We start from the raw sequence: 57671 nt of genomic DNA, 5'->3' as shown, positions 1-57671 counted from the left end.
CCTTCCAGGCCGCCCTGTCCTTCTCGCTCTTGGGCCGGGCGCCCAGCTCGCGGTAGGCGCCCCAGAGCTTGCCGTCGGGCGTCTGCCAGTCGACGCTGACCGATCGTTCCGTAACGGTGTAGCCACTGCCGACCGGACGCGGGTGGTCCCTGGTCCCCACCACCTCGACGCGCCAGTAGTCGGCCTCGGGCGGTGTGGCGGCCGCCGCGGGAACGGCGAGCAGACCGGTGAGCAGCAGTCCGGCCAGTACGGTCATCGGATATCTCATCTCTTCTCCTTCAGTGGGTTGTCATCGGCCCAGCGGTTCTCCCGGACGGCGGTGAAATTCAGGAGCATGCCGTCAGGGACGGAGCGGGTCTCAAGGGAAAGGGGTGCTCCGCTGTCCGGATCGACCACCAGCCGCGTCCGCGTCTCCCCTGCGTACGGTCTGGTGGGGAACTCTCCTGAGCGGTACTCGACCGCCTGCCCGGTGCGGCCCAGCACGTCGGTCACCTGTCCGACGGCGTCGGTCTCGGGCATCGAGGCCAGCAGCCGGTAGGCGGCGGCCCTGGTCCCGCTCGTCACCGGCGCGAAGAAGAGCAGGCGGACGACGTTGTCGACGGTCGACCGCTCGTCGGTGCCCTTGAGAAGCTCCCGCAGGTCCTCGGGGGTGCCGGGCAGTTGCTCCAGCTTGGTCAGCGGTCGGCCCGCCATCACGACACGGAAGTCCCAGTCCTCGCTCGAAAACGTGTCCGGCTTCCCCCGCGCCGCCCGTACGACGCCCGGCGGCTCGTCGAACGACAGCATCCCCGGGGTGTTTCCCTCGTAGGTCCACGAGGTCGGCGCTCCGTCCGCGCGCCAGGCCTCCTCATCCCGGGGCGTCGCGGGCTTGACTCCAAGACGTGTCCAGCGATACCAGGTCCTCGCCTCCGGGTCGGCGGGGATCCAGCTCTCCTCCAACCGGGTCTGCCGCAGCGTGTAGCCACCGCCGGGGGAACGGAACTCCTCGCCGCTGACCAGGGTGCTTCCCCACCACGCGCCGTCGTCGGGCATGGAGGCCACCGAGGTCGCGGCGGCCAGCAGGAACCGCTTGCCGTCCTGCGCGGCGATCACGCCACGCGTGGCGGGCGGGCTCGGCGGCGCCGCCGAGGTGACGACCAGGGTCGCCGCCGCCGCGCCGGCCAGTCCGAGTCCCAGCGCACTCCACCAGGCGGCCCGCAGGGGTCGCCGTACCCGTTTCGTGGCGAACGCGGCGTTCAGCCGTTCGCGTCCCGCCCGTTCCACCTCGGGCGACAGCGACGGCACGGGCAACAGCTCCCGCACCGCCTGGTAGTCATCCACTGGAACCTCCATGCAGGGGGTTGACGCCGCCCAGGGCGGCACGGAGCCTCTTACGCACCCGCGACAGCCGGGATCCGACGGTGCCGTACGGGATGCCGAGCGCCTTGGACACCTCTTCGTGGCTCAGTTCGCCCAGCGCGCTCAGCATCAGCACGTCCCGGTCGCCGTCGGGCAGCGCCAGCAGCTCCCCGGCGAGGCGCCCCTGGGCGTTCAGCGCGTCGACGCGGGTCGCCACGCGCTCCTCGTGGCCGTGCTCCGCACTGGGCTGTGCCGCGGCACTGCGCCGTAGCGCCGCGAGCCTCCGGGTCTCGGTACGGCGGTGCAGCCCGATCAGGTTGGTGGCGATGCCGTACAGCCACGGACGTACCTCGCCGCGCTCGGGGTCGAACCGATCGCGCTTCCTGAACGCCGTGAGAAACACCTCGGCGGCGAGGTCGTCGGCGGCCTGCTGGTCGAGTCGCCTGCCCAGGTAGCCGTGGATCTCGCGGAAATGCCGGTCGTAGATCTCACCGAACCGTTCTGGACTACGGAGCGACAGCTCAAGCAGGGCCGCGTCGCTGATCTCCCCCGGCGGATCGGCTCGGCCGACCGGACGTGTCACTTTGGCAGTCACGCCTTCTACTCAACCGATGGGACATTTCGCTTTCACGGCCCTTCTCACCGACAAGTGCCCGGCACCCCGTGAAGACCCCACGCCTTCGAACGCCGGCCGTTCGAACACTGACAGCCGGGCACGCCGACGCCTCTGGACCACGACTCCGCACCCGACGCCCGTGGAGGCCTGACACTCGTGCTGACCAGGCATCTTTGAACGCCCGGCGTCGGGAGACGCGGCCACCGGTGAACGCCCGCCACCGCAGCCGACGGAGACGAGTCCGGAGTCGCCGAGGGGTCATCTCCCGGCGGACGGGCCTAGAGGCAGCCGTCGAGCCAGCGGTCCATCTCGGCGAGGACGCGCCTGCGGACCGGTTCGGGTGACAGCACCAGGTCGTGTATCCCGCCCCGCACCCGGACGCACGTCACGTGTGACCCGATGCTGGTCGACCAGCGGGCGATCTGGCCGGGGTCGAGCACGACGTCCGCCTCCTGGGCCTCGGGCATGAAGGCGCGCAGCCGCAGGCCCTTCTCCGCGCAGAGCACCAGCACCGGCACGTCCACCCGGAGGCCGTCGTGCAGCCTGCGCTGCGCCCGGCGGATCGCCCCCAGCCAGGCCGCGTGCACCGGGAACCCTCCGATGGGCTTCCACTCAAGGTCGAAGTCCCACTCGCCGTGGTGGCTGCGGTGCAGGCTCGTACCGTACGCGGTGGCGGCCACCAGGGGCAGGACGGCGCGGGCGGGCAGTCTGGACAGTTGTCTTCGCAGCAGGTCGGCGGCGATCCGCACGGGAAGGGGGACGTTGAGGTCGAGGAAGGGACTGTTGAGCACCAGCGCCTGGACGAGGCCCCGGCCGCGGACGCGGTCGGCCCAGAGCGGGGCGATCAGGCCGCCGGTGGAGTGGGCGTTGAGGACGACGCGGTCGTGCCCGTCGCGCTCGCGGATGACGCGTACCGCCTCGTCGATCTCCGGGAAGTACTCGGTGACGCTGCGCACGAACCCGCGGGTCTGGTGCGGCAGCAACGAGCGGCCGTACTTGCGCAGGTCGAGGCCGTAGAAGTCGAAGCCCCTCGCGACGAAGTGGTCGGCCAGGTGGGTCTGGAAGAAGTAGTCGGTGAAGCCGTGCACGTAGAGCACGGCGCCGCGGGCGGGCTCGGGAGCCCGTCGCCGCACCAGTGAGGCCACCACCGTGCCCTCGTCGTCGTCGGCCATCGGCAGGACCGTGAGCTCGTAGTCGGGACCGAGAACGTCGGGCATGACGGTCAGGGTAGTTCGTGCGAATCATCCGGCCGCATCGGGACCTCCCGAAGGGCTTCGGGGCCTCACGCGGGAAGAGGACCGGGGTGATTCGTCCGGGAAGGCGGCGGTGTTCTCGGCGGCGTCGAGCGCGCGTGAGAGGTCGAGGGTCGCCGGGGATCATCGGGGATCACTGCGGCGGCGCTGTTTTTCGATCTCCGCGAAACCCTGATCGAACCCGATTGCAGTAGAAATGATGAGATATAGGCGTATTAGCTTCCCGGTTTGTTCACCCGTTTGTCGCCCGCGGCCTGGTTTCGCCCCCCTACCATCTCCCCTGCGGCGGTCAAGCGCGAGGAAACGGGGAGCAATTGCGGGACAGATCAAAGCCGCCCGGCGTCGGTGCGGTCATCGGCTGGACGGCACTGGCCGCCGTCGCCCCGGGCGCCGCGCATCTGCGTGCCGGATGGCGCAGGACGGGACTGGCGATCCTGTGCGCGTACGCGGCGCTGTTGCTGGCCCTGCTCTGGGTCGCGCTCACCTCCGACCTCGCCGACCTCGCCGGGCAGCTGGTCGCCTCCTCCTGGCTGACCGTCGTCACAGTGGCCTCCCTCGCGCTCGGCGTCGCCTGGTTCACGCTGATCGTGCACTCGTTCGTGGTGATGAACCCCGGCACGCTGCCCAGTACAGGACAGGCGATCGCCGGAGGCGTGGCGGGGACGCTCGCGGTGGCCGTACTCCTGCCGTTCGGCCTGGTCGGGCAGTACGCGGCGGTCTCGCAGTCGGCACTGGACGACGTCTTCAACGCCCCGTCCACACCGCGTCCCGCGAGCGACGGGGACGGCCGCGAGGAGGACCCCTGGGCGGGCCGCGACCGGGTGAACATCCTGCTGCTCGGAGGCGACGCCGACACCCACCGGGTGGGCGTGCGGACCGACAGCATCAACGTGGCCAGCATCGACGTCAAGTCCGGCAACACCGTGCTGCTCAGCCTGCCGCGCAACCTGGAGAACGTCCGCTTCGTCCCCGGCTCCCCCATGGCGAAACGCTTTCCCGACGGGTTCCGGCTCCCGGCCAACCCCGACGGCTCGCGCGAGGACCTGCTCTTCGCGGTCTGGGAGTACGCCGACTCGCATCCGGAGATCTTCGGGGGCCGTAAGAACCAGGGCACCAAGACGCTCGTCGACACGGTCGGCTACACGCTCGGGCTGAAGATCGACTGGTACGCCCTGGTCAACATGTGGGGGTTCGCCCGGCTGATCGACGCGATCGGAGGCGTGACGCTCACCGTTCCCCAGGACGTGGTCTTCGGCAAGTACGACGAGGGCCTGGTCAAGGCCGGAACCCGCAAACTGCGCGGCGCCGACGCGATGTGGTTCGCCCGCTCGCGCACCAACAGCGACGACTACACCCGGATGGGACGCCAGCGCTGCGTGCTGGGCGCGCTGCTCTCCCAGTCGGACCCGGCGACCGTACTGTCCAGGTTCAACCAGGTCGCGCTCGCCACCAAGGAACTGCTGCGGACCGACATCCCGCGCCCGATGCTGGAGCACCTCGTGCCGCTGGCGCTGAAGGTCAAGAACGCGAAGGTGACCAGCGTCCAGTTCGTCCCACCGCTGATCAACACCGGCTACCCCGACTGGACCAAGATCCGCACGGTCACCGCCAAGGCTCTGCGCGCCTCGGTCGTCACCCGGCGCCCTCTCACCGCCACCGCGGCCCCCGGCGCCACCCCGAAGGCCACCACCGAGCGAGGGCCCACCCGCACCCCCCAGGCTGCGGCTGAGCAAGGGCCCACCCGCACGCCCCTCCCGGGAACGAGCGCCACGGCGAAACCGGACCCGACCACTCCCAAGGGCATCACCGAAGGCTGCGGCTGAGCGAGGGCCACCCGTCTCAGGACGACGGCTCTCCTGGCGACGGTCCTCAGGACGACGGCCGAAGCGCGACCGGGTTCCCCGGACAGGCCGGGGCGCGGTCGACCTCCCGCACGATCCGTCACCGGGCCCTCGGCCACCACATGGCGGGCCGGCGCTCCGGCTTTCACGCCGGGGAGCGCGTCAAGCCAGGTACGACTCCTTGGACAGGCGACGGACCCGGTCCTCGTCGATGCGGTGCCCCAGCCCCACCTGGGTGAGCGGCACGGCCACCACGCCGCCCGACGCGCCGACCGGCGGGTCGACGATCTGCGCGCTGCGCGGCGGCTCGGCCACGTCGCAGGGCAGGTCGCAGCCGGGCAGGCTGGCCGCGGCGACGGTGGCCGCACGGGCCAGCCCGGTGCCCTTTCCTCCAGCGCAGGCGATCTCCCATCCGGCGCGCACCGCGCGGTCGTGCACCCGCCGCACCTCGCGCAGGGAGCCGAGGGCCGCGGGACGGAGCAGCAGCGCCCGGCCCGCCCTCGCGGTGACCGCCTCGTCCAGCTCTTCGGCCGAGGAGACCTCCAGCAGCACCGGGGCGGCGACGCGCTCCTGCAGGTCCGCGTGGTCACCGAGACTCGCGAGACCGGCGAAGGGGCGCTCGATGACGGAGAGCGTGTAGGCGTCCAGCGCCTCGAGGGCGCCGATGTCGGTGTAGGCGCCACGGGCGTCCACGCCGATGCCCAGCGCCGGGTACGCCTGACGGACGGCGCGCAGCGGCTCGATGTCCCAGCCCGGGTGAACGTCCAGGGTGACGTGGGCGTACCCGGCGCAGACGTGCCGGTTCACCCGCGCGACCAGGCTCTCCAGGTTGCGCTCCGCGCCGATCCTGACGGTGGCCATGAGCGAGGTGCGGGTGCCGCCCAGCGCGTGGGCGAGCGGCACCCCGCGCATCTTCGCCCACAGATCCCAGCAGGCCATGTCGGCGGCCGACCCTCCGGGAATCGAGCCCAGCTCGTCGGGATGCTCCCAGTCGACGCCGATCAGCGCCTGCGCGAGCCCTTCCTCCAGCGCGACCCAGGTCTTGGGGTCGGCGTCGACGACCTCGCCCCACCCGGTCATCCCGCCATAGTCGGTGAGCCGGACGAGGATGCTCTCCGGCCGCCTGCCGTACGGCAGTATCAGCCGGAACACCTCGAGCTCACGGATACGCGGCATGGACCCCTCGATCTCTCCGAGCCCGAACGACCTCGGACTCCGGCGACTTTCCGTGCCCGGAGAAGCCGGGCCAGGAAACACGAATCCCGCCCGAAGGCGGGACTCCCCCCTCAACACCACGAAGAACGGCGTTCTTCCCATGGTGCCACGGCGTCCGGTGAACGCCTCCGGCGCGAAGGGGGATTCGGTGGAGAGTCCCCCTTCCACCTGAGGTCTCGGACGCGCAGGGGGTTCGGAGCGCATAGACGAGCAGGTCTCATGTCCTGGGCAGGACCCGGCCGGCGACGAGTGCCCCGGTGGCCGCCATCAGCGCCGTCAGCCAGAAACAGAGCACGTAGACGGCGACCGAGGCGCCCAGGGCCGCGAGGAGCGCCCCGGTGATCGCTACCGCGACGACCGTGTAGACCGACTCGGCGACACCGAGCGACGCGCTGTTCTCCCCCTCCTGCCCCGGGGGCGACAGCTCCAGGACGAGCACGGAAAGCGTCGGGTAGACGATGCCTATACCGAAGCCCAGGATGATCTCGCCGAGGAAGGCGGTGGCGACCGGGACGACGGCGAAGACGGTCAGGCCCATCAGCGCGAGGCCCGCGGCGATCATCACCGAGCCGGAACGCAGCACCACAACCCGGTCGAACCGCTTGCGGCCCACCAGCCAGGACCCGAACGACCAGCTCAGCGCACCGCCGGTCAGGGTGAGCCCGGCCATCGTCAGCGACAGGCCACGCTCCTGGTTCAGCATCAGTGGCAGGAACGCCTCACCGCCGATGGCCGCGCCCGCCGCGATCCCGCGCAGGGAGATCACCGAGGGCAGCCCACGGGCCGCGCGCAGGGTTCCCGGGGGGAGCAGCCGGGGCAGCGCCGCGATCAACGTGGCCAGGCCGGCGGCGAGCAGGACGAACCCGGTGCCGCGCGCCGCGCCGCCGGCCTCCGTGAGCGCCGACGCGCCGTACTGTATGAGCGCCGCCCCTGCCGCGACGAGCAGCGCCCAGCCCAGCCGGCGCGTGATCGAGGACCGGGCGCCGGACGGCCGCTTCGTCACCTCTCCTTCACCCGTCCCTGACACCGCCGCACCCGCGCCGGCCTCCGGAACCGGCTCCATCACCGCCCCCGCCCCTGGTCCCGCTGACACCGGCACCGGTTCCGTCTCGGCCTTCTCCGGCTTCGCCATCGGCGCGGAGGCCAGCCCGCGCCAGAGCAGCAGCGCCGCCGGGAGGAGGATCCCCGTCACGCCGATGAAGACCCAGCGCCAGCCCACGTTCTCCACCACGATGCCGGTGATCACCGGTCCCACCATGGAGGGCACCACCCAGGCCGTCGCGAAGATCGAGAACACCCGGGGATGAAGCTCCGCCGGGTAGGACCGCGAGACCAGCACGTACATCGAGACCTGCAGGATGCCCGCGCCGAATCCCTGTACGAACCGGCCCACGATGAACGCGTCCATCGTCGGCGCCGCCCCGGCGACGACCAGCCCGACGGCGAAGATCGCCACCCCGGTCCACAACGGCGCGACCGGCCCTTTGCGATCCCCCCACCACCCGCCCAGCACCGTCGCGACCACCCCGGCCGCCAGCGCCCCGCTGAACGCCAGCCCGTACAGCGCGTGACCGTCCAGCTCGTCGGCCACGACCGGCATCGCGGTGGCCACCGCGAGATACTCGAAGGCGGCCAGGAAGATGAGGGCCACCATCCCGACCGTGAGAGCGCGGTGGCTCCGGGCGAATATCCCGGCGGGAGGCTTGTCGGTCATCACGGTGGTCATGGGGTCGACGGTACGGCCACCGCGCGGCGGCACGCATCGGCCCCCGGATCAGCCCTTGGTCGTAGGACCGGTGTCCACCGACGCGGGAGGCCGGGCTCGGGGCATCCATACCGTTTCACGGTGATTCCGGCCGACGCCCACGACGCGGGAGGCCAAGCCCAGCGGAAGCGGCGAAGCGGCGAAGCGGCGAAGCGGCGAAGCGGCGAAGCGGCGAAGCGGCGAAGCGGCGAAGAATATTAACGACCGTTCGGTCATATTGTTTGCTAGGGTTCCAGACATGATCGACGGACGACTCCAGCGCGGAGAGCGCACTCGCCGGACGGTCCTCGACGCCGCCGTCCGGCTCGCCTCGGTCGAAGGGCTCGACGGCCTGTCACTCGCCCGGCTGACCGCGACACTCGGCGTGAGCAAGTCCGGACTTTTCACTCATTGGCCCGACAAACAATCGCTTCAACTCGCGATCGTGGAACACGCCAGAAAACAGTGGACCGAGCACATCGTCGAGCCCGCCCTGCGCGGCCCTCGGGGGGTGCGCAGGCTGTGGACCCTGCACGAGCGCCGCATCGACTTCTACCGCGCGGGACACCTGCCCGGCGGCTGCTTCTTCGGCACCGTCGACGGCGAGTTCGACGACCGCCCCGGCCCGGTCCACGACGCCGTCGCCGACGCCGTCGGCAGCTGGATGAACCTGCTGACCCGGCTCAGCGAGCTCGCGATCGAGCTGGGCGAGCTGCGGCCCGGCACCGACCCCGCCCAGCTCGCCTTCGAGATCGAGGCACTCGGCTCGGTCGTGGTCGTCCACACCCACCTGCTCAAACGCGAGCACAGCTACCGGTTCGCGCGCACGGCCGTCCTCGAACGGCTCCGTTCCCTCTCGACCGACCCCTGCGTCCTCCCGGAGACCTGACATGACGACCGTCCTGCGGAGCGGGCACATCCAGCCCGTCCAGATCCACTTCGACGACCTCGACGCGATGGGCGTCGTCCACAACGCTCGCTACGTCCTGCTTCTCGAGCGGGCACTGTCCGACTACTGGGCCGAGCGAGGGTGGCCGTTCGACCCCGCCCGGTCGCACTTCGCCGAGATCTTCTTCGTGGTACGTGAGTTCTCCATCACCTACCACACGCCGATCAACACCGTGGGCGAGGCCGCGGTGCACTTCTGGCTGGAACGCCTGGGCACCACCAGCGTGGTGTACGGCTTCCGTGTGCTGTCGGCCGACCACACCGTCGTGCACGCCGAGGGCCGCCGGGTCCAGGTCAGGCTCGACCCGGCCACGCTGCGACCGAGCCCGATGAGCGAGCACCTGCGCGACTCCCTCAAGCAACTGCTCGCCCTCACGCCCTGACCGCGCCACGAGCCGGCCCGGGCGCCGCACGTTCCGGCCGCGCCACAATCCGGTCCGCCTCCCTCACGCCGCGGACCGCGCCACGACCCGGTTCAGGTCCCTCGGACCACCGACCGTGCCACGGTCCGGTTCAGCTCCAGGCCACGGACCGCGCACGGCGAGCCGGGGCCGTCGTCCCCTGACGTCCCGGTGAGGGCGGGCCCCCGTGGCCCTACCGCCCTCACCGGGACGGGATCAGGTGGCGGTGCGCTCCAGCCTGCGCTCGGCCCACTGGCCGATGTCGCGGCGCTCGATCGCCGCGGCCATCAGGTCGGGGAAGGCGTCGGGAGTGCAGGCGAAGGCGGGCACCCCCATCGCCGCGAGCGCCGCGGCGTTGTCGTGGTCGTAGAAGGGCGCCCCCTCGTCCGAGAGCGCGAGCAACACGATCACCTGGACACCGGACGCGGTCATCTGGGCGACCCTGCGGAGCATCTCCTCCCGTACGCCGCCCTCGTAGAGGTCGCTGATCAGAATGAAGATCGAGTCGTTGGGCCGGGTGATGAGCCCCTGGCTGTAGGCGATGGCCCGGTTGATGTCGGTGCCGCCGCCGAGCTGGGTGCCGAACAGCAGCTCCACCGGGTCGTGGAGCTGGTCGGTGAGATCGACGACCGCCGTGTCGAAGACGACCAGCGAGGTCCTCAGCGAACTCATCGAGGCGAGCACCGCTCCGAAGACGCTCGAATAGACGACGGAGGCGGCCATCGACCCGCTCTGGTCGATGCAGAGCACGACCTCGCGCTGGACCGCCCGCTGCCGCCTGCCGTACCCGACGAGCCTGGACGGGATCACCGTGTTGCGCTCGGGCAGGTAGTTCTTCAGGTTGGCCCGGATCGTGCGGTCCCAGTCGATGTCGGCGACCCGCTTGGGCCGGTGGGTCCTCGCCGACCGGTCCAGGGCGCCGGTCACCGCGGCCTTCGTCTTCTGCACCAGTTTCCGCTCCAGCTCGGAGACGACCTTGCGGACCAGAGCTCTGGCCGACTCGCGCGCCTTCTCCGGCATCACCCGGTTGAGCGAGAGGAGCGTGCCGACCATGTGGACGTCCGGCTCGACGGCTTCCAGCATCTCCGGCTCCATCAGCAGCCGGGTCAGGTTCAGCCGCTCGACGGCGTCCTTCTGCATGACCTGGACGACGGTCGAGGGGAAGTAGGAGCGGATGTCGCCCAGCCAGCGCGCCACCCTGGGCGCGGAGGCGCCGAGGCCACCGCTCCGCTCCGACCCCTCGCCGCCGCCGTTGTACAGGGCGGCCAGCGCGCCGTCCATCTGGGCGTCGGTACCGGTGAGCGAGCACCCTGTGCCGTCCGCGTCGCCGCCCAGGACCATTCGCCAGCGGCGGAGTCTCTCATCCATCGGCACTGCCCGTCCTTCCAGAGATCGCCGGTCCCAGAATCGTCAGCACGGTCCGCACGGCCGCCGCCGCGCGTTCCTCGTCGAAGTCCTCCGCGTCCGGCGCGAGGTCGCCGCTGCCCGTGCCCAGGGAGCGGACGCGCGAGCCGATCGAGCGCCGCTCCGGGGCGGCGAAGGCGCCGAACGTCCTGCGGAGCAGGGGGAGCACGTCGACGAAGGTCTCGGGGGCGAGCCCGGTGAGCCACTCGTCGATCAGCCCGAGCAGCCGGGGGTCGTGCACGAGCAGCAGCCCGCCCCCCGACAGGAATCCCTCGATCCAGGCGGCCGCCCTGGCCGGCGGGTGTCCCGCCGACATCGCCCGCGACATCCGCCGTCCGACCTCGGCCGTGTCGAGGTCGGCGGCGTCCAGCAGGATCCTGGTGAGCCGTCCCTCGATGAGCCCGTGCAGGTCGGTGCGGCCGCAGGCCCCGCGCAGTGCCACCAGCCACCGCTCCCGCGGCGCCTCCTCTCCGACCTTTCCTGACTCCCCGGAACCCCCCTCGGGAGCGTGGGCGCCGTCCGGGTCGGTGGGGCCGGTGTCGAGCAGGGCGACGGCGGCGTGGACGGCGTCGATGTGCCGGATCAGGTCGCGGGCGGCGTCGTCGTCGAGACCGGTGACGGCGCCACCCAGGCCGACGCAGATCCTGGTGAGCATCGCCTCCACGATGGTGGCCAGGCCGGTGGCCGGGGTGCCGCGCACGTCGCCGTAGCGCTGGGCGCGGACCATCGCCGGGAGCGCGTCCATCAGGTGCGTGACGTCGTTGTCGAGAGCGGCCCGCGCCGAGAGGGCGTCGAGCACGTACGGCAGCGCTTCCGGCAGGTCGGCGACGAGGCAGCGCTCCACCAGGCCGGTGAGCCCGGCCAGCGTCACACCGCCGGTCCCGCCCCGCCCGCCACCTCCCGGACCGGCCGCGCCGCCGGAAGCACCGTCCCGGGAGACCGTGCCGGGCGCTCCTCCCCCGTCGGCGAGGTCTCGGACCCGCGCGGCGGCGGCGGCCGGGACGGTCGTGCCCCAGGAACTCGCCTCGATCAGGTCGATGTCGAACTCGGGCCGCCAGGCGAGCGACCACGACTCGCGGAAGGTGCCCTTGCCCCGGCTCTCCTGGGGGGTGCCCCAGCCGACGCCGAGCAGTCGCAGCCGGTGCAGCAGCCTGCTGCGCTCCAGGTCGAGCGGTTTGCGCAGGTCGAGGTCGTACTCCCGATCGAGCGCCTCGGGCTTGAGCCTCACTCGCCGCTGCTCCTCGCGCAGGTGACGCTGGAGAGGGACCATCGGGGTGTCGTCGGGCACCTGGCCGAGCCGCTCCCCGACGACCATACGCCGCTGGATCAGCTCGACCGGCAGGTCGTCGCCCTCGCACAGCACCGCCCTGACCGCCTCGGTGACCTCGGCCAGCCCGGCCAGCGGCCGTCCCCTGAGCACGGCCAGGCTTTCCGCGAGCCGGACCGCCTCGATGACGTGCGCGGAGGAGACCGGCAGGTCCTCCTCGCGGAGCACTCCGGCCGCCGCCGTCAGCCACCGCTCGACCGGCCGGTCGGGGGAGGCGAACAGGTGGTCGTACCAGCCGGGGGAGGTCACTCCCGCGCCGTACCCGCTCCAGGCGGCCAGCCGCCCGTACGTCCACGGCACCCAGGTCATCTCGGCCTTGACCTTGGGCAGTCCTCTGAGCAGCGCGTCGTCGGCCTTCGCCGTGGGCAGCCCGGCTCCCCAGGGCGCGCCCTCGCGCGACGTGCCCGCCAGCGCGGGGACGTGCCAGGCCCCGCAGACCACGGCGATCCGCTCGAACCCGTCTTTCACCGCCCTGCGGATCGTGCGCCGCATGAATGCCTCGCGCCGCGCCTCGTACGCGTCGGCGACGTGCCCCTCGCGGACGGCCTCCATCGCCTCGGCGATCATATGGAACGGGGTGTCGCCGCGGTGCTCGACCGCGTCCTCCCACCACCGCTCCGGGTCGTCGTACCCGGCGGCGCGGGCGAGAGTGCCGATCGGATCGATCCGTACGGACTCCGGGGCGGCGTCGTCCGCCCCGCCGTCCGTGTCGCCGTCCGTGTCGCCGTCCGTGTCGCCGTCCGTGTCGCCGTCCGTGTCGCCGTCCGTGTCGCCGTCCGTGTCGCCGTCCGTGTCGCCGTCGTGGGCCGCTTCGTCCCGGGTGTCGGGGGCCTTGTCGTCCGGTCCTCCCGCTCCGGTGTCCTCCGGTGCCTCCTGCCGCCTGCGCTCCCCCGGCCCGGCGCCCTCGGGCTCGCCGGGACGGGAGGCGAGGCCGTGCACGGCCGGCAGGTCGCAGAAGCGGACCGGGATGTCCGCCGCGACGGCGTGGCGGATGGCCTGCCACTCGGGGGAGAACACCGCGAACGGCCAGAACGCGGCCCTGGACGGCTCACCCGGTACGTGGGCGAGCAACGCGACCGGCGGCCGCAGGTCGGGATCACGGGCCAGCCTGACCAGCTCGTCCGCCTCGGGCGGACCCTCGATGAGAACGACGTCCGGCTTGAGGCGTTCGAGCTCGTCGCGCAGGGACCGCGCCGACCCCGGGCCGTGGTGCCGGATTCCCAGCACGGAGACGCTCATCGGCGTCCCCCGCCCACCCGGGGAGGAAGCGTGACCGGCGGCACCGACGACATGTAAACCGGGAGGGCGAAGACCTGTGAGAGGGTGACCGGACGCGCGAAGACCGGCGGCACGGAGACAGGAACCAGGGGGGCCGAGAACGCGGAGACCGGGAAGGCGCCCGTCTCGGGGGCCACCGCCTCAGCCCGCGTCACGGCAGGCCCGGTAGAAGTCGCGCCAGTCCTGACGCTCGCGCACCACGGTCTCCAGGTATTCACGCCAGACGACGCGGTCGGAGACCGGGTCCTGGATCACGGCGCCGACGATGCCAGAGGCCACGTCGGAAGCACGGAGCACCCCGTCGCCGAAGTGCGCGGCCAGGGCGATGCCGTTGGTGAGGACGGAGATGGCCTCGGCGGTGCTGAGCGTTCCGCTGGGGGACTTGACCTTGGTGCGGCCGTCCTCGGTGACCCCGGTGCGCAGTTCCCTGAAGACCGTGACCACGCGGCGGATCTCCTCCAGGCCGGTGAGGGTCTCGGGCAACTCCAGGGAACGGCCGAGCTGGCCGACCCGCCGGGAGACGATGTCCACCTCCTCCTCGGCGGTGGCGGGGACCGGCAGCACGACGGTGTTGAACCTGCGGCGCAGCGCGCTCGACAGGTCGTTGACGCCCCGGTCGCGGTCGTTCGCGGTGGCGATGATGTTGAAACCACGCGCGGCCTGGACCTCCCGGTTGAGCTCGGGGATCGGCAGCGTCTTCTCCGACAGGACGGTGATCAGCGCGTCCTGGACGTCGGAGGGCATGCGGGTCAGCTCCTCCACGCGGGCGAGCCGCCCCTCGGCCATCGCCCGCATCACCGGGCTCGGCGTGAGCGCCTCCATGGACGGGCCCTCGGCGAGCAGCCTGGCGTAGTTCCAGCCGTAGCGGACGGCCTCCTCCGCGGTGCCCGCCGTCCCCTGCACCAGGAGGGTGGAGTCGCCGCTGATCGCGGCGGCCAGGTGCTCGGACAGCCAGGTCTTGGCGGTGCCGGGCACGCCGAGCAGCAGCAGCGCGCGGTCGGTGGCGAGCGTCGCCACGGCCACCTCGACGATGCGCCGCGGCCCGATGTACTTGGGGGTGATCTGGTCGCCGTCGCCCAGGACGTAGGCGGTCACCGCCCAGGGCGACAGCTTCCAGCCCGGCGGACGGGTGCGATCGTCGCCCTTGGCCAGGATCGCCAGCTCCTCGGCGTACTGGTCTTCGGCGTGGGCCCGCAGAACCGTTGTCACTATCTGAGCTCCTTCAACATGTCGTCACGGAAACGCAGGAGGGCGGCGACCTCCTGGATGGGGGGCTCCGGCGAGAGGCGCCCGGCCATGTCGTGCAGGGTGGGGTCGACGCGTTCGCCGGCGAGTCTGGCCAGCTCCCCGAGGTTCCACGGCTGGGTGCCGGAAACGTCGATGATCTTCTGGAGGACGGCCGTGGCCAGGACGGGCCCCCAGGGGGCCGCGGCCCCGCCGAGGACCATGATCAGCTGACCGTCCAGGCCGTGCCGCCGGACGAAGTCGGCCGCGACGATCTCCTGCTTGTCGCGGGGCAGCGCGGCCAGCAGATCGGCGAGCGGATCCCAGGCGAAGAGCTCCAGCGCCCACTCCGGGTCGCCCTGGATGACGGAGGCCCTGACCCAACCGGCCATGAGCTCCCGACCCCAGTCGACGATCTTCATTCGGACCAGGTCGCGGGGCGGTCGTCCGAGCAGCCGAGGCCAGACGCCGAGCGGGGTGCGGGCCACGGCCTGCTGCAGCCACCAGCTCCGCTCACCGGTCCCCCGGGGCGGTTTCGCCCGGATGCCGTCGCGCTCCATGGTGCTGTCGCAGGCCACCGGCGGGGTGACGTGGATCTCGCCGCCGGAGACGGTGACGTAGCGGGCGACCCGCTCGGCCATGCGCAGGGCCAGGCGCGATCCGGGGAGCCGGGTGAGCAGGTCGGCGGCCTGGTTGCGGACCTCACGGCGGCGGTCGTCGAGCGCGGCCTCCAGGAACGGCTCGTCGTCGGGCGAGAGCCCGGTGACGAGAACCTCCAGGAACGCCGCCCTGTCCTCGGCGGTCTCCTTCTCCCAGCCGGCGGCGAGCAGCTCTCTCGCTCTCGCCGGGTCGGTCGCCCGCAGCGCTCCCAGATGGACGCGGCGGTCACCGAAGGTGCCGAACTCCCATATCTCGGAGACCTCGTCGGAGCCGGTGGTGGCGGCTCCGGTGACCTCCTCCAGCAGGAAGGCCCACGCCGGGTTCAACCCGGCCAGCCAGCGTCCGCGGTTTCCCGCGAGGACGCCGAGGTGCGGGCGGATCGACCGGTCCTTGGCCGCGTGGTCGAGAAGCTCGGGCAGCAGGTGCGGCGAGAGGCGGTATCCGCGCGCGGCCGCGGTCTCCAGCCACTCGGTGAGCAGCCTCGGCTGCTCACCGCCGAGGATGCGGGAGAGCCGCTCCCCCGCGGCGCGCGAGACCGCGGGCTGCTCCTCGGGCGCCGCGACGGCCGACGGCTCGCCCGCGGCGACCGGCCGCCGTCCCGCGCGCATCCGCAGCGTGTGCACGGCCGCGCGACCGAGCAGCTCGACCTCGCTCGCCTCCTGACCCGGCAGAGGGCGCCGGTCGGTCCCGACGAGCGCGGTGGACACCAGGTCCTCCCATTCGGCGGAGGTGCTCACAGGACGATCACCCTGCCTTCCTCGTCCCAGGTCGTGAGAGGGCGCAGCCCTCTCGGGGTCCATTCGGCGGCGACGGTCAGCGGGTGTCCGCCGGAGGTGGCGACCAGCCGCCACGGGGTGCCCGCGGACGGATGGAGCGGCAGACCGCCGGAGGGCCCGGCCAGCAGCCGCGAACCGCTGCCCGCGGGGGTCACCCCCTCCAGCACGAGCGGCCAGGAGTCGAGCCAGGGGTCGCCCGCGAGGGCCTCGGCCACCTCGTCGAGAGCCTGCTCGACGGTGAGGCCTGGCGGCGGCCCCGCCATGGCGCCCCGGTCACGGGCGACGTCATGAGGGGCGGGACCGTCACGAACGTCGCCATGACGACCGGGATCGCGGTGGGCGAGGTCATCGTGAGCGGGATCGCGGTGGGCGGGATCATGGCGAACGGTGTCGTGACGGGCGGTGTCGTGACGGGCGGCGACCACCGCGCGCAGCGGAGCGGAGCCGGGATAGAACGCCAGGTCGGCGTCGATGGTCGTGCCGGTGACGAGTGAGGCGTCGAGGGCCTGCCCGACCGGGGCGAACGAGAGCACCAGCGCCGCCCGGCCCGTCGCGCGCCCGCGAAGCCAGACCCGGCGCGCGATCAGCCGGTCGTGCTCCTCGTCGCGCCGTCCCAGCACGTCCCACAGGTCGCGCACGGTGCCGCGGGCGAGCACCTCCTCCTTCGTCATCGGGAAGCCGATCCGGTCGCGCACTTTTTCGAGAAGCCCCACGGGAGCCGCTTCCCCGCGCACCGCCTCGCCGTCCAGCGCGTCGGAACGGATCTCGGAGCCGCCGCCCACCCGGAGGGGAAGGCTGCGATGGGCCACGCAGAGCAGGTGCAGCAGCGCGTACTCGCTGAGGAGACGTGCGGGCCAGTCGTCGCCGTCCAGCGCGGCACCGAGGCGCGACAGCGAACCCGCGACGCCGGGCGCCTGGGCGTCGATCAGGCGTTTGACCAGTTCGTCCCACTGATCGTGGCGCCGCGACTTCGCGATGCCCTGCCTGACCTGGTCGGCGAGCCAGCGCTCCAGATCCGACAGCCCCGCGGTCACCCGCTGCTCGCGCTGCGCGGCCCGGCGACCGTCCGCAGGACCGGGCTCGGCGGCCCTGGCCGCGCGGGCCGTCCCCGCCTCCGCCGCCTTGGCCGCGCGACCGCGCCGCCCTTCGAGCCACTCGGCCACCCAGTCGGCGGGCTCCTCGGCGGCCGGAACACCGTCCGCCGACCACAGCAGCAACAGACCGAGGGCGTGTTTGCAGGGAAACTTCCTGCTGGGGCAGTTGCACCGGTAGGCGGGCTCCGACAGGTCGACGCACGCCCGGTAGGGCTTGGAGCCGCTGCCCTTGCACTCGCCCCACACCGCGTCGGCGGTCACGCCGCATCCCGACCACTTGCCGGGGGAGGAAACGCCCTGGGCCGCTTTCTTGGACGAGGCGTCGGGCGCGAGCGCCAGCACCTGATCCCGGTTCCACCGTTCGATCACGGACCGAACCTAGCCAACCCCGCCGACAAATCCGGACCCGTCCGCGACGGCCGTCCCACAGCACGTCGAACGGAACCACACCCCTCAGGGAACCGCACCCCCAACGGCCGTCCCACAGCACGTCGAACAGAACCGCGTCCCCGGAAGTCCCTAGAATCGGTGCGATGACGACTCCTTCACGTCCTCCGCTCGCCGAGGCCCTCGACCTGCTGCCGCACCCCGAGGGCGGCTGGTTCCGGGAGACCTGGAAGACCTCCGTCGACCTCACCCCGCCCGGGTACGCCGGTGCGCGAGCCACCGCCACCGGGATCTACTTCCTGCTGGAGCCCGGTGAGGAGTCGCGCCCGCACGTGGTCACCTCCGACGAGGTGTGGTTCTGGCACCGGGGCGGCCCGCTGACCCTGATCCTCGGTGGCCACGAGGGCCAGCCCTCGGAGAGCGTGACCCTGGGGCCCAGGGTGGAGGACGGGCAGGTCCTCCAGGCCCTGGTGCCCGGCGGCACCTGGCAGGCCGCCCGTCCCACCGGCGACGAGGGCGTGCTGGTGAGCTGCGTCGTGTCACCGGGCTTCGACTTCGCCGACTTCCGCATGCTTTGACGGAATGCTTTGACGGAGGACGTGCTCGGCTCCGCCGCACGGCCGGGGTCGAGCTCCGCGTGGCCGGACGGGTCGCGTACGGGCCCCGCCGACCTTCCCGTGGCCGGAACGGGCCGCGTACGGGTTCCGCCGCCCTTCGCATGCTCCGATGGACGACAGGACGGACCGACGCGAGGAGATGACGCGAACGGCCTCCCGCCGAGGTGACGGGCTCCCGGATCGCGGGGAGAATGCGGTCAAGGTCCACACCGGGAGGTCAAAGATGACCAGCGAGATCGTCTCCGTCATCGGCGGAAAGGAAACGTCCAACGGCACGGCCTACGAGTCGGTCAACCCGGCTCGGGTGGACGAGGTGGTCGCGCGGGTCCGGCTGGCGGACGCGAGCACGTTCTCCTCCGCGTGCCGCACGGCCGCCGCCGCGCAACGGGAGTGGGCGCGGGTCCCCGCGCCCGTGCGGGGTCGGGTGATCGCCTCGATCGGACGCCTGGTGGAGGCGAACGCCGAGGAACTGGCCCGCCTCGTCACCCGCGAGATCGGCAAGCCGTACGCCGAGGCGCTGGGCGAGGTGCGCGAGATCGTCGACACGTGCGACTTCTTCCTCGGCGAGGGCAGACGGCTGTACGGGCAGACGGTCCCCTCGGAGATGCCGGACAAGAACCTGTTCACCTTCCGGGTCCCCGTTGGGGTGGCCGCGGTGATCACGGCGGGCAACTTCCCCGTGGCGGTGCCGTCGTGGTATCTGGTCCCGGCCCTGCTGTGCGGCAACGCGGTGGTGTGGAAGCCCGCCGAGTACGCGGCGGCCTCCGCGCACGCGCTCTACCGGCTGTTCGTCGCGGCGGGGCTGCCCGACGGCGTGCTGAACCTGGTTCTCGCCGACGGCGCCGCGACGTTCGAGGGGTTGGCGGCGGCCCTGGCGGAGGGCACGGTGCACAAGGTCGGATTCACCGGCTCCACCGAGGTGGGCCGCCGTGTCGGCGAGCTGTGCGGGCGCCACCTGCAGTCTCCGTGCCTGGAGCTGGGCGGCAAGAACCCGATGGTGGTGATGCCCGACGCCGACCTCGACCTGGCCGTGGAGGGCGCGCTGTTCGCGGGCTTCGGCACCGCCGGGCAGCGGTGCACGTCGCTCGGCACGGTGATCGTGCACGAGAGCGTCCACGGGGATTTTCTCGGCCGGTACGCACGCGCCGTGGCCGGGGCCGCGATCGGCGACCCGGCGGGGGACGTGCTGTGCGGGCCGCTGCTCGACCAGAGGTTCGCCGCGCGCTACGAGGAGTATCTGGGCTGGATCCAGCCGCACCACGCGGTCGTCTCCGGCCCCATCGGCCGCATCACCTCGGACAACCCGCGCGGCGACTTCACCGGGGAAGGCGGTCTCTACTATCACCCGGTGATCGTGGACGGCGTCCGCCCCGGCGACCGGCTCTTCCTGGAGGAGACCTTCGGCCCCATCGTCGGCGTGACGTCTTTCGACACGCTGGACGAGGCCGTCGAGCTGGCCAATCTCCCCGGCTACGGGCTTTCCTCCTCCGTCTACACCACCGACCCGGCGTCGGTGTTCCGCTTCCGCGAGGGCATCGGCGCCGGCATGGTCAGTGTCAACAACTCCACCTCGGGCGCGGAGGCCCACCTGCCCTTCGGCGGCAACGGCAAGTCGGGCAACGGCAGCCGCCAGTCGGGCATGTGGGTCCTCGACCAGTTCACCCGCTGGCAGGCGATGAACTGGGACCACTCGGGCAGGCTCCAGAAGGCCCAGATGGACGTCGCCGAGATCGTCCCCGACCTGGACTTCCGCCTTCCGACCTGACCCCTTTCAGTGGTGGGTCACCACGTACTCGAACACCTCGAAGCCGGTGAAGAGCACGAACGCGACGGTGAGGAGGGCGTACAGCAGGACGGGCTGCGCCACGAGGCGACGCGGCCGGGGTACGGCGGGCGAGAGTCCGGGCTCGACGTCGGGAACGGGCGTGAGGTCGGGAACCACGGGGGACGTCGCCGAGGTCGGCTCGGCGGTGACGCGGGGGTGCGCGCTCGGAGGGAGGGCTCGGACGCCGTCGCAACCGCAGACGGGACAGCTCGCCCCCGACCAGGGCGGCTGGACCACGACGCCCGACCGCAGCCAGAGAACGGCATCGTGTCCGTGTCCGTCGCTCAGATGGCGGACGAGGTATTCCTCCTGCCACCGGTGCCCGCAGTGCGCGCACCCCAGCGGCCAGGTCTCGTGAGCACTGAATTCCTCGTGCACGAGGACCCCCTCAGTCGTGTCAACGAATATCCGTCCTGAGTGTGAACTCACTCCCTCGTCACAACAAGTGATGAAACAGTACGAAAACCGTTACGACCACATAGTGAGACTATTCTTCTTGAAATATGAGACTCCTGCTACGCTCCGAAGAGCGCGACGACAAGGGAGGGCTCCCATGACAGGCAAGGACGCCGTCTACCGGAATGCGGGCCGACGCTCCGCCCTTCAGGCCGAGGTGAAGGCCCGAGCGTGCCCTAAGCCGGAGGGTTCTGCTGTTCGATGTAGTGGTGCAGGACGCTGATCGGTGCGCCGCCCACTGACCCGGCGAAGTAGGAGCCAGACCAAAAGCGTCCGCCCCACAGGTATCGGCGGACGTGCGTCTCGTACTCCTTGCGCAGGAGTCGGGCCGAGACGCCCTTGAGGCTGTTGACCAGCTTTGAGAGCTGCACCTTGGGCGGGTAGTGCACCAGGAGGTGCACGTGATCGCCCCCGCCGTTGAACTCCTTCAGTTGCGCCTCGAAGTCCGCGCATACCTCCCGCATGATCTCCTCGCACCGGTTGAGCATGGCCTCGGTGAAGGCGCCGTGCCGGTACCTAGTAACGAAAACCAAATGGACATGAAGGGCATAGACGACGTGACGGCCCGTGCTTACGCCAGGATTTGAATTCCAGCGCGGTGACATAAACCAAACGATACGATGCCCGCATGGGACTCGGTGTGGAGCTTGGTGTGGAGCACCGGCGGTTCGGGCATCGTGCCCGGCTGGCGCTGACTGCCGCGCAGGTCCGGCTCATCGACGACCAGGCGCACGCGGCCCGCACGATGTGGAACCTGCTGCACGAGTGGTGGACGATGCTTTCGAAGGAGAAGCGTTCCCTGGCCGCGGCGGACGCCGCGATCCGCCAGGCCAGAAAAGACATCGACTGGCTCGCCGTCCTTCCCGCCCAGGCCGCCCAAGCGGTACTCAAGACCTACTTCCAGGCGTGGAAGAACTGCTGGGACGGCCGAGCCGACGCACCGACCTTCAAGGCCCGCTCGCGCACGGTGATGGGCGTGGACATTCCGCAGGGCCGAAACCTCCACATCCAGCGGGTGCACCGACGCTGGGGCATGGTGAACATCCCCAAGGTGGGCCGGATCCGGTTCCGCTGGACCAAAGACCTACCGGTCGGGAAGAAGGCCGACGCCGACAACCGGATCACCGGGGCGCGGCTGGTCAAGGACGCCCTCGGCTGGCACATCGCCTTTCGCGTCCAGACCCTCGAAACGAAACCCCAACCCCACACCGGTCCCGAAGTCGGCATCGACGCCGGAGTGAACATCCCCCTGGCCCTGTCCGACGGCGGCCATCGAAACCACGGCCGCCCTGCCCGGCTTGCGGACGGTAAGGCCGACCGGGACAAGTGGCTCAACGCCGAAGAGAAGACCAAACTGCTGCGGCTGCAACAGCGGGCCGCGCACCGCAAAAGCCTCCGCAAGCCCGGCGAGCACCCCTCCAACCGGCTGAAGCGAACGTATGACCAGATCGCGAGCCTGCGCGCGAGAGCCAAGCGCCGGGCCATCGACTGGCAGCATCAGACCACCACCGACCTCGCCCGCACCTACGGCGTGATCGTGGTGGAGCACCTGAACATCTCGAACATGGTCACCTCGGCCAAGGGCACGGTTGAGGAGCCGGGCACGAACGTCGCGCAGAAGTCCGGCCTGAACCGCTCCATCGGCCAGGAGGCATGGGGGCGCGCCGTGACGATGCTGACGTACAAGTGCGCCCGCAATGGCGGCGCCCTGTACAGGGTTCCCGCCCCCGGCACCTCCCGGCGCTGTTCAGCCTGTGGGTTCACCACGGCGGGCAGCCGGGAGTCCCAGGCTGTGTTCGTGTGCAAGAACGAAGGCTGCGGCTGGTCCGGCAACGCCGACCACAACGCCGCCCGAAACGTCTTGCACCTGTACCGGACGGGCCTCGCGCTCGTCCCGGCTGCCGGGAGGGCAGTCGTCAGGCGCGCTCGCCGCGTCAAGCCCGCCACCGCAAGGTAGGAGGGAATCTCCCGCCCTCCAGGCGGGAGAGCACTTCAAACGCACGGGCATCACGAGTCCGTGCTCAGGTCCCACAGGTGGCGTACGGCGGAGAACTCGGCGGCCTACCTTCTGCCCACCTGAGACCGGGCATGAGGCTGCTGGACGTGGGAATGCGTACAGCGCGGGCGTGGGCTCGCGAGGTCGCGGGAGTGGTGGCCGGGACGTGGTGGGCGTCGACCAGCACAGGCTGGAAGTTCATGCACTCAGTGAACGCCTGATTACAAGCACTGGCGGGGAGGATCCCTCCCCCTACCCCGCCGGGGAGGATCCCTCCCCACCCGCAGGGGGAAGGATCCTCCCCGTATCAGGCGGGGGTGAGCTTGAGCTTGCCCGTGAGGTGCTCCAGAGATTCCGCTGTCCGGAATGATCTCGGCCCCTCACTGCCCTTTCCCAAGGCCAAACCCACACGACGGTCCTATGGGAGATCTACATCCGCCGGTACTCCTCGGCCAAGGCCGGCACATGACTCCTCGGCTTCACCGATCCCGAGATCCCCTCAACCGCCAGAGCAACGTGCTCTGTACGGAGAACGCCCAGGTCCTGCAGGTACGGCGACGATAGATGATTCAGGGAACTGTGCGGTTATTCCTTATTCCCGGCCGCTCCGCTCTCCCCCACGCCCGCGCGATCCGGCGTTCCCGAGGTTCCCCGATCTCGGGCGAGGGGAAGGCCGGCGGACTCGGGGCGCCCGGTGGGGGCGCCCCGAGGAAGGGTCAGGGCTGCTGAGTGATCTTGACGTTGTCTATCCCGGCCTCGACCAGGGAGGCGCCCGAGGCGTCACCGGCCTCGATCAGGATGCGGACCGTCTGCCCCGCGAAGGCGGAGAGGTTCGCCGTCGCCACGGCCCAGGCGCCGTTGCGGTTGGAGGCCGCGCCGAGCTGCTGGAACACCTGGGTGGTGGTGGAGCCGACGACCTTCACGCGCAGGAAGTCGGCGCTTGAGGAGTTGGAACCGTGTGCCAGATACCACGACAGCGACAGGTTCAGCGTCCCGGTCGACGGCAGGGTGATGGCCGGGGAGCGGATGCTGGTGATGCCTCCGTCGACGTCGTAGTCGCCGGCCGCGGAACCCGCGAGCCTGCCGGTGACCAGGTCGTTGGTGCCGCTCACGGTGGTGCCGAGCTGCTTGGCGCCACTGGAGTTGGTGGCCTGCGGGACGCCGCGCTCCCACTGGCCCGAGGTGGCGGTGTCGGTCCCCGACGGGTTGGTCGTCCAGCCGGTCGCCGTCTCGAACTCGTCGGAGTAGACGGTCACCGGCGGGGTGCCGGTCCCGCAGTACTGCGACTCCTTGCCGATGATCCGGTAGACGCAGTCGGCGTACTCCAGGAAGCGCAGCGTGGCCTCCTTGTTGCGGGTCGTCTGCGGGCCGATCTGCTCGTCAGGGGGATAGAAGCCCGGCGAGGAGCTGACCGGGTACATCTCGAAGGTGTAGCTGAAGATCTTGTAGACGCCCCACAGCCAGTCGTCGATCGTGCCGTCGGTGATGTAGAGGTCGCTGGCCTGCTGGGGGGTGTAGCTGTTGGTGGAGGCCATGTTCTGTCCCAGGGCCGCGTGCGCGTCGCGGTCGTCCTGGGTGAGGCCGGGGCCGGTGTCGTTGTAGGTGTAGCCGTACGGCCACAGGATCAGCTCGCCGTAGGTGTGCCAGTCGATGTGCGCCTTGATCTGCTGCACGCCGCCGACGACCCGGCTGCGCACCCAGTTGGACACCGCCCTCACCTCGGGGGCCGATTCGGCCGCCGAGCCACGGTAGGTGTCGCTGGAGGCGGAGCCCGAGGAGCCTCCGCAGCAGCCCCAGTTGTAGCCCCAGTTGCGGTTCAGGTCGGTGCCCACCGCCGAGGAGCCCGAGTTGGGCTGGCGGTTCTTGCGCCAGGAGCGGTAGGAGCCCGTGGCGATGTCGTACTCGCCGCCGTCGGGGTTGAGGTCCGGCATGATCCAGATCTCGCGGCCGTTGACCAGGTTGGTGATGCGGCTGTCGGTGCCGTACCCGTCGGTGAACAGGTTGAGCAGATAGATCGCCATCTCGACGGTCAGATGCTCGCGGGCGTGCTGGTGGTGGGTGAACAGCACCTCGGGTTCGTTCTCGTCCGTGTTGACGTTGTCGCTGATCTTGACGGCGATCAGGTCGCGTCCCTCGTACGAGGTGCCGTAGCTGATCTTGCGGGCGATCGTCGGGTGGTCGGCGACGATCTGGTTCACCGCCGCGGTCATCTCGGCGTAGTTGTGGTAGCCGGAGTCCGCCGACGGGAAGTCGGCGAGCCGCTCCGGCCCGGTCGGGTATAACGACTTGGGGATCTTCGTGACGGTGTAGCCGAGTTTCTTGATCTCGGCGACCTCCGCCTCGCTGGCGGTGATCACGACCGAGTCGGGGTCGACCTGGTCGATCGCGGCGCCGGTGGCGGCCACCGCGCTTCGCTGCTGGGCGGTGCTCGGCCCCTGGACCTTGTACTGGCTGTTCGGTTGCGGCTCGGCCGAGGCTCCCGCCCCGGTCACACCGAGACATAACAGCGCCAGGGCGGCGAACACCACGATCAGACGGCGTCTCACCTGCGTCCTCCTCAGGCACGCACTCTAGGGTTTTGTCGCATGCCTCCACTGAGAGTCAAACAGCGGCGTTGATTAGCAAAGGCCCAAATTTTTGCGGCAGCGGTAACTTCGCCGCACGGCCGGATGGAACCCCGGGTGAGATCGGGGTGAAACCCGGCCAGAGCTCAGAACGCGACCTCGAACCAGAGGATCCTGGACCCCTCGGGGGCGTCGTCCTGGACGCCCCAGTCGTCGGCGAGCAGATCCACCAGGAACATGCCCCGCCCGCCCTCCGCCTCCGGCTCGTTGCGCACGTGCGGCACCGACGCCCCCGACCCGGCGTCGCAGACCTCGACCAGCACCGCGGCCGATCCCACCGCCACGGTCATCGCGACCTCGCCGCCACCTCCGGAGCCGGAGTGGAGCACCGAGTTCGTCACCACCTCGCTCACCAGCAGGACGACGTCGTCGGACGCGGGATGCCCCTCACCGAGAAGCTCCCTGACCCGGCTCCGCGCCACCGACACCGACTCCGGGACTCCTTTGAGGGTCATCGTCGATCCTGGCGAGACGGCCCGCCGTCCGGTCGTCATGGTTCCTCACTCCCCGACACGCGTATTCCCTGCGCGTCGCCCTCTGAGATGGCACACTCACTCACGGTGAACTGTTCTATCAAGGACTGCAATACCTCATGTTGGGATTCCACAGATTTGCTATCAAAGGACGGAGGGAGGTGGATGCGTGGCCTCTCGACACAGCCCCACGGCCCGTCATCGCCGTCTGATGGCTGAGCTGAGCCGTCTGCGAAAGGACAGTGGGCTGACACGGGGGGAGGTGGCCGAGCGGATCGGTTCCACCGACACCACCGTCTGGAGGTACGAGACGGGCCAGTCCCGGCCTCGCCCCTCCGACGTGTCGGCCCTCACCGAGGTGTACGGCGTGACCGGGGAGGCGAGAGACTCCCTGATCCAGATGGCCGTCGAAGCCAGAAGGCGGAGCTGGTGGCACCCCCACCGTCAGGCTTTCAAACCGGGCTTCGACTCCTACATCGGGCTTGAGGCCGAAGCGTCGCTCGTACGCTCGTACGAGCCGCTGGTCGTCCCCGGCCTGATGCAGACCGAACCGTACGCACGCGCGGTGATCGAGGCGACCTCAGTCGTCCAGACCCCCTCCACGGTCGAGGAGACGGTCTCCGTGCGCATCTCGCGTCAGCGGTTGCTGCACGGGCCCGGTGACCCGATCCACCTTGTCGCCGTGCTCGACGAAGCGGTGATCCGGCGTCGGATCGGCGGTGGCGACATCATGTCGGAGCAGCTGGAGCATCTCGTCCATCTCAGCACGCTGCCCAACGTGGAGATACGGGTCGTCCCGTTCTCCGCGGGGGCGCACCCCGCGATGGACGGCCCGTTCTGCCTGCTCAGCTTCCCCGAACCCGAAGACCCCGACCTGCTCTACCTGGAGCAGGCCGCGAGCGGGGACGTGCCGGACAACCCCGAGCAAGTCCGCCGATACGCCTCCATGTTCGAGAGTCTCTGCGAGATGGCTCTCAGCGAGGAGGCCTCGGCAGCCTTCATCGCCCAGATGGCGAGAAGGTTCTCCTCCCCCTAGCAGTAGAAGGAAGAAAAAAGTGCGAGGGTCCACGATGGATCTGTCCGGCGCCGAGTGGCGTAAGAGCGGTCGCAGCACCAATGGAGGCAACTGCGTGGAGGTCGCGGTCGTCCCCGGCGAGCAGGCGGCCGCCCGGCACAAGGCCAACGCCGATCGGCTGTATCTCGTCCGCGACTCCAAGGATCCGGGCGGCCCGGCGCTGGCGTTCACCCGGAGCGAGTGGGACGCCTTCGTCGGCGGCGTGAAGGACGGCGAGTTCGACTGACGGACCTCCGGGGGAACCAGCCTCACGGTTCCCCCGGAACCTCCGACCACAGCCCGTCCGCGGCCCCGGCCCGGCGGGCTGTGCTCGTCGTCCCTCACCCGCTATCCGTCACCCCTTACCCGTCGCCGTTTCCCACCGCCGCCGCCCGGTCCTCGTCACTCGCCGGCCGTCGCTCGCCGGAGATTCCGGGACCGGCCGGGAGTTCTCAGTGCGGAGGCCGCTCCTCGGTGCCGTTGTAGCCGAGGATCCGCATCGCGACCTGCGGGTCCATCGCCGCGGCGAGCAGCTGGGCACGTTCTACGGCACTGTCCCGTTGAGCCTCGGCCCTGGCCTTGGCCGCCTGTGTCCCCCTGGTGAGCGCGGCCACGATCGCCGCCCCCACGAGTGCCGCGAGCACGGCGACGAACACCACCGTGAGCGTGCCGGAGTCCGGCGAGCCCGCGCGGCCCATCGCGACCGTCCCACCACCGAGCACGTAGGCGCCCAGCGTCGTGAAGACCGCGAGTGCGGCCAGGCTGGCCACGACCACGAACACCATCCGCGACTTCCCGCCGCGCGAGGCGGGCGTCGGTGGCGGCGTCGGTGGCGGTGGCGGTGACGTGGACTGTGACGGCGACGGTGCCGGGCGAGGCATCCGGGTGTCGTCGCCCCAGGGCACGAAGTCGGGTGCGGCCGCGGAGGCCGGCGGCACCGGGGACGCCGGAGACGCCGGAGACGCCGGAGACGCCGGAGACGCCGGAGACACAGCGGTCGACATCGTGGCCGGTAGCGTCGGCACCGGGCTCGACACCGCGTTCGACACCGGGGCGCCGTAGCCGTTACCCGTGAGCATCGCCCCCTGGACGACCACGGCCGCGGGTTCGAGCACGGGCACGGCCTGCGGGACGGGCAGGGCCCGCGCCACGTGGCTGTGCTCGCGGTGCGCCCGCGCCGCCTCCAGGTGATACTCCTCGATCTCGGCGTAGAAGTCGTCCGAGGCGTAGACGGAGCCGTCGATCAACGGCCCCCGCCTGCGTTCCAGGATCGCGACCACGTCGTCACCGTTGAGCGTCTTGTGCGCCTCCAGCGCGTGCGCCAGGCACAGGACGTCCCGCCGGTGTTCGCGCAGCAGCCGCTCGGTGCGGTCGAGCAGGCTCACCAGGTTGAACTCGATGCGCTCGCCCAGCACGTCGGGGGCGAGCGGCTGGCCGCCACCCGGCGTCTTGGTGAAACCGATGCCTCCGCCACCCGGCTTGGGCATCGACTTGCCACCCAGGATCTCCAGCTCCTGCAGCGCGGGCACCGAGGTCACCCCGCGGCCCATGCCCCAGTGCGCCTCCATCAGCGCGGTGAGGTACGTCGCGGAGAACAGGTCACCGGAGACCCCTGAGGAGTTGTCCTCGCCGAAGAACATCCGCTCCCCCGCCAGGGAGGCGAGCGAGACCATGATGTCGGCCTCGTGCTCGGACTTCCAGCGGGTGAACTGGTCTTCCGGCTTGATGCTCGCCACCATGCCGAGGTAGTCGGCGCCCTTCTCGATGGTGGCGATGTCGATCTCCAGGTGGTAGCGGGTGCGGTACGCCGCCACGGCGTGGCAGGCCTCGTGCACGGCCACCGCGTGCCGCTCGCGCTCGATGTACTCCACGTCCTCGGGCGGGCCGAGTTGTTTGAGCCGCTTGGCGCGGGTCACGTCCGACCAGGTGATGGTCTCCCTGCCGTCGCGGATCGCGGTGATGAGCGACTCGTTCACCAGGTCCTTGATCGTGGCACCGGTGGCGTAGGGGGTGATCGTCGCCAGCTTGTCCAGCTGCGCCTCGGTGAGCTCGTGGTCGACCTTGTCGAAGTAACCCCGGTAGGTGCGCACCCGGCCCGCCTTCGAGGGGTAGCCCACCTTGTAGATGCGGTCGATGCGGCCGGGCCGCAGCAGAGCCTCGTCCAGCGAGTTGGGCATGTTGGTGGCCATCATGACCAGGATCCGGTACTTCGGCGGCGGCTTGGGACGCATGCCGAAGAGCCTTCGCACGTGCCGGTTGACGATGCCTCTCGGCTTCTTCAGGCCCGACAGCTCGGTGAGCAGCGCCTGCAACGTGCCCGCGTCACCACCGCCCCCGCCCATGCCGCCCATCATGAAGCGGCTGCGGCCGGTGTCGGGCTCGCTCGGCTCGGCCGCGCCCTTGCGGGTCAGCAGCCACCGGGTGTCCTCGCTGAGGTAGCCGAAGCCGTGGCATCCGGCGGCGTGCGGGGAGAACCCGGGGGCGCCCCTGGGACCCTGCTGCGCCAGCGAGCCGCGTTTGCCGAGGGAGTCGGCCTCGTCGAAGAAGACGATCACGCCGCCGTAGCGCAGTGAGAGCTTGCGGAGCTTCCTGAACAGCGACTTCACCTTCAGGATGCCGATGCCCATGAACATGTTGACGAACGCGCCGGGGTCGACGAACACGTACGGTTTACCGGTCTCCCCGGCCACGGCCTCGGCCATCAGGGTCTTGCCGGTGCCCGGTGGCCCCCACAGCAGCAGTCCGCTGGGCACGTAGCCGCCGCGCTCCTCGATCGCGTCCGGCCGCTCCAGGAAGACGATGTTCTCCTTGACCCGCTCGACGACGTGGTCCTGGCCCCAGACGTCGGTGAAGCGGGTCTTGATGTCGTCGGGGAAGTACGTCTCCACGCCGCCCCGCGACAACAGCCAGAACAGGCCGATGAATTGGAAGGCGATGAAGAAGAACGCGAAGGCGAGCTGCGCCATGTACGGCAGGGCCTGCCAGAGCAGCGCGGGCGCCTGGAACAGGGCGAGCGCCGGAGAGGTGTCCAGCACCTCCCCGAGGATGAGGGCGAGCACCGTGATCCAGAACACCCACTTGATGGCCCGCGCCATCCTGAAGCGGTTCCAGTCGGAGAAGCGGCGATGGGTCCAGCGTTCGAAACCGCCGAAAACACCGCGCGTCCAGAACCGGTTGTATCCGGCGGAACGCTCGCTGACGAAGAAGTGGAGTTGCCTCAGGAACTCGGCCCCGAGGAGCCAGAAGATCCACGGCGCCGCGATCGCGGTGATGATCATCGCGTCCTGGAACGTGATGATGCCCTCGTACGAGGCCATCTCACTCCACACCAGAACGAAATAGATGATCGTGAGGATGAGCAGGAATTTAATCCGGTCCCAGAACGGCATCTTCTTTCGCCTGTCGGGGTGCGGATCTGTCGGGCCGGAGCCGGGAGCCCGCAGTCCTTCGAAGTTGGGGGGCGGTGGAGGTGACTGCATGGACGGGCTTCTCCTCACCCGGTGAGTCGCTTGACCTTGAAGGATTGCGCGATCTTCTCGAGTTCCCCGGCGCGCTTCCGGTAACAGGCGGCCGAACAGCGGATCAGCAGGGTGGAGATCTGCTTGCCGTCCTCGGCCAGATAGGAGGTGAGGTCGAAGGTCTCGATCCCGGCCCCCTGGATCGCGTAGTTGAACCGCACGTGCACCCCGCGCAGGCCGTCTCCGGGCCGGAGCACCTCGTCGGCGAGCAGTTCGAAGTCCTGCAACGGGTAACCGGGGATCTTCGCGTACTCCTTGCGCACCGTCTCGGTGACGGGCAGCACGGAGTTGCGCATGGTGTTCAGGGACAACGAGTCCTGCTCCTCGGGGAGGAGCTTGGTGATCCTGGCGAAGACGAACGGCTCGTCTCCGGTGCCGTAGCCGAGAAGGTGGTCTGGAGAGGGCTGGGAGTGGGCGTCGTAGGCGGCCGACCAGATGAGCTGCCTCTGCAGTCGCGCGGTGGCCGATTCGGGATCGGCCCCGATGGTCGCCTTGTCCAGCGCGGCCTGGTCGACCTTCCGCCAGGTCGCCGGAACCTTGAAGTAGGTCTGCCCGTCGTCGTGGCGGACGTAGGTGAACTCGGCACGTGCACATCCCGTGAGCCCGCCGACCATGGCGGAGACGACCGCCACAGTCACCACGGCGAACCCGGCCCTTGATCTTTTCACCAGGGCTATACCTCCGCTTTACGGGTTTAACGAGGTGGTTGTGCCCGTTTTTTGCGCGACTCTCTCCTGTCCCGGCTCACCGAACTTCGAAAATCTTGACCAAATCTTTCCGGGAACCCGGCCTCACTTGTTACACAAAGTCGATGTTGGATTCCCGACATCATTGAACCTCCACCCTCCGCCCCAGTACAGGGGCCGGACGGGCCCACTCCACCTTCTCTGCGGACCGGATCCCCGTAAACCACGGGGATACGGCCCGCTTTGCCGTTTTTTTACCCACATATACGGTTATCCACCCTTTTAGGGGTATAAGGCTGATAATCCCTAAAGTGTGACTCTTTCTGCCTTTGCCGAGAAATGGCATTAAACAGCACCAATGCCTCCTTCTTTGGCGATATACCGGCGAAAACCCCTCAAGGACCGGAACGACGACGAAGCGGCCGACAAGGAGTGATTACCGTGAGGAACGAAGTACGCATAGCCCTCGCCGTGGCCGGCGGCTACCTTCTGGGGCGACGCCAGAAACTGCGACTGGCGATGGCACTGGCCGCCGCCGGGGCGACCGGTCGGCTGAGCGGCGGCCAGAGCGACCTTCTGCAGCAGGCGCTGAAGGTGATCAGTTCCTCCCCGGAACTGGCGAAGATCACCGAAAGCGTGCGTGGCGACCTCGTCGACGCGAGCAAGGCCGCCGCCAAGGCCGCGGTGAGCAGGCAGGTCGACTCGCTCAGCAACAGACTCCATGACCGGGCCGAATCCCTGCGCAACCCCCTGGAGGACCTGGGAGAGGAACCAGAGGAAGGCGAGGAGGGCGAGGAGCCCAGGCGCGGGCGCGTGAAGAGCATCCTGTCCCGCAGGAAGGCACGGCGCCGGGCCGAAGAGGAAGAAGAGTACGAACCGGAGACGGACGAGGAGCAGGAGGAGGAAGAGGAAGAGGAAGAGGAAGAGGAGGCTCCGCCCGTCCGCAGGCGTTCCGCCACTTCCGGGCGCCGCAAGCCTGCGGCCAAGTCCACCGGTAAGGCACCCCGGGACTCCGAGGACGAGGAGGAAGAGGAAGAAGAGGAGGAAGAGGAGCCACGGGCCAGGGCCAAGCGCCGCCCTCCTTCCCGGAGCGGATCCACCTCTTCCCGCACCAAGCCGACGCCCGCCAGGGCACGGAGGTGACCTAGATGGCCGAGACCTCGAAGAAGCGCCCCGACAGTGAGGGCGACAAGGAAGCACCCCCCAGCCGACTCAAACAGGAGTTCCAGAACCTCGCCGGAGCCATTGGGGAGCGGGCTCTGTCAACGGTGAGCGAGAAGATCCAAGGCGCGACCGGCCGGTTGACCGACTACGCAGAAGGCGGCGGGTCCGGCCTGCTCAGCGCGATGACCGGTTCCAAGCACCCCAAAGCGTCCATCGCCGGAAACATGGTGAAGGGCCTGGGCAAGATGGCGATCGGTGGCCTGACCAAGAAACTGACGGGAGGCGGGGGCAAGGGCGGCCAGAGCGGGAAGCTGAAGATGATCAACATCATCGAGACGATCGACATCGGCGCCCCCGTACGCGTCGTCTACGACCAGTGGACCCAGTTCGGCGACTTCCCGAGCTTCATGAAGAAGGTCGAGGGCGTCGACCAGAAGTCCGACGAGAAGCTCGATTGGACGGCGAAGATCTTCCTGTCCCGCCGGACCTGGGAGTCGACGATCCTCGAACAGCTGCCCGACAAGCGGATCATCTGGCGGTCGAAGGGACAGAAAGGGCACGTCGACGGTGCCGTGACCTTCCACGAGATCACTCCCGATCTCACCCGGGTCCTGCTCGTCCTGGAGTACTACCCGCAGGGCCTCTTCGAGCGCACCGGCAACCTGTGGCGCGCCCAGGGCAGGCGTGCGCGCCTGGAACTCAAGCACTTCCGGCGGCACGTCATGAGCCGGGTGCTCCTGAAGCCCGATGACCTTGAGGGATGGCGCGGCGAGATCCGCGACAGCAAGGTCGTCAAGGATCAGGAGACGGCACTTCGCGAGGAGAAGGAAAAGGAGGAGGCCGAGAAGGGCTCCGAGGAGGAGCGCGGCGAGGCCGAGGAGCCGGAAGAGGGCGAGGAGGAGTTCGAAGAAGAGCCCGAGGAGGACGAATTCGAAGAAGGCGAAGAGGAGGAGGAAGAGGAAGAGGAGCCCGAGGAAGAGCCGGAAGAGGAGCGCGCAGCCGACGAGGACGAGGACGAGGAAGAAGAGGAAGAGCCTCCCAGGCGTCCGCGGCGTCGCAGGTCCGCCGCTTCCCAGAGCGAGGAAGAGAAGCCCAAGCGCCCCACCCGCCGCAGGACGGCCAGTCGTACGTGACCGGACGTGACCGGGAAATTCTCGGGGACAGCGGGGAGGAGACGCCATGAGCATCGTTCAACCTTCGGGAGCCGGTGCGAGCGGTCGCGGATCCTCGTCAGGATTGGCCGATGTCATCGACACGATCCTCGACAAGGGACTCGTGATCGACGCCTACGTCAGGGTCTCCCTGGTCGGGATCGAACTGCTGACGATCGACGCCCGGATCGTGGTGGCCAGCGTCGACACCTATCTACGCTTCGCCGAGGCCGTCAACCGCCTCGACCTCACCCAGACCGGCAAGCAGAAGGGGCTACCGGAACTGGTGGAGGACATGACGCAGGGCGGCAGCAAGGCGAAGGTCAAGGGCGCGACGCAGGGACTGCTGGACGCGGCAGGGGAGAAGATCAAAGGCCTGACGACCGGCGAGGACGAGTTCGAGGAGGCCGACGAGGAACGCGAGCCGGCGCCCCGCCGCAGACGGCGCAGGGAGGAGTGAGATGTCCGGTTCCACTGACAAGCGCGGGGCGGTCCGATCGGACAACCCTGGGAGCGGTACCCGCGGGACGACACAGCACGACACCGCTCGCGCCGAACGAGCCGCCACGGCCCGCCCCAAAGGACCCCGATCCAAGGAACACGGCGCCCCCGGGAGCGTCACCGGCACCTACGTGTACGGGATCATTCCGTCCGACGTCGAGCTGACCCCGGGCACCCGAGGCGTGGGAGATCCGCCGAACGTGGTCGAGTTGGTACGCCACAAGGAGATCGCCGCCCTGGTGAGCGACGTCTTCACCGACCGCCCCCTCGGCAGGCCGGACGACCTCATGGCCCACGAGCACCTGCTCGACGCCACCGCCACGCAGGTGCCCGTACTCCCCCTGCGTTTCGGAGCGGTGGTGACGGACGCCCAGGCGGTCGTCGACGAACTGCTCGCCCCCCACTACGACGAGTTCCTCGCCACGCTGAACGAACTGGAAGGACGCGCGGAGTACGTCGTGAAGGGACGCTACGTCGAGCGGGCCATCCTGCGGGAGGTGCTCGACGAGGATCCGGAGATCGCGCGGCTGCGTGAGGCGATCCACGGACGCCCCGAGGAGGCGACGTGGGACACGAGGATGCGGCTCGGAGAGCTGATCAACACGTCGATCGCGGCCAAGCGTGAGGCCGACACCGACGCGTTGGTCGAAGCCTTCGACCCGCTCTGCGTCTCCGCCATCGTCCGCGAGCCCACCCACGAGCGGGACGCCGTCCACGTGGCCCTGCTCGCGGACACCGACCGTGGCCGGGAGATCGAGGAGGCCGTGGACGAGTTCGGGACCCGGTGGGCAGGCCGTGTCGAGCTGCGCCTGCTCGGCCCGCTGGCACCGTACGACTTCGTCAAGACGTAGGCGCCGGGATGTGTAAGGAGGTTGATCGATCGTGGAACCACTGGGGCTCATCTTCGGCCTGCCGCTCGCGCCGCTGCGCGGGCTGATCCGGCTCGCGGAGCTGCTTCAGGAACAGGCCGAGCAGGAACTCCGGAGCCCCGCGGCGGTGAGGCGCCGCCTGGAGGAGCTGGAGGAGGCCAGGGCCTCCGGCGAGATCTCCGAGGAGGAGGAGGCCGCGGCCGCGGAGCGGATCCTCGGAGATCTGCTCACCTAGCCGGTAGGACCGCATCGCTGCGGAGACGACGAGGGGAATGATCCCATGCCTGTCAGGCGCGGAACCCGTGAGAAGCGCTCCGCCGACGATTCCTACGAGACCGCCGGCGACGAGACCTTCGACGAGGACTTCGACGAGGACGAGGAGCCCTACGAGGACCTCTCTGAGGAGGACCTGGACGAAGAGGACGAAGAGGAGGAGGACGAGGACGAGCCCGCGAAGAAGCCGCGGCGGCGTTCCTCCGCCCTGTCCGCGGCGACCGCCGGAGCTGCGGGGTTGCGGCACATCGCCGACCTGACCTCGAAGGAAACGGAAGGGGTGACGCTGGTACGACGGGCCGAGGACGGCTGGCTGGTCGAGGTCGAGGTCGTCGAGAGCCGCCACATCCCCTCCTCCGGCGACATGCTGTCGCTCTACCAGATCGAGCTGGACGCCACCGGCGACCTGCTGTCGTACCGCAGGGTGAAGCGCTACCGGCGCGGCCGGGCGGACAGTGCCGAGGGGGGCTGACGTGGCCGACGTGATGCGATCCGGCGGGTCCTTTCCGCGCTCCTCCGGCGGGCGGGAGTCCTCCGCCAACCTCGCCGACATCCTGGAGCGGGTGCTCGACAGGGGTGTGGTGATCGTGGGTGACATCCGCGTGAACCTGCTGGACATCGAGCTGCTCACCATCAAGCTGCGCCTGCTCATCGCCTCGGTCGACACGGCGCGGGAGCTGGGGATCGACTGGTGGGAACACGATCCGTGGCTCAGCTCCCGCGACCGCGACCTGATCGAGGAGAACCGCGTCCTGCGCGACCGGCTGTCCGCCGTCGAGGGCGACGAGGAGATGGAGGGCACCCGGCGCCGTTCCCTCGACAGGGGGTCCTCCGGTGACGCCCGGGAGCTTCGGTCGACAGGAAGGTTCAGGGAGGAGCGCGATGGCTGAGACGGGCACATATCTCTACGCGATCGCCCAGGATGTGGGGCACCCTCTCCCGGAGGAGGTGGCGGGCGTGACCGGAGCGCCGGTGCGCGCGATCACCCACGAGGGCCTGGCCGCGTACGTGAGCCCGGTGCCCCTGGAGGAGTTCGGTGAGGAGCCGCTGCGGCGTTTCCTGGAGGACCTGGACTGGGTCGGGGGGACGGCCCGCGCCCACGACCGGGTCGTGGAGGCCGTGGCGAAGGAGGCCCCCACGGCTCCGGTCAGGCTGGTGACGGTCTACAGCAGCGAGGACCAGGTCCGCGACCTGCTCCGGCGCAGGCACGACGACCTCGCCGAGGTGCTCGACCACGTCACCGGATGCAGGGAGTGGGGGGTGAAGGCGTACGCGAAACCGAGCGAGGGGGCCCCTCGCGCCGAGGAGGCCCCCGAGGAGACCGACAGCCCGGGAACGGCGTACCTGAAGCGCCGCCGGGCGAGCCTGCGCGGCAGGGAGGACGCCTGGCGTCTGGCGGCACGGCGGGCCGAGGACATCCACACCACCCTCGCGTCCATCTCGGTCGCCTGCCACCGCCATCGGCCGCAGGACCCGCGACTGTCCGGCCGCGAGGAGACGATGCTGCTCAACGGCGCCTACCTCGTCGCCGAGGACCGCCGTGAGGAGTTCGTCGCGGCCGTCGACGCGCTGCGGGGCGAGGAGATCGAGATACAGCTCACCGGCCCCTGGGCGCCGTACTCCTTCACCTCGGTGGACCTCGGCCCGACCCGTGCGGAGACACTCGATGCCCCGTGACCACCAGCCGAGAGGTGCCGAACTCGCCGCCGCCGGACACATCCCCCCCGAACGCGTGGCACTGGTGGACCTGCTCGACCGGCTGCTGGCCGGCGGGGTGGTCGTGAGCGGGGACCTGGTGCTGTCCATCGCCGACATCGACCTCGTCCGCATCTCCCTGCGCGCCCTCATCACCTCCGTGCGAGCCTCCGACCCGATACCGTCCGCCCACCCGCACGGCGCGGTCGCACTCCCGTGGGACTCCGGCGAGGAGGGGCCGCTGTGACGAACCGCTCCCCTGGCGCCCCTCGGGCGAGCGATGTGAATCCTCTCCCCGGCGTCCCCCCGGCAGAGGACCTCGGCGGCACGGAGGATCCTCGTGTCACCCGGGAGCGGCTCCGCCCTCCCGCGAGGAGACGGTTCAAGGTCACGCGAACCACCCCCGCGGGCAGGGCCGGGAACGCGCGAGGACCGGCGAGGACCGTCCGCTGGAAGGTGAACACCGATCCCGAGGCCGTGGGACGGGACCTGTCCCGCCTCGTGCTCACCCTCGTCGAGCTGATACGGCAGCTGGTGGAACGCCAGTGTGTGCGCCGGATGGACCAGGGGGACCTCTCCGACGAGCAGGTGGAGGTGCTGGGCGTGACACTGATGCGCCTCGAGGAGGCCATGACCGAGCTGTGCGAGCGCTTCGAGCTCTCACCGTCCGATCTCAACCTCGACCTCGGGCCGCTCGGAACCCTCCTGCCCACCGACTGACGACGACGATTTCCACGGTGACGCCACGGTGTCGTCAACGGGGTCTGCCCCACCGACCGGGAGGCGTTCACCCGCGTTCACCCGCGTCCGATGAGCGCGGGCGAACGCCTCCCGGTCTGAGCCGGCCGATGCCGACCGATGCCGGCCGATCCCGTTGACGACACCGTGGTCGGTCATCGGGAGAGCCAGGGCCCACCGGGAGGCGTTCGCCTACGTCCTCGGTGTCAGGTCAGGTCCTCGCACTTCTTCGCGTCGGGATCGTCGGCCGCCTGCGGCACCCAGCGGACGTTCGCGAACGACGCGGAGAAGGCCCCCTCGGTGTAGACGAGGAACGGGGTGTTGACCACCTCCAGGTCGAGGCCCGCCGCGGCGAAGCAGGCGACGGGGATCTTCACGGTCGACTTCACGCCGACCGGAAGCCCCTGGAAGAGGGAGGTCGCCACCACCTCGGAGAGGCACGGATAGACGCAGTGGACGCCGAGCACGGTCCTCGCGGCCGGCGCCTGGTGGACGATCGTGTCGAAGACCAGCGCCCCCTTCGTGTTGAGGTAGCCCCGCAGGTCCGTACCGCCCGCCGGGTTCTGCAGGTAGAGCTGGGCGGGACCGATGCCGGTCCAGGTCGCCTTCAGAGCGTCCTGCTGCACGTTGACGTCGGAGGGCACCACGGTGATCTCGGCGTGCGCCGCCTCGCCGTCGGCGCCGATCTCGGTGCCGCCCCAGTTCTCGGCGGAGCCGATGAAGCTCCTGTACGGCGCGATGTCGGTGCGGTTGAAGATCTCCAGGTCCTCGCTCGCCTCGCCACCACCGCCCTGCTCACCGCAGCCGAACGGCGGCGCGGTCTCGTCGAGCCTGCCGACCTGCCCGCTCTGACCGTCACGCAGGCCGTACCCGAGCGGGAACAGCGGGTCGTATCCGTCGGCTCCCGGGTTGAGCGGCGACTGGCAGGCGCTCTTCGGCCACGAGTACGGCAGCCTGCCGGTGAAGCCGTCGCGGTGCTTGCCCCGGACGAGCACGTCGGCGACGCCGCCGCCCTCGGTTCCCGGCAGCCACGCCGCGACGAAGGCGTCGGAGCGGTTGAGCTCCTTGTTCATCCACAGCGGCCGGCCGCCGACGTAGACGGTGACGACGGGGGTGCCCTTACCGGTGACCTTGTCGAGCACCGCGAGGTCGGCCGGGTAGATCTTGGCGGCCTCCAGCGTGCGCCGCGCCAGGTCGCCGATGCCCTCGGCGTACGGGGTCTCGCCGATCACCGCGATGACCGCGTCGTACGCCGAGGGGTCGACGCCGTCCCCGGTCTCGCTGAAGGTGACGCGGGACTGGCCGAGCGCCTCGCGCAGCCCGCCGAGGATCGTCGTGCCCCTGGGGAAGTCGGCGTTGACGTTGTTCGTGCCCTGCCAGGTGAGGGTCCATCCGCCGGTCTGGTTCTGCAGGCTGTCGGCGCTCTTGCCGACCACGAGGACCTTGGACTTCGCGGCCAGCGGCAGCACCCTGCCGTTGTTCTTGAGCAGGACCTGCGATTTGCGCACGGCCTCCCTGGCGAGCCTCCTCGTCTCCGCCGCGTCGGCGGACCCGGCGAAGGCGCGCTTGGAGGGCTTGGGACCGTCGAGCACCCCGGCGCGCAGTTTCACCCGCAGGATGCGCGTCACCGCGTCGTCGATGCGCGCCATCGGGATCGCGCCGCTCTCGACCTGGGCGATCGTGTTGGTGATGAACGCCTTCCAGTCGTTGGGCACCATCACCACGTCGATACCCGCGTTGATCGCCTGGGGACAGCTCGCGTTGGTGCATCCGGCGACCTGGCCGATGCCGTTCCAGTCGGAGACGACGACGCCGTCGAAGCCCATCTTCTGCTTGAGGATGTCGGTGACGACGCGCTTGCTGCCGTGCAGCTTGCCCTCGTCGATACCGAGGTCGGCGTTCTTCCAGCTGTTGAACGAGACCATCACGCTCTGGGCCCCGGCCGCGAGGGCACCGTAGTAGCCCTGACCGTGCACGTTGATCATCTCGGCCTCGGACGAGGGGTTCACACCCTGGTCCACGCCCTTGAGTGTGCCGCCGTCACCGATGAAGTGCTTGGCGGTGGCGATGACGCCGTCCTGGCCGATACCGCGCGGATGCTTGCCCTGCAGGCCCTTGACGGCCTCGTACCCGTACGCCCGGGTGATCCTGGGATCCTCGGAGAAGCCCTCGTACGTGCGGCCCCACCGGTCGTCGAGGGGGACGGAGACGCTGGGCGCGAACGCCCAGTCCTGGCCGGTGGCGCGCGTCTGCCGGGCGGTCGCCGCCCCGATGTCGCGCACGAGACACGGGTCCTGGGCGGCGCCCAGTCCGATGTTGTGCGGGAAGACGGTGGTGTCGTAGACGTTGTTGTTGCCGTGGACGGCGTCGGTGCCCCAGATGACGGGGATCTTCGCGCGAGTGGCGACGGAGGCGTTCCAGTAGGCGTCGGCGAGGTCGAGCCAGGCCTTACGCGCGGCGTGCTTGTCGCGGCCCGGCCAGGAGCCGCCGCCGTTGAGCACCGAGCCGATGAAGTATCGCCCGACCTCCTCCGGGGTGATCGCGACGATCTCCGGCTGGGTCATCTGGCCGACCTTCTCGGCGAGCGTCATGCCCGCGAGGATCTTCGCCACTCGCTTCTCGTCGGACCGGTTCTGCTCGATCCTGCTCTTGACCTCGGGCCATTCGGAGAGGACGGGCAGCTTCTTCTCGATGCGGGCACAGCCGCGTGCGTCCAGGGCGGGCTTGCCGATCACCGGCTGCCGGCCGCCCGTCGCGGTCTCGGCGCCCGCGCTCGAAATCCCGGTGACGCCCGCTGACAGGACGGCGAGACTCGCCAGCACCGCGAGTCCGCTCCGGCGGGCGCCCTGTCGGGCGAAGGGTCTGATCATCGAGGATCCGTTCTCGAGGTACTGCGATGGACCTGCGGATCCCCCGAGTCCGCACTTCGCAGATCCTGACGCTGTGACACAGCCGAGTCAATACTCTCGCGAGAGCGCTCTCTCATACAAAAACCTGCCCCGCGAATGCCTTACGGCTCTAGAACCGCTTCTACCAGGGGAATCTCGACATCCGCACCTTCGGTGTTACATTTAAGTGAGAGCGCTCTCAGGAGCCGTGCCCGCTCGCGGCGAGACGTCGCGAGCGGGTAGACGGTCAGGGCCCGGCGCCACCGCGGTCGACGGCGGGGCGTCGGCCCGCGAGAACGCGGGGACCCGAGGGAAACGGGGAAGCCGATCACCTCGGGGTCCCGTTCAGCCGCGCGCCTCGGGAAGAAGCTCCTCGGGGATCTCGGGAATCACGTCGGGGACACCGCGCAGGCCGGCGAGCGATACCACAGCGAGCACGGCGATCATCACCGCGGCGGTGATCGCGGTCACCTGGACCCCGGCGACGAAGGCGAGCCTCGCGGCCTCGGCGACGGCCTCCCCCAGCCGCCCGGGAAGTGCCGCGGCCGCCTCCAGCGCGGTGGGCAGCGACTCCACGACGGGGGCGGCCACCTCGCCGGGCAGCCCTTCGGGGAGCCGCAGGTCACCCCGGTAGACACCGGTCAGGACACTGCCCAGCACGGCGATGCCCAGTGCGCCGCCCAGCTCGAAGGACGTCTCGGAGATCGCCGCCGCGGCACCGGCCCGTTCCCTGGGCACGCTCGCGAGCACGGTGTCGTTGGTGACCGCGAACGTCAGCCCGATGCCCACCCCGCAGACGACCATGGGGCCGAGGAAGTACAGGTAGGAGGTGTCCGGCGTGATCCGGCCGTAGCAGGCGAAGGCCACGGCGGCCATCGCCAGGCCGAGCGCCACCGTCCTCGCCCGGCCCCACCGGGCGATCAGACCCGCGGCCAGGACCCCGCCGGCCGCCGCCGACAGACCTCCGGGCAGTCCCGCGAGACCGGCCTGAAGGGGTGACCAGCCCAGGACGAGCTGGAAGTACCAGGCGAAGATCAACGACAGCGCGGACATGCCGAAGATGGCGATGAGGTTCGCCCCGACCGAGGCGGAGAAGGCCCTGCGCCGGAAGAGGCGGACGTCGATCAGCGGCTCGGCCAGCCGGGTCTGCCGCCGCGCGAACAGCGCCAGGGCGGCGATCCCCACCGCACCCCCCGCCAGGACACCGGTGTCGGTGACGCCGTACGCGGCCGCCTCCTTTACAGCGTAGATCAAACCGATCACACCGGCGATGGACAGCGGAACGCTCACGAGGTCCACCCGCCCCGCGGCGGGGTTGCGCGACTCGGGGAGCACGAGGAAACCGGCGACCACGATGAGCAGCATCACCGGCAGGTTGATCAGGAAGACCGACCCCCACCAGAAGTGGTCGAGCAGCAGGCCGCCGACGACCGGTCCCAGGGCGAACCCCGCCGCGCCCATCCCGCTCCACAGGCCGACCGCCGTGGTCCGCTCCTTCGGGTCGGTGAAGACGTTGCGGATGATCGACAGGGTGGAGGGCATGATCGTGGCGCCCGCCACGCCGAGCAGGACCCGGGCGGCGATGAGCAACTCGGGGGTGGGAGCGTACGCGGTCACCGCCGAGGCCGCTCCGAAGGCCACGGCGCCGATGAGGAGCAGCCTCCTGCGGCCGATCCGGTCGCCGACGTTGCCCATCGTGATCAGCAGCCCGGCGAGCGCGAACCCGTACGCGTCACCGATCCACAGGATCTGGGTGGACGAGGGCCGCAGGTCCGCGACGAGCTGAGGGAGGGCGAGGTGCAGGACGGTGACGTCGACGGAGAGGAGCAGCGCCGCCAGGCAGGCGACGGCGAGAGTCGCCCATTTGCGGCGATCCGTGATCGGGGAGTGATCTTTCATGCCCGCCATCGTGATCGGCGGCGCTGACGGCCCGCGCACCTCCCGCTGACGGCCCCTCACCACCGCCGTGACCGGACCGCGCGGGTCCCCGATCATCTCGGAATCCAAGGGCGTCCGGGCGGGATCAGATGGCGAACATCGCGAGCACCTCGCTTCGCGACATGCGGGTTCCCACGCGCCGCTCCCGCTCGTAGGCGGCACCACCGGTCCGGGCGCGGACAGCCGCCGTGACGCCGGTGTCGAGGTTCGCCGCCGGGGTGCCGCCGAGGGCCGTGGCCGCGCCCAGCAGCCGGGCCGCGCCCTCGGCGTCCCCCTCAAGCAGCGCGACCTCCGCCAGCCCTTCGAGCACCAGGCCCGCCGGCGGCGAGTAACGCCGCAGCGCGGGTCCCAGTGCCCTGAGGTGCCAGGCTCTCGCCCCGGCGGCGTCTCCGCCCGACGCGGCGATCCGGCCCAGCTCGACGGTGACCCGCGACCGGATCTCCTCGGTGGCGTACGACTCCTGCGTGCACAGCTCCAGGGCGCCGAGCGCGAGGGCGCGCGCCTCGTCCAGATCCCCTCGGAGCCTCGCGACCTCGGCGAGGCCACGCTGGACCTTCGCCGCCACGTCGGGAACACCCGCCCGGCGGGCGTGACCGGCCGCACGCAGGTACTCGGCGTGAGCGGCCGCGAGATCACCGCCGCGTACGGCCGACGCGGCCTCATGGCAGACGAGCTCCGCGATGTCCTCCTCCGACCCGAGCTCCCGCGCCAGCCGGAGCGCCTCACCGGTCAGCGCGCGCGACGCGGCCGTGTCCTGCCGCAGGTCGGCGAGCCCGGCCAGCTCGGCCAGCGTGAGCGCACTTCCCCAGCGCTCCCCGATGGAGCCGAACAGCTCCAGTGCCTCCCCGAAGTGGTGCTCGGCGCTCGCGGCGTCGCCTCCGGACAGACAGAAGTAGCCGTGACCGAAGCGGGCCAGCGCCCGCACCCACGGATCGGTGATGACGGGCAGCGGCGGTTCCGGCAGGAAGTCGGGCGGACCGGTGAGCATCGGCCACAACATGGCCAGGAACGGCCACCGGTACGGCCGATCGAGCGGTGGGATGATTCCCTTCAGCCGGACGAGACGCCGGGGCGACCGCGACTCGCCGAAGGTGGCCACGAGCACGCTGATGGCGTACTCCTCCTCCATCCCCTCGATCGGCGCGACCCCCGTCACTCCCTCGGACGGCACCGGCCCCGTCGTGTGCCCGACCGGCTCTTCGACCCGCGCCGATCCGGCGGCCTTCTCGGCCGGTCCTTCGGCCGGTACCGCCCCGGGCGCCTCCCCTGCGGGGGACGGTCCGATCGCGACGAGCAGGTCGGCGGCGAGGCCCGCGCCCTCCGAGCGGCGGCCCCGCAGCCACCAGTACATGGCGAGCCCGGCGACCAGGCGCAGCGCCTGCTCGACCCTGCCGGTGTCGACGGCCCAGCGCAGCGCGGCGTGCAGGTCGTCGCGTTCCTCGTCCAGCCTGCGCAGCCACTCCAGCTGCCCGGCACCGCGCAGGTGGGAGTCCGCCGTGGCCGCCAGGTCCGCGTAGTACGAGGCGTGCGCCTCGCGACGCGCCTCGGTCTCGCCGGTCTCGGCCAGCCGTTCCGCGCAGTACGCGCGGATGGTCTCCAACATCCGGTAACGCTCGCCCACCCGCTCGACGAGCGACTTCTCCGCGAGGGAACTCAGCAGGTCGACGACCTCCTCCTCGCTCGGTCCGCACACCCGGGCGGCCGCCTCCAGCGTGGCGCCGCCCGCGAAGACGGTGAGCCGTCCGGCCAGCGACCGCTCGTCGTCGTCGAGCAGGTCCCAGCTCCAGGCGACCACGGCGCGCAGCGTCTGGTGCCTGGGCAGCGCGGTGCGGCTGCCGCGCGACAGCAGCCGGAAACGGTCGCCCAGCCGGGAGGCCACCTCGGCCACCGGCAGGGAACGCAGGCGCGCCGCGGCTAGTTCCAGCGCGAGCGGCAGGCCATCCAGAGCACGGCAGATGCCCAGCACCTGCTCGACGTTGGCGTCGTCGACGCGGAAACCGGGACGCACGGCCGCCGCCCTGTCGGCGAAGAGCCGCACGGCGGGGTAGGCGAGGGCCTCTTCGGCACCGGTGCCCGCCCTCGGCACCGGCAGCGGCGCGACGGGGTGAAGCACCTCCCCGGTGATACCGAGCGCCTCCCTGCCGGTCGCCAGGACGCGCAGCCCCGGGCAGGCGGCGAGCAGGTGACCGGCGAGCTCGGCGACCTCCGCGACCAGGTGCTCGCAGTTGTCCAGCACGAGCAGCACGGGCCGGTCGGCCAGCGCCGCGACCAGCCTGGCCAGGGGTGCCGGGACCGGGCGTCCGGGGAGCAGGCCGGCGTCGCGGACGCCCAGCGCGCCGAGTACGGCCTGGACCGCCTCTCCCGCGCCGAAGACGGCGGCCAGTTCCACGAAGCACACGTCGCCGGGCTCCTTCGCGGCGACCTCACCGGCCAGCCGGGTCTTGCCCGCGCCGCCGGGACCGACGAGGGTGACCAGTCTCGCCTCGCCGAGCAGCGCGTGGAGCCTGGACATCTCCTCTTTTCTGCCGAAAAAACTGGTCAGCGGGGCCCGCAGTCCCGACCTGACGGGCGCGGCGACCCCGCCCTCGCCGCCCTCGCCGCCCTCGCCGCCCTCGCCGCCCTCGCCGCCGGCGGCACCGTGAGCGGCACCGGCCGCGGGGACGCCGGCGAGGGCGGGGTCGGCCCTGAGCACCGCGAGGTGCACGGCGGCCAGCTCAGCCGACGGGTCCACCCCGAACTCCTCGCCGAGGACCCGTCTCGCCCCCTCGTACACCTCCAGGGCCTCGGCCTGCCTGCCCGAGCCGTACAGGGCGCGCATCAGCTGCCCGTACAGCCGTTCCCTGAAGGGGTGGGCGGCGGTGAGTCCCTGCAACTCGGCGACGAGCTCACGGTGACGGCCCAGCTCCAGCTCCGCCTGGACGCGGTCCTCCACGCAGTCGAGCCTGAGCCCTTCCAGCCTGGCCGAGGGCGCCGGGGCGAACGGCGAGTCCCCCACGTCGGCGAGCGCGGGCCCGCGCCACAGGGAGAGCGCCTCGCCCAGCAGCCGCACGGCCCTGTCGTGCTCGCCGGAGGCGAGTGCCCGGCGACCCTCCGCGACGAGCCCTTCGAATCGGTGGGCGTCGACGGCGTCGGCCCCGGCCGCGAGCCGGTAGCCCGCCGGGTGGAACTCGATCACCTCCTGGTCGCCGAGTGCCCTGCGCAGCCGCGAGACCTGGGACTGCAGGGCGTTGGCGGCGTTCGCGGGCGGGTCGTCGCCGTACAGGCCGCCGATCAGCCGCTCGGTGGTCACGACCTTGCCCACGTCGAGGAGGAGCATCACGAGCAGCGCGCGCATCCCCTGTCCGCCCACGACGACCACGCGGCCACCGTCGAGCCGAATCCGGGTGGGGCCGAGGATGTCGAACCGCATATCCCGATTATCGCGGCATCCCGCCCGCCGCCGATCGGAGTCCGCGCGTGCAACACGAGATGATCCCTGGTACGAAATACATCTACATACCTGGACTTTAGGGAAAAAAGATCTTTCCCTGAGGCCGGAAGCGGCGGGGGCGGACGGGGTAAGGACTCCACTGGCCGTTCCCGGCGGGGAACGGCTGCCGGGGGGCTTCCACACGGAGGTATTCGATGAGACATGTCTACGGCTGGGAACACGGTGAGAACGAACCCGGCGACCTCTTCGGGGTGACCATCGAGAACCTCTTCGCCGAGGTGTGGTCCCGGCAGGGAATCTCGAACCGCGACCGGCGCATGCTGCTGATCGGCCTGCTCGTCGGCCAGGGCATGAACGAGGACGTCGACCTCCAGCTGGACGCGGCGCTGCGAACCGGCGACCTCACCCCCGACGAGCTCCGCGAGATCGTCGTCTTCCTCACCCACTACGCGGGATGGCCCCGGGGCGGCAGGCTCAACAACCAGGTCGAGGAGCTGATCGCCCGCGTCATGAGGTCCTGACCCGTGCTCCGCGCCGGCGACGGCGCTCGAAACCCGATCGCCCGCGTCATGAGGTCCTGCCCCTCCGTCGCGACCATCCCCGGCCGGGCCCACCGCTCCCCCACCCCGTCGGATCGCGGTCATCCGGCGTGGGGCGTCCCGGCGGCCTCCGCCGGGACGCCGGGACGCCCCACGGCGCGAGGTCACGGTCTCTCCTGAGGTCACAGCCTCTCGACGTTCGGCCCCCGGCAGCGGTTGCGGGTGTCGAAGACGAGGGCGCTCGCCCGCTGGACGAGCTCGTAGTCGAAGCAGTCGTGGTCGGTGAGGACCACCACCGCGTCCGCCGCCGCCAGCTCCCGCTCCGAGAACGCGACGACCTCGATCCCCTGCGGCAGCAGGAAGCAGTCCACGTGCGGGTCGGCGGCCCGCACGTCCGCGCCCAGCTTGCGAAGACCCCTCACCACGTCGATCGCCGGTGACTCTCGGCAGTCTCCGGCGTTCTTCTTGTACGCGAGGCCGAGCGCGAGCACCCGGCTGCCGTTGACCGGCTTGCGCAACCGGTTCAGCGCGAGTCCGATCCGGTGCACGACGTGGTCGGGCATGTGGTCGTTGATGTCGTTGGCCAGTTCCACGAACTGGAAGTTGTGCCCCAGACTGCGCTTGACCTTCCACGACAGGTACGACGGGTCGATCGGCAGGCAGTGCCCGCCGACGCCGGGACCGGGGGTGAAGCGCATGTAGCCGAACGGCTTGGTGGCGGCTGCGTCGATGGCCTCCCAGACGTCGATGCCGAGCTGTTGCGCGAAGATCGACAGTTCGTTCACCAAGGCGATGTTGACGTGCCTGAAGGTGTTCTCCAGGAGCTTGCACAGCTCGGCCACCTGCGGCGAGGAGACCGGGACCACCTCGTCCACCATCCTCGCGTAGAACGCCTCGATCCTCTTCAGCGACGCCTCGTCGATCCCGGAGACGACCTTCGGCGTGTTCCCCAGGCGCCAGTGCGCGTTGCCCGGGTCGATCCGCTCGGGGCTGTAGCCCAGATGGAAGTCCTGTGGTGCCCGCAGCCCCGAGCCCTCCTCCAGCAGCGGCAGCAGATACTCCTCGGTGGTCCCCGGATAGGTGGTGGACTCCAGGACCACCGCGGCGCCCCGCCGCAGCAGCGGGGCGAGCGACTCCCCTGCCGCGCCGATGTGGCGCAGGTCGGGAACGCCCTCGCGGAGCGGGGTCGGCACGGTCACCACACAGACGTCGAACCCTTCTGCGGCGGCGTAGTCGGCGGTGGCCAGGTATCGGCCGGACCGGTGGGCCAGGGACAGCGTCTCGTCATCGATGTCCTCGACATAGGACTCGGCGGCGTTGAGGCGCTTGACCCTCCACTCGTCCACATCGATTCCCACGACGTCGAAGCCCGCCCTGACGGCCCCCATCGCAAGTGGCAGACCCACATACCCCTGGCCGATCACAACCAGTTTCTCTTTCACGGCAGAACCCCCGTCGATTCGGGACAAGACACAATCCCGACTGTAAGAGCCCGCTTTCCCGCACCGCTGATTCCGCCATCGTCCGGGCGTGTCGCCCAGGGCCCGGGGCCGCTCAAGCTCTGCACACGAGACCGGACCAACCACCAACAAAGAAACCAGGACCTCTAAACACTGCACAATCACTTCAAATACACTTTTATATATTTTGTACATATATTGCAGGCCATCAACAAAAGAGACGAGCGGAAACCGAGGCGAAGGCAGGTCGCCCCTCACCCACCCAAAAGCCCTCCCCGAACAGCACCAATGCCGATTTAACACCAAAAAATCAGCAATACCCGAAAGTATTATTGAGTAATTTTTCCATCAGCCTCACACCAACATGCACCCTTCCCCGCCACACGGGAACCCGCGCACGCCGACCTTCACGGCAGAGTCGTCAGCGTGTCACGTGACACCTTTCAGCGGCGTAACGATAATCCGAAAATTTCCCTTGACATCCACCTCCGGTCACTTCCTGCAATCAATGCAATAAACCACAAGAAGCTCGACAAAAAATCTCATTTTTCATTCATGACAGATCGCAGGCGACGGACAGCACCGGACGTCTGACGGATCACGAGATCAGTGAGGAGTTGTGTCGCATGTCCAAAACCGTTCGCGACGCGCTCGACCAGATGGTCGACATGACCGCGACCATGATCGATACCAGAGTGGCCCGGAGCAGACCGCTCTTCCTGCTCCGCCCGCGAGGTTCCGCCGGCCGCGTCCTGCTGAAGGCGGCCATGGCGTCCTTCCTCGCGATGGGCGCGGTCGTCGGCACCCCCGGCGGCGCGAGCGCGGCCGCTCCGGTGAACATCGGCAACGCCGCGCCGTTCGGAGTGCTGGCCGGGGCCGCGGTCACCAACGTGAACCTCACGACGGTCACCGGCAATCTGGGGGTGAGCCCGGGAACCACGGTGACCGGCTTTCCACCCGGCACGGTCTCCGGTTCCAAGCAGATAGGGAACGCCGCCGCGGCGCTGGCCATGGCCGACGCGGTCAGCGCCTACAACGACGCCGCCGGGCGCACGCCCGACGCCACGGTGGCCGCCCAGTTGGGCGGGACGACCAAGGGGCCGGGTGTCTACAACTCCGTCAGCGGGGGGTTCTCGATCAGCGGAACCCTCACCCTCGACGCACAGGGCGACCCGAACGCCGTCTTCATCTTCCAGGCGTCCACTCTCGACGTGGCGAACGTCGGCAACATCAACCTCCAGCGCGGAGCCCAGGCCAACAATCTCTTCTGGCAGATCAGCGGCTCGGCGACACTGGGCACGTACTGCACCTTCCGCGGCAATCTCCTCGCACAGAACTCGGTCACGGTCGGTAGCGGCGCCAACGTCAACGGCCGAGTCTTCGCGCTCAACAACACGGTCGCCATCCAGGGGACCGGCAGCCTGCCGTACACCCGCCTCACCGTGCCGAACGATCCGCCGACCACCACCACCCTCACCTCCTCCCTCAACCCCGCGTGGAGAGGGGACCCGGTCGTCCTGACCGCGACGGTGAACGCGGTCAGCGGCACCGTCGTGCCCGCCGGCGAGGTGGTCTTCAAGGACGGCTCGACGGTCCTCGGCTCGGCCTTCCAGACCGATGGCATCCCCGCCACCATCACGGTCTCCGACCTCTCCGGGGGAAATCACCCGATCGTCGCCGTCTATCTCGGGGGGGACACCTTCGACCACGAGGCTCTGATCCACTTCGCGCCGAGCACGTCACCACCCGTCAACCAGAGCATCTCCGACAGTCTGTGGAACAGTGCGGGGGTCCCCGCCGTTCCCGCGCAGTCCGACCCTCAGGGGGTCGTCCTCGGCGTCAAGTTCCAGGCGGCCAAGAGCGGGACCGCGATCGGCGTCCGGTTCTACAAGGGGGCGCAGAACACCGGCACCCACATCGGCAGCCTGTGGACGAGCAACGGCACCCTCCTGGCCAGCACCACCTTCACCGGCGAGACCGCCAGCGGCTGGCAGCAGGCCAACTTCTCGACACCGGTGGTGCTCACCGCCGGAACCACCTACGTCGTCTCGTACTACGCTCCGGCCGGCAACTACGCGACGACCCGCCCCTACTTCACCTCCCAGTACGTCAACGGCCTGCTCACCGCCCTGGCCGACGGCGCCTCGGGCGGCAACGGCGTCTACACCTACAGCGCGAGCAACGTCTTCCCGACGAACACCTACCAGGCGACGAACTACTGGGTCGACGTCGTGTTCGTCCCGACGGACAGCCTGTGGGACAGGGTGCCGGTTCCCAGCGTCCCTTCGCAGTCCGACCCGCAGGGGGTCGTCCTCGGCGTCAAGTTCAAGGCGGCGACCAACGGGAAGGTGAGCGGGATCCGGTTCTACAAGGGGCCGCAGAACACCGGCACCCACACCGCCAGCCTGTGGGGGATCGACGGCACACTCCTGGCCAGCGCCGTGTTCTCAAACGAGACCGCCACCGGCTGGCAGCAGGTGAACTTCTCACAGCCCGTCGACGTCACCGGCGGCACCACCTACGTCGCGTCCTACCACACCACATCCGGCAACTACTCGACGGACCGCCCGTACTTCACCTCCCAGTACGTCAACGGCGCCCTCACCGCCCTGGCCGACGGTGCCTCGGGCGGCAACGGCGTCTACACCTACAGCGCGAGCAACGTCTTCCCGACGAGCACCTACCAGGCGACGAACTACTGGGTCGACCTGATCTTCCACAGCTGACACGATGTTCGTGTGACCGGTGCCCCCGCGGCACGGGTCCGGTGTCAGGGCGTCCGCTCCTTGAGCGGACGCCACCACCGCTGGTTGTCCCGATACCACCGGATCACCTCGGCCAGGCCGTCGCCGAAGTCCTTGCGGGGCTCGTAGCCGATGGCCCGGATCTTCGTCCAGTCGACGCAGTAGCGGCGGTCGTGCCCGAGCCGGTCGGCCACCGGCTCGACCGCCTCCCAGCCCGTGCCGAGCGCGGCCAGCAGCCGCTCGGTCAGCTCCCGGTTGGTCAGCTCGACGCCGCCGCCGATGTTGTAGACCTCGCCGGGCGCGCCCTTCCTCAGCACCGTCTGGATGCCTCTGCAGTGGTCGTCGACGTGCAGCCAGTCGCGCACGTTGAGCCCGTCACCGTAGAGCGGGACCTTCTCACCGTCGAGGAGGTTGGTGACGAAGAGCGGTATCAGCTTCTCGGGGTGCTGGTAGGGGCCGTAGTTGTTGGAACAGCGGGTCACCCGGACGTCGAGCCCGTGGGTGCGGTGGTAGGCGCGGCAAAGCATGTCGCCACCCGCCTTCGCCGCCGAGTAGGGCGAGTTCGGCAGCAACGGTTCGCTCTCGCTCCAGGCCCCCTCCTCGATAGAGCCGTACACCTCGTCGGTGGAGACCTGAAGGAACGTGCGGACTCCGCCCTCCAGCGCGGCCTGGAGAAGTCTCTGGGTCCCCAGCACGTTCGTCGTCACGAAGTCGCCCGCGCCCGCGATGGACCGGTCGACGTGGCTCTCCGCCGCGAAGTTCACGACCACGTCGTGGCCGGGAACGACGTCCGCGAGAAGCCGCGCGTCGGTGATGTCGCCCCGCACGAACGCGTAACCGGGGTGGCCGTCGAGGGGGGCGAGGTTGGCGAGGTTGCCCGCGTAGGTGAGCTTGTCCAGGACGGTGACCCGCGTGTCCTCGCAGCCGGGCCAGGAGCCGAGCAGCAGGGACCTGGCGTAGTGGGACCCGATGAACCCGGCTCCGCCGGTGACGAGGACTCTCATGCGCGCACCTGGATCCTGCTGTGGTCGCCCACCATGAGCTCGTGGGTGTTGGAGACGCCGACCGCGCGGCTGACCTCGACGCCGCGCCCGATCAGGGAGTGCGCGATACGCGAGACGCCCTGCACAGAGGAACCGTCGAGCACGATGGAGTATTCGATCTCGGCGCCGCCGACCAGGCAGCCGGAGCCGATCGAGGTGAAGGGGCCGACGTAGGAGGAGAGGATCTTGGTGTCCGCGCCGATCACGATCGGACCGCGAAGGACCGAGTTCTCCACCACCGCGCCCGGCTCGACGACGACCCGCCCGGTGACCTCACTCAGGTCGTCCACGGTGCCCCTGATGTCGGGCTCGACACGTTCGAGGACGATGCGGTTGCACTCCAGCATGTCCTGGAGGCGCCCGGTGTCCTTCCAGTAGCCGCTCACAAGGTGCGAGTGGACGCGGAAGCCGTTGTCGAGGAGCCACGCGACGGCGTCCGTGATCTCCAGCTCGCCGCGCGCCGACGGGGTGATCGCCCGGACCGCCTCGTGAACGGCTGGGGAGAAGATGTAGACCCCGACGATCGCGAGGTCGCTGCGCGGGTGCTCCGGCTTCTCCTCCAGCCCGAGGATCTCGCCTTCCGGCCCTATCTCGGCCACTCCGTAGAACTGCGGTTCGGCGACCCTGGTGAGCAGGATCTGCGCGTCGTGGTCGGCCAGGCGGAAGGCGTCCACCAGATCGGTGATGCCGTCCACCAGGAAGTTGTCCCCCAGATACATCACGAACGGCTCGTCGGCGAGGAACTCCCCGGCGATCAGAACGCAGTGCGCCAGCCCGAGGGGAGCCTCCTGGGCGATGTACGTGACGTCCAGCCCGAACCGCGAGCCGTCGCCCACGGCGTCCCGGATCTCGCGGCCCGTGTCGCCGACGACGATGCCCACGTCGGTGATGCCGGCCTGCCGGATCGCCTCAAGCCCGTAATAGAGCACCGGCTTGTTGGCGACCGGGACCAGTTGTTTCGCCGAGGTATGGGTAAGCGGGCGCAACCTCGTTCCCTTACCGCCCGCCAGAACGAGTGCCTTCAACGCTCTTCGAGTCCTTCCGCGAAGAACACATGGCCGTGCGGCCACATGTCCGCCCGACTTTACCGGAACCCGAAATCGACGCCTCTTCACCGGCTCACACCTTTACTGAAGAGCGTACGGCGTTTTGTCGATTTCACACTTTTCCTCGGTCACGGAACACCCACGCCCGGTTTATCGCGTAACTCAGCGGCGGGCTCGTCAGTATCACCATCCCCTGGGCCACCATGATCGGAACCCCGGCGAGTTCCACCAGAAGCGGGACCCCGACGACGGACGCCGCGAGGAAGCTCAGCCCGACCACGTAGAACCGCAGGTAGCCCACCGGCCAGGAATACCCGGAGTCGCGGAAGACCACCAGCCTGTACCAGGGGTAGACGATCACCACGGTGATCAGGTGGCTGACCACGACCAGGAAAAGATAGGGAACGCCATCTTCAAAGGCCAGCAATCCTAAGCCGAGGAGAACGTAATAGACCATAGCCGTCATGGCGCCGGCGAACAGATATGTGATGCGGTGGCCACCAAAGGCCGAGATCACAGCCGGCCGCCCGAAACGCGGGTTATTGTCACGGACGGTTCCACCTTCGACTTCAACCATGTGACGGCCGCTCCGGATCGTGGTCAGACATTGGGATGAAACAGGATTGTAGTGGGCGACAAGAAATAATCGGGGGATCAATGTCGGTGTCGGTGGTTATTCCGTGTTACCGCTCAGCGCGGACCCTTCCGGCGCTGGTGGACAGGCTCATGCCGGTCCTTCACGGCCTGGCCGTCCGGCACGAGGTGATCCTCGTCGTCGACGGAAGCCCGGACGACACGTGGGAGACCGCCGCGGAGCTGGCCCGCCGGGTCGACGCCGTCCGGGCGATCCGCCTGTCCCGTAACTACGGGCAGCACAACGCGCTGGTCGCCGGCATCAGGGAGGCGGCGTTCGAAGTCGTCGTCACCATGGACGACGACCTGCAACATCCCCCCGAGCAGATCCCCCTCCTCCTGGCCGCGCTCGAAGGCGACCGCCTCGACCTGGTGTACGGCGTCCCGCACGACGAAGAGCACGGGTTCCTGCGGAGTCTCGCGTCCCGGTCGGTCAAGGCCGCCATGGCCGGCGCGCTGGGCATCCGCACCGCGCGTACGATCAGCGCCTTCCGGGCCCTGCGCACGCACATGCGCGACGGGTTCGAGGGCCTGTCGGGACCGCACGCGTCGGTCGACGTGGCCCTGTCATGGGCCACCACGCAGGTGGGCTCCGTCGGCGTGCACATGAACGAGCGCGACCACGGGCGATCGAACTACACGCCGCGCCTGCTGGTCGGGCACGCGATGAACATGCTCCTCGGTTACAGCACCGCTCCGCTCCGCGCGGCGAGCTACCTCGGATTCCTCGTCGGTGTGATCGGCCTGCTGCTGGGGGGCGCCGTCCTGTGGCGTTTCGCCGCGGGCGACACCACGGTGGCCGGGTTCACCACCGTCGCCTCGATGGTCGCGCTCTTCTCATCCGCCCAGCTGTTGTCCATCGGAGTCCTCGGTGAGTACATCGGCCGCATTCACGGAAACGGCATGGGCCGTCCGACGTACGTGGTGCGCGAGCGCGTCGGGTCGTCCGCCGCCGATCTTCCCCGGCGGCCCGGCGGTCCTGGCGTTCACGCACGCGCAGGAGCCGGCTCCGGACCAGATGAACGGTGAGGAGGGTCTGGACGGGCTCGAATCCGTACCTCGCCCATGCCCTCTGCACCCGCGTGTTGTGTCCCTGGGTGGAGATGACGACCTCCGCCGCGCCACGCGCCAGCGCGCGGTCCTCGACGGCCCTGAGCAGGTGGGCGTAGAGACCACGCCCCTGTGAGCCGGAGACCACTCCGGCCAGGAGGATCTCCGTCCGGGGACCGTCCTGCTCCAGCGTGGCCAGCCCCAGCGGGCGGGGCGCCTCCACTCCGGCGCCTCGATCCTCCAGTGTCAGGCACTCCCCCTCCGCGGACGACCTCAGCGCCCATTCCCGGTAGCCCGCCAGGGCCTCGGCCGCGTCGAACAGCGGATTGGCCAGATAGTGGTTCCCGTACACGCCGAAGATGTCGGATACCAGTGCCTCCACCGCGGCGGGACCGGCCGGCTCCGACGTTCGCAGCCCGGGTGACGGAGCAGGCCCGCGTCCCTCTCCCGCGTGCAGGCGCCAGTACACGAGGGAGTCCGCGAACACGGCGGTCCGGCCGAGCGCGGCCAGCTTCGCGAACCAGCCGACGTGTTCCGCCGGGTACCGGAGCACGACGACGTCCGCGACCGACCCCAGGAGTGCCTCACGGACCGCGGAGAACGGCGCCCCGGACTCCACGGGGACGGTGAGACGCTCCACGGAACATCCGAACCTGGCCGATTCCAGCGGCGACTCCACGGCCCGTACGGCCCGCGCCTCGATCACGTCGCGCCAGGCCATCAGCTCACCTCGTAGGACCGGACGGCGTCGATCACTCGTGCCACGCCGGTCTCGTCCAGGTCGGCGTAGAGCGGCAGCCGCACGAGGCGGTCGGCGACCCTCTCCGCGACCGGGCAACCCCCCGGGGCCACTCGACCGAACCTCACCCCCGCGGGCGCGGCGTGCAGGGGCTGGTAGTGGAACGTCGCCTGCACGCCTTCCCCCCGGAGATGGTCGATGAAGGCCCGGCGGTTCTCCAGATCCGGGAACAGCAGGTAGTACAGGTGCGCCGGATGCGCGCAGCCGTCGGGGATCGTCGGCCGGGAGATCCCGTTGCCCCTCGCCCAGTCCGCCAGTTCCTCGTGGTACCGGTGCCAGACGGCGTGGCGCCGGAACTGGATCTCGTGGAACGACTCCAGCTGCGAGGTCAGCTGTGAGGCCAGGACGTCGGACAGCAGGTAGCTGGAGCCGATGTCGACCCATCGGTACTTGTCGACCTGACCGCGGAAGAACCGGCTGCGGTCGCTGCCCTTCTCCCGGATGACCTCGGCACGCGCGACGAGACCCGCGTCGTTCAGCAGCAGCGCGCCGCCCTCCCCGCACTGCACGTTCTTCGTCTCGTGGAAGCTCTGCGCGGCCATGCTGCCGAACGATCCGAGCGGCCGGCCTCGATAGGATCCGCCCAGGCCGTGGGCGTTGTCCTCGATGAGGGTGAGGCCATGCCGGTCGCAGAGTTCGGCGATCTCCTCCATCGCGCACGCGATGCCCGCGTAGTGGACGACCACGACGGCCCGCGTGCGATCGGTGATCGCCGCTTCGATCAGCCGCTCGTCCACGTTGAGGGTGTCGGGCCTGCAGTCGACGAAGACCGGGACCGCCCCGCGCAGCGCATAGGCGTTGGCCGTCGACGTGAAGGTGAACGACGGCATGATCACCTCGTCGTCGGCCCGGAGATCCAGGAGGATCGCCGACATCTCCAGCGCGTGCGTGCAGGAGGTGGTCAGCAGCACCTGGCCCGCCCCGGTGATCTTTCCGAGGATCTCCGCGGCCCGCCGGGTGAACGGCCCGTCTCCGCAGGTGGATCGTCGGCGCACGGCCTCCCCCAGGTAGTCCAGCTCGTTCACCGAGATGTGCGTCCTGTTGAAGGGGATCGTCTTCAGGTCGGTTGCGTTCACGGCCGAAGTGAACAACGAAAGGACCGGCCGACACGCGTCGCGCCGTCGTTACTTGGCGATCCATTACGCAAGTCTTAGGTCACGCCGATCCGTCCGGAATCCGGTAGACGGCGCAGTCGCCGGAGCGGAACCGCAGTTCGGCGAAGTCCCCGATCCTGGAGGTCCGGCCGGTGCGGCGCTCGTCGGCGAAGAGCCAGCGCACCCCGTAGCGCTCGCGCAGCCGCCCGATCGTGGCCGCCGAGGGGGCCTGGAAGGCGGCGTCGTTGAGGGCGAGCCGCTCGCCGTCCCAGAACGGCAGGCGCTCCGGCAGGGACCCCGGCCGCCAGCGGCTCATGTTCGCCGCGGTGTAGGTCCATCCCTCGACCAGCACCCGCCGCTCCGACAGGGCGGCCACCCAGAACTGGCGGCTGTCGCACGGGTTCTCGTACCCCCAGCGGCAGTGCGCGTTCGTGGCGACCAGGTCGTCCGGATCCGAGTGGGCGCGCAGCCACCGGCCCGCCTCCAGGGCACCCTCGGGAACCGCCTGAACCGCCACCGGCGGGACCTCCCCGAACGTCCGGGCCACCGGGACGCTCTCCGCACCCGGGAGAGCGCGCGTGAACCAGGCCGCGGGCGGCCCGACCGCGGCGAACGCGACAAGCATGAAGGCCCAGGCCCGCAGGCCGCCACGCCCGGTCCCCATCAGGGCGACGGCCACCAGCACGACGACGGCCAGGAGCGCGGCGTAGGGCAGGTACAGCACGGTGTCCGGCCGGCCAGGGGGCAGGGGGGTCCTGACGTCGCACAGCATGCGGATCAGGTAGGCCGTCATCACACCGGCGCCGACCGCGTACGCGATCGTCCTGAGCGGCATCCGTGCCCGTCGCACGATGACGGAGAGCCCGTAGGCCGCGACGATCATCATGTAGGGATAGCAGGCCCCGAAGAAGTAGAGCTGGCCGAGGTGAGGGTGCCCGAGCAGGAGCACGGCGGCGACACACGCGGCGCCCATGCCGAGCAGGAGGACCACCGCCGGCCGCAGGAGCAGTCTCGGCCTGCACAGCAGCCCGAGGATCCCGCACCATGCGACGGCCAGGCACAACGCGTACAGCACCGTGACACCGAGCACCGAGAACGGCGGCGGCTCGGCCGCGCCGACGTGGCCGGTCAGCTCTCCCCAGGCCCGGCGCAGCAGGGAGAGGGGGTCGACCATCGTCCCCTGACTCGCACCGCCGAACAGTACTACCTGCGCGAAGAGAGAGCACGCCACCGTCATCCCGAGCGCGACGAGCGCGGGCCGGTGTATCCGGCGCCGCCTGATCACCTCGACCCCGACGACGGCGGCCAGTCCCGCGGCGAGCGGGGGAAGGTGGATGGCCTTGGCTCCCATGACCGCCACCATGAACACGCCGAGCAGGAGCCATCTGCCGACGTCACGTCTGCGTCCTTCGTCACGCCTGTGTCCTTCGAGGAGGTCGACGAGCAGCAGGACGACCGGGGCGAACAGCAGTGCCCCGAAGGTCTGGGTGGGGCCTGTCCAGGACTGGAAACCTCTCCAGGTGAACATCCCGAGGTTCACCCCCAGGTAGAGGTTCGGAGCGGTCATGAACACGGTGCCCGTGATGGCGAGGAGTGTGGCGGGGTGGGAGCGGGTGAGGCGGTGGGTGATCATGGCCAGGAGGATGGTCAGGGTGAACATCATGGGGAGCATGCCCAGGCGGAAGAGCAGGAGGAGGGGTTCGATGCCGGTGAGGTGGCTCGCGGTGGCGAAGTGGGTGTAGACGAACCAGTGGTAGAGCAGGGGTTGGCCGTCGACCATGGGGACGGTGGGGGGCAGGTGGTGTTTCAGCTCGCCGATGAGGGCGAGGTGGAAGGGCATGTCGACCGAGGCGGTGCCCAG

At 69.9% G+C, this 57671-nt stretch carries 47 protein-coding genes and 1 pseudogene (1 of these 48 running past the window's edge); 21 read left to right on the top strand and 27 right to left on the bottom strand.

Annotated features, from left to right (window positions below):
* The 4 genes from AB0B90_RS09400 to AB0B90_RS09385 form a co-directional block, all read right to left on the bottom strand.
* On the bottom strand, nt 1–268 hold the start of the coding sequence (locus AB0B90_RS09400) for a hypothetical protein (protein WP_362921870.1). Its footprint begins 629 nt before the window's first position; only the first 268 of its 897 coding nucleotides appear in the window; its start codon is at nt 266–268; its stop codon lies off the left edge, out of view.
* Complete coding sequence (locus tag AB0B90_RS09395) at nt 265–1320, bottom strand: CU044_5270 family protein (protein ID WP_362921868.1); 1056 nt, start codon at nt 1318–1320, stop codon at nt 265–267. Before AB0B90_RS09395 ends, AB0B90_RS09400 begins: the two co-directional genes overlap by 4 nt.
* Nucleotides 1313–1933, bottom strand: a complete 621-nt coding sequence (locus AB0B90_RS09390; protein ID WP_350944165.1) for an RNA polymerase sigma factor — start codon at nt 1931–1933, stop codon at nt 1313–1315. Before AB0B90_RS09390 ends, AB0B90_RS09395 begins: the two co-directional genes overlap by 8 nt.
* A gap of 299 nt (nt 1934–2232) precedes the next feature.
* On the bottom strand, nt 2233–3171 hold the full coding sequence (locus AB0B90_RS09385; protein WP_350944167.1) for an alpha/beta hydrolase: 939 nt from the start codon (nt 3169–3171) through the stop codon (nt 2233–2235).
* 350 nt (nt 3172–3521) lie between these two features.
* Here AB0B90_RS09385 and AB0B90_RS09380 point away from each other — a divergent pair, with 350 nt between their 5' ends.
* Entirely contained in the window at nt 3522–5030 is a 1509-nt protein-coding gene (locus AB0B90_RS09380) for an LCP family protein (RefSeq protein WP_362921866.1), read from the top strand.
* Between the two features lie 180 nt (nt 5031–5210).
* Here the strand turns inward: AB0B90_RS09380 and AB0B90_RS09375 are convergent, their stop codons facing one another.
* Nucleotides 5211–6224, bottom strand: coding sequence for an enolase C-terminal domain-like protein (locus tag AB0B90_RS09375; protein WP_350944170.1), 1014 nt, complete (start codon nt 6222–6224; stop codon nt 5211–5213).
* A gap of 256 nt (nt 6225–6480) precedes the next feature.
* On the bottom strand, nt 6481–7989 hold the full coding sequence (locus tag AB0B90_RS09370) for an MFS transporter (protein ID WP_362921864.1): 1509 nt from the start codon (nt 7987–7989) through the stop codon (nt 6481–6483).
* A 277-nt stretch (nt 7990–8266) separates the two neighbouring features.
* Here AB0B90_RS09370 and AB0B90_RS09365 point away from each other — a divergent pair, with 277 nt between their 5' ends.
* Complete coding sequence (locus tag AB0B90_RS09365) at nt 8267–8896, top strand: TetR/AcrR family transcriptional regulator (RefSeq protein ID WP_362921862.1); 630 nt, start codon at nt 8267–8269, stop codon at nt 8894–8896.
* 1 nt (nt 8897) lies between these two features.
* The gene (locus AB0B90_RS09360) at nt 8898–9338 is read left to right on the top strand and encodes a thioesterase family protein (protein ID WP_350944176.1); all 441 of its coding nucleotides are present in this window, start codon (nt 8898–8900) and stop codon (nt 9336–9338) included.
* Nucleotides 9339–9572: 234 nt separating this feature from the next.
* Here AB0B90_RS09360 and AB0B90_RS09355 read toward each other — a convergent pair whose 3' ends face one another.
* The 5 genes from AB0B90_RS09355 to AB0B90_RS09335 all read right to left on the bottom strand — a co-directional run bounded on the left by AB0B90_RS09355 (nt 9573) and on the right by AB0B90_RS09335 (nt 17488).
* Nucleotides 9573–10724, bottom strand: coding sequence for a VWA domain-containing protein (locus AB0B90_RS09355; RefSeq protein WP_350944177.1), 1152 nt, complete (start codon nt 10722–10724; stop codon nt 9573–9575).
* On the bottom strand, nt 10717–13326 hold the full coding sequence (locus AB0B90_RS09350; RefSeq protein ID WP_362921860.1) for a DUF5682 family protein: 2610 nt from the start codon (nt 13324–13326) through the stop codon (nt 10717–10719). Before AB0B90_RS09350 ends, AB0B90_RS09355 begins: the two co-directional genes overlap by 8 nt.
* 180 nt (nt 13327–13506) lie before the next feature.
* A complete protein-coding gene (locus tag AB0B90_RS09345; RefSeq protein WP_362921858.1) occupies nt 13507–14574 on the bottom strand; it encodes an AAA family ATPase in 1068 nt (355 codons plus the stop codon).
* A complete protein-coding gene (locus tag AB0B90_RS09340; protein ID WP_350944183.1) occupies nt 14574–15986 on the bottom strand; it encodes a DUF5691 domain-containing protein in 1413 nt (470 codons plus the stop codon). The genes AB0B90_RS09345 and AB0B90_RS09340 overlap by 1 nt, the downstream gene beginning before the upstream one ends.
* A complete protein-coding gene (locus tag AB0B90_RS09335) occupies nt 15983–17488 on the bottom strand; it encodes an SWIM zinc finger family protein (RefSeq protein WP_362921856.1) in 1506 nt (501 codons plus the stop codon). The genes AB0B90_RS09340 and AB0B90_RS09335 overlap by 4 nt, the downstream gene beginning before the upstream one ends.
* A 164-nt stretch (nt 17489–17652) precedes the next feature.
* On the opposite strand from AB0B90_RS09335, the gene AB0B90_RS09330 reads away from it, so the two are divergent.
* Both AB0B90_RS09330 and AB0B90_RS09325 read left to right on the top strand, forming a co-directional pair.
* Nucleotides 17653–18084 (top strand): cupin domain-containing protein, encoded by a 432-nt coding sequence (locus AB0B90_RS09330; protein WP_350944187.1) that lies wholly within the window; start codon nt 17653–17655, stop codon nt 18082–18084.
* 262 nt (nt 18085–18346) lie between these two features.
* Nucleotides 18347–19888, top strand: a complete 1542-nt coding sequence (locus tag AB0B90_RS09325) for an aldehyde dehydrogenase family protein (RefSeq protein WP_362921853.1) — start codon at nt 18347–18349, stop codon at nt 19886–19888.
* A 6-nt stretch (nt 19889–19894) separates the two neighbouring features.
* Here the strand turns inward: AB0B90_RS09325 and AB0B90_RS09320 are convergent, their stop codons facing one another.
* Nucleotides 19895–20326: a hypothetical protein gene (locus tag AB0B90_RS09320; protein ID WP_350944190.1), complete on the bottom strand. Its 432-nt coding sequence runs from the start codon at nt 20324–20326 to the stop codon at nt 19895–19897.
* A gap of 254 nt (nt 20327–20580) precedes the next feature.
* Nucleotides 20581–21009 carry an IS200/IS605 family transposase gene (gene tnpA / locus AB0B90_RS09315; RefSeq protein WP_362921851.1) on the bottom strand — a complete coding sequence of 143 codons (429 nt, stop codon included), beginning with the start codon at nt 21007–21009 and terminating at the stop codon, nt 20581–20583.
* Nucleotides 21010–21032: 23 nt separating this feature from the next.
* Between tnpA and AB0B90_RS09310 the strand changes: the two genes are divergently transcribed.
* Entirely contained in the window at nt 21033–22361 is a 1329-nt protein-coding gene (locus AB0B90_RS09310; protein ID WP_362921849.1) for a transposase, read from the top strand.
* A 755-nt stretch (nt 22362–23116) separates the two neighbouring features.
* Here the strand turns inward: AB0B90_RS09310 and AB0B90_RS09305 are convergent.
* Both AB0B90_RS09305 and AB0B90_RS09300 read right to left on the bottom strand, forming a co-directional pair.
* A complete protein-coding gene (locus AB0B90_RS09305; protein ID WP_350944194.1) occupies nt 23117–24946 on the bottom strand; it encodes a M14 family zinc carboxypeptidase in 1830 nt (609 codons plus the stop codon).
* Nucleotides 24947–25110: 164 nt separating this feature from the next.
* Entirely contained in the window at nt 25111–25479 is a 369-nt protein-coding gene (locus AB0B90_RS09300; protein WP_350944196.1) for an ATP-binding protein, read from the bottom strand.
* Nucleotides 25480–25708: 229 nt separating this feature from the next.
* Here AB0B90_RS09300 and AB0B90_RS09295 point away from each other — a divergent pair, with 229 nt between their 5' ends.
* Together AB0B90_RS09295 and AB0B90_RS09290 are read left to right on the top strand one after the other, a co-directional pair.
* A complete protein-coding gene (locus AB0B90_RS09295; protein ID WP_350944197.1) occupies nt 25709–26533 on the top strand; it encodes a helix-turn-helix transcriptional regulator in 825 nt (274 codons plus the stop codon).
* Nucleotides 26534–26567: 34 nt separating this feature from the next.
* A complete protein-coding gene (locus AB0B90_RS09290) occupies nt 26568–26798 on the top strand; it encodes a DUF397 domain-containing protein (RefSeq protein ID WP_350944260.1) in 231 nt (76 codons plus the stop codon).
* Nucleotides 26799–27003: 205 nt separating this feature from the next.
* Here the strand turns inward: AB0B90_RS09290 and AB0B90_RS09285 are convergent, their stop codons facing one another.
* Together AB0B90_RS09285 and AB0B90_RS09280 are read right to left on the bottom strand one after the other, a co-directional pair.
* A complete protein-coding gene (locus AB0B90_RS09285; protein WP_362921846.1) occupies nt 27004–30030 on the bottom strand; it encodes an AAA family ATPase in 3027 nt (1008 codons plus the stop codon).
* 14 nt (nt 30031–30044) lie between these two features.
* Nucleotides 30045–30737, bottom strand: a complete 693-nt coding sequence (locus tag AB0B90_RS09280) for a hypothetical protein (RefSeq protein WP_362921844.1) — start codon at nt 30735–30737, stop codon at nt 30045–30047.
* Nucleotides 30738–31196: 459 nt separating this feature from the next.
* Between AB0B90_RS09280 and AB0B90_RS09275 the strand changes: the two genes are divergently transcribed.
* The 10 genes from AB0B90_RS09275 to AB0B90_RS09230 are packed head-to-tail and all read left to right on the top strand — an operon-like array spanning nt 31197 to nt 37128.
* Nucleotides 31197–31898: a hypothetical protein gene (locus tag AB0B90_RS09275; RefSeq protein WP_362921842.1), complete on the top strand. Its 702-nt coding sequence runs from the start codon at nt 31197–31199 to the stop codon at nt 31896–31898.
* Between the two features lie 5 nt (nt 31899–31903).
* A complete protein-coding gene (locus tag AB0B90_RS09270) occupies nt 31904–33052 on the top strand; it encodes an SRPBCC family protein (protein WP_362921840.1) in 1149 nt (382 codons plus the stop codon).
* 46 nt (nt 33053–33098) lie between these two features.
* Complete coding sequence (gvpJ, locus tag AB0B90_RS09265) at nt 33099–33530, top strand: gas vesicle protein GvpJ (RefSeq protein WP_362921838.1); 432 nt, start codon at nt 33099–33101, stop codon at nt 33528–33530.
* 1 nt (nt 33531) lies between these two features.
* Nucleotides 33532–34422, top strand: a complete 891-nt coding sequence (locus AB0B90_RS09260) for a GvpL/GvpF family gas vesicle protein (protein ID WP_350944207.1) — start codon at nt 33532–33534, stop codon at nt 34420–34422.
* 31 nt (nt 34423–34453) lie between these two features.
* Nucleotides 34454–34675, top strand: coding sequence for a gas vesicle protein GvpG (locus AB0B90_RS09255; RefSeq protein WP_350944208.1), 222 nt, complete (start codon nt 34454–34456; stop codon nt 34673–34675).
* Nucleotides 34676–34720: 45 nt separating this feature from the next.
* The gene (gene gvpO, locus AB0B90_RS09250) at nt 34721–35185 is read left to right on the top strand and encodes a gas vesicle protein GvpO (protein ID WP_362921836.1); all 465 of its coding nucleotides are present in this window, start codon (nt 34721–34723) and stop codon (nt 35183–35185) included.
* A 13-nt stretch (nt 35186–35198) separates the two neighbouring features.
* The gene (locus AB0B90_RS09245) at nt 35199–35603 is read left to right on the top strand and encodes a gas vesicle protein (protein WP_350944262.1); all 405 of its coding nucleotides are present in this window, start codon (nt 35199–35201) and stop codon (nt 35601–35603) included.
* The gene (locus AB0B90_RS09240) at nt 35596–36390 is read left to right on the top strand and encodes a GvpL/GvpF family gas vesicle protein (RefSeq protein ID WP_362921834.1); all 795 of its coding nucleotides are present in this window, start codon (nt 35596–35598) and stop codon (nt 36388–36390) included. The genes AB0B90_RS09245 and AB0B90_RS09240 overlap by 8 nt, the downstream gene beginning before the upstream one ends.
* Nucleotides 36380–36655 (top strand): gas vesicle protein, encoded by a 276-nt coding sequence (locus AB0B90_RS09235; RefSeq protein ID WP_350944213.1) that lies wholly within the window; start codon nt 36380–36382, stop codon nt 36653–36655. The genes AB0B90_RS09240 and AB0B90_RS09235 overlap by 11 nt, the downstream gene beginning before the upstream one ends.
* Complete coding sequence (locus AB0B90_RS09230; RefSeq protein WP_350944214.1) at nt 36652–37128, top strand: gas vesicle protein K; 477 nt, start codon at nt 36652–36654, stop codon at nt 37126–37128. The genes AB0B90_RS09235 and AB0B90_RS09230 overlap by 4 nt, the downstream gene beginning before the upstream one ends.
* Before the next feature lie 224 nt (nt 37129–37352).
* On the opposite strand, the gene AB0B90_RS09225 is transcribed toward AB0B90_RS09230, so the two are convergent.
* The 3 genes from AB0B90_RS09225 to AB0B90_RS09215 form a co-directional block, all read right to left on the bottom strand.
* Entirely contained in the window at nt 37353–40016 is a 2664-nt protein-coding gene (locus AB0B90_RS09225) for an exo 1,3/1,4-beta-D-glucan glucohydrolase (RefSeq protein ID WP_362921831.1), read from the bottom strand.
* Nucleotides 40017–40379: 363 nt separating this feature from the next.
* The gene (locus AB0B90_RS09220) at nt 40380–41933 is read right to left on the bottom strand and encodes an MFS transporter (protein ID WP_362921829.1); all 1554 of its coding nucleotides are present in this window, start codon (nt 41931–41933) and stop codon (nt 40380–40382) included.
* Nucleotides 41934–42057: 124 nt separating this feature from the next.
* Entirely contained in the window at nt 42058–45381 is a 3324-nt protein-coding gene (locus tag AB0B90_RS09215; protein WP_362921827.1) for a BTAD domain-containing putative transcriptional regulator, read from the bottom strand.
* Between the two features lie 215 nt (nt 45382–45596).
* On the opposite strand from AB0B90_RS09215, the gene AB0B90_RS09210 reads away from it, so the two are divergent.
* Nucleotides 45597–45923: a carboxymuconolactone decarboxylase family protein gene (locus AB0B90_RS09210; RefSeq protein ID WP_350944221.1), complete on the top strand. Its 327-nt coding sequence runs from the start codon at nt 45597–45599 to the stop codon at nt 45921–45923.
* 200 nt (nt 45924–46123) lie between these two features.
* Here AB0B90_RS09210 and AB0B90_RS09205 read toward each other — a convergent pair whose 3' ends face one another.
* Complete coding sequence (locus AB0B90_RS09205; RefSeq protein WP_350944222.1) at nt 46124–47383, bottom strand: nucleotide sugar dehydrogenase; 1260 nt, start codon at nt 47381–47383, stop codon at nt 46124–46126.
* Nucleotides 47384–48027: 644 nt separating this feature from the next.
* Here AB0B90_RS09205 and AB0B90_RS09200 point away from each other — a divergent pair.
* Nucleotides 48028–50127, top strand: coding sequence for a DUF4082 domain-containing protein (locus AB0B90_RS09200; RefSeq protein ID WP_350944224.1), 2100 nt, complete (start codon nt 48028–48030; stop codon nt 50125–50127).
* A 44-nt stretch (nt 50128–50171) separates the two neighbouring features.
* Here the strand turns inward: AB0B90_RS09200 and rfbB are convergent, their stop codons facing one another.
* From rfbB to AB0B90_RS09185, 3 genes are all read right to left on the bottom strand, one after another.
* Nucleotides 50172–51149: a dTDP-glucose 4,6-dehydratase gene (gene rfbB / locus AB0B90_RS09195; RefSeq protein WP_350944225.1), complete on the bottom strand. Its 978-nt coding sequence runs from the start codon at nt 51147–51149 to the stop codon at nt 50172–50174.
* Nucleotides 51146–52213, bottom strand: a complete 1068-nt coding sequence (locus AB0B90_RS09190) for a glucose-1-phosphate thymidylyltransferase (RefSeq protein ID WP_350944226.1) — start codon at nt 52211–52213, stop codon at nt 51146–51148. Before AB0B90_RS09190 ends, rfbB begins: the two co-directional genes overlap by 4 nt.
* A gap of 133 nt (nt 52214–52346) precedes the next feature.
* Nucleotides 52347–52811 (bottom strand): GtrA family protein, encoded by a 465-nt coding sequence (locus AB0B90_RS09185; RefSeq protein WP_362921823.1) that lies wholly within the window; start codon nt 52809–52811, stop codon nt 52347–52349.
* 35 nt (nt 52812–52846) lie between these two features.
* Between AB0B90_RS09185 and AB0B90_RS09180 the strand changes: the two genes are divergently transcribed.
* Entirely contained in the window at nt 52847–53896 is a 1050-nt protein-coding gene (locus AB0B90_RS09180; RefSeq protein WP_362921821.1) for a glycosyltransferase family 2 protein, read from the top strand.
* A 31-nt stretch (nt 53897–53927) separates the two neighbouring features.
* Here the strand turns inward: AB0B90_RS09180 and AB0B90_RS09175 are convergent.
* From AB0B90_RS09175 to AB0B90_RS09165, 3 genes and pseudogenes are all read right to left on the bottom strand, one after another.
* Nucleotides 53928–54638: pseudogene (locus AB0B90_RS09175) on the bottom strand (GNAT family N-acetyltransferase); the annotation flags it as partial.
* The gene (rffA, locus tag AB0B90_RS09170) at nt 54638–55792 is read right to left on the bottom strand and encodes a dTDP-4-amino-4,6-dideoxygalactose transaminase (protein ID WP_350944231.1); all 1155 of its coding nucleotides are present in this window, start codon (nt 55790–55792) and stop codon (nt 54638–54640) included. The gene rffA and the pseudogene AB0B90_RS09175, both read right to left, overlap by 1 nt.
* A gap of 79 nt (nt 55793–55871) precedes the next feature.
* Nucleotides 55872–57671 (bottom strand): hypothetical protein (locus tag AB0B90_RS09165; protein ID WP_362921819.1); only part of this gene is annotated, 1800 nt, incomplete at its 5' end.

It is taken from the genome of Streptosporangium sp. NPDC049078 (assembly GCF_040648855.1).
Lineage (GTDB): Bacteria > Actinomycetota > Actinomycetes > Streptosporangiales > Streptosporangiaceae > Streptosporangium.
The sequence above is the reverse complement of the archived record's forward strand: the minus strand, read 5'-3'. Positions and strand labels throughout refer to the sequence as shown.

Excerpts from the sequence above, each read along its gene's own strand:
- AB0B90_RS09290 (WP_350944260.1), top strand. The coding sequence starts at position 26,568 with ATGGATCTGTCCGGCGCCGAGTGGCGTAAGAGCGGTCGCAGCACCAAT.
- AB0B90_RS09270 (WP_362921840.1), top strand. The coding sequence starts at position 31,904 with ATGGCCGAGACCTCGAAGAAGCGCCCCGACAGTGAGGGCGACAAGGAA.
- AB0B90_RS09200 (WP_350944224.1), top strand. The coding sequence starts at position 48,028 with ATGTCCAAAACCGTTCGCGACGCGCTCGACCAGATGGTCGACATGACC.
- AB0B90_RS09180 (WP_362921821.1), top strand. The coding sequence starts at position 52,847 with ATGAAACAGGATTGTAGTGGGCGACAAGAAATAATCGGGGGATCAATG.
- AB0B90_RS09300 (WP_350944196.1), bottom strand. The coding sequence starts at position 25,479 with ATGACCCTCAAAGGAGTCCCGGAGTCGGTGTCGGTGGCGCGGAGCCGG.
- AB0B90_RS09295 (WP_350944197.1), top strand. The coding sequence starts at position 25,709 with ATGGCTGAGCTGAGCCGTCTGCGAAAGGACAGTGGGCTGACACGGGGG.
- AB0B90_RS09355 (WP_350944177.1), bottom strand. The coding sequence starts at position 10,724 with ATGGATGAGAGACTCCGCCGCTGGCGAATGGTCCTGGGCGGCGACGCG.
- AB0B90_RS09325 (WP_362921853.1), top strand. The coding sequence starts at position 18,347 with ATGACCAGCGAGATCGTCTCCGTCATCGGCGGAAAGGAAACGTCCAAC.
- AB0B90_RS09245 (WP_350944262.1), top strand. The coding sequence starts at position 35,199 with ATGCGATCCGGCGGGTCCTTTCCGCGCTCCTCCGGCGGGCGGGAGTCC.
- AB0B90_RS09365 (WP_362921862.1), top strand. The coding sequence starts at position 8,267 with ATGATCGACGGACGACTCCAGCGCGGAGAGCGCACTCGCCGGACGGTC.
- AB0B90_RS09310 (WP_362921849.1), top strand. The coding sequence starts at position 21,033 with ATGGGACTCGGTGTGGAGCTTGGTGTGGAGCACCGGCGGTTCGGGCAT.
- AB0B90_RS09240 (WP_362921834.1), top strand. The coding sequence starts at position 35,596 with ATGGCTGAGACGGGCACATATCTCTACGCGATCGCCCAGGATGTGGGG.
- AB0B90_RS09370 (WP_362921864.1), bottom strand. The coding sequence starts at position 7,989 with ATGACCACCGTGATGACCGACAAGCCTCCCGCCGGGATATTCGCCCGG.
- AB0B90_RS09215 (WP_362921827.1), bottom strand. The coding sequence starts at position 45,381 with ATGCGGTTCGACATCCTCGGCCCCACCCGGATTCGGCTCGACGGTGGC.
- gvpO (WP_362921836.1), top strand. The coding sequence starts at position 34,721 with ATGCCTGTCAGGCGCGGAACCCGTGAGAAGCGCTCCGCCGACGATTCC.
- AB0B90_RS09360 (WP_350944176.1), top strand. The coding sequence starts at position 8,898 with ATGACGACCGTCCTGCGGAGCGGGCACATCCAGCCCGTCCAGATCCAC.
- rfbB (WP_350944225.1), bottom strand. The coding sequence starts at position 51,149 with ATGAGAGTCCTCGTCACCGGCGGAGCCGGGTTCATCGGGTCCCACTAC.
- AB0B90_RS09350 (WP_362921860.1), bottom strand. The coding sequence starts at position 13,326 with ATGAGCGTCTCCGTGCTGGGAATCCGGCACCACGGCCCGGGGTCGGCG.
- AB0B90_RS09185 (WP_362921823.1), bottom strand. The coding sequence starts at position 52,811 with ATGGTTGAAGTCGAAGGTGGAACCGTCCGTGACAATAACCCGCGTTTC.
- AB0B90_RS09385 (WP_350944167.1), bottom strand. The coding sequence starts at position 3,171 with ATGCCCGACGTTCTCGGTCCCGACTACGAGCTCACGGTCCTGCCGATG.
- gvpJ (WP_362921838.1), top strand. The coding sequence starts at position 33,099 with ATGAGCATCGTTCAACCTTCGGGAGCCGGTGCGAGCGGTCGCGGATCC.
- AB0B90_RS09220 (WP_362921829.1), bottom strand. The coding sequence starts at position 41,933 with ATGAAAGATCACTCCCCGATCACGGATCGCCGCAAATGGGCGACTCTC.
- tnpA (WP_362921851.1), bottom strand. The coding sequence starts at position 21,009 with ATGTCACCGCGCTGGAATTCAAATCCTGGCGTAAGCACGGGCCGTCAC.
- AB0B90_RS09225 (WP_362921831.1), bottom strand. The coding sequence starts at position 40,016 with ATGATCAGACCCTTCGCCCGACAGGGCGCCCGCCGGAGCGGACTCGCG.
- AB0B90_RS09330 (WP_350944187.1), top strand. The coding sequence starts at position 17,653 with ATGACGACTCCTTCACGTCCTCCGCTCGCCGAGGCCCTCGACCTGCTG.
- AB0B90_RS09235 (WP_350944213.1), top strand. The coding sequence starts at position 36,380 with ATGCCCCGTGACCACCAGCCGAGAGGTGCCGAACTCGCCGCCGCCGGA.
- AB0B90_RS09260 (WP_350944207.1), top strand. The coding sequence starts at position 33,532 with ATGTCCGGTTCCACTGACAAGCGCGGGGCGGTCCGATCGGACAACCCT.
- AB0B90_RS09210 (WP_350944221.1), top strand. The coding sequence starts at position 45,597 with ATGAGACATGTCTACGGCTGGGAACACGGTGAGAACGAACCCGGCGAC.
- AB0B90_RS09375 (WP_350944170.1), bottom strand. The coding sequence starts at position 6,224 with ATGCCGCGTATCCGTGAGCTCGAGGTGTTCCGGCTGATACTGCCGTAC.
- AB0B90_RS09285 (WP_362921846.1), bottom strand. The coding sequence starts at position 30,030 with ATGCAGTCACCTCCACCGCCCCCCAACTTCGAAGGACTGCGGGCTCCC.